The 57,671-nt window shown below is 57.0% G+C and carries 50 protein-coding genes and 1 tRNA gene (1 of these 51 running past the window's edge); 23 read left to right on the top strand and 28 right to left on the bottom strand.

The features are described 5' to 3' along the window. Nucleotides 1–3: 3 nt before the first annotated feature. From GKAS_RS05550 to mltB, 10 genes are all read right to left on the bottom strand, one after another. Nucleotides 4–96 (bottom strand) — tRNA-Ser (locus tag GKAS_RS05550). A 317-nt stretch (nt 97–413) separates the two neighbouring features. After that, nucleotides 414–599 (bottom strand): carbon storage regulator CsrA, encoded by a 186-nt coding sequence (csrA, locus tag GKAS_RS05555; RefSeq protein WP_000906486.1) that lies wholly within the window; start codon nt 597–599, stop codon nt 414–416. Nucleotides 600–839: 240 nt separating this feature from the next. Further along, nucleotides 840–3,467, bottom strand: a complete 2,628-nt coding sequence (gene alaS, locus GKAS_RS05560; RefSeq protein ID WP_035892535.1) for an alanine--tRNA ligase — start codon at nt 3,465–3,467, stop codon at nt 840–842. 250 nt (nt 3,468–3,717) lie between these two features. Next, nucleotides 3,718–4,218 carry a recombination regulator RecX gene (recX, locus tag GKAS_RS05565; RefSeq protein ID WP_035892537.1) on the bottom strand — a complete coding sequence of 167 codons (501 nt, stop codon included), beginning with the start codon at nt 4,216–4,218 and terminating at the stop codon, nt 3,718–3,720. Between the two features lie 69 nt (nt 4,219–4,287). Continuing rightward, nucleotides 4,288–5,346: a recombinase RecA gene (recA, locus tag GKAS_RS05570; RefSeq protein ID WP_035892538.1), complete on the bottom strand. Its 1,059-nt coding sequence runs from the start codon at nt 5,344–5,346 to the stop codon at nt 4,288–4,290. An 80-nt stretch (nt 5,347–5,426) separates the two neighbouring features. After that, nucleotides 5,427–5,924, bottom strand: coding sequence for a nicotinamide-nucleotide amidase (pncC, locus tag GKAS_RS05575; protein ID WP_035892539.1), 498 nt, complete (start codon nt 5,922–5,924; stop codon nt 5,427–5,429). A gap of 138 nt (nt 5,925–6,062) precedes the next feature. Beyond that, nucleotides 6,063–6,941, bottom strand: a complete 879-nt coding sequence (locus GKAS_RS05580) for a metal ABC transporter substrate-binding protein (RefSeq protein WP_035892540.1) — start codon at nt 6,939–6,941, stop codon at nt 6,063–6,065. A gap of 8 nt (nt 6,942–6,949) precedes the next feature. Then, nucleotides 6,950–7,813, bottom strand: a complete 864-nt coding sequence (locus GKAS_RS05585) for a metal ABC transporter permease (protein WP_035892541.1) — start codon at nt 7,811–7,813, stop codon at nt 6,950–6,952. Beyond that, nucleotides 7,810–8,520 (bottom strand): metal ABC transporter ATP-binding protein, encoded by a 711-nt coding sequence (locus GKAS_RS05590; protein WP_167540403.1) that lies wholly within the window; start codon nt 8,518–8,520, stop codon nt 7,810–7,812. Before GKAS_RS05590 ends, GKAS_RS05585 begins: the two co-directional genes overlap by 4 nt. Nucleotides 8,521–8,714: 194 nt before the next feature. Beyond that, complete coding sequence (gene mltB / locus GKAS_RS05595) at nt 8,715–9,785, bottom strand: lytic murein transglycosylase B (RefSeq protein WP_035892543.1); 1,071 nt, start codon at nt 9,783–9,785, stop codon at nt 8,715–8,717. Between the two features lie 203 nt (nt 9,786–9,988). Here mltB and gutQ point away from each other — a divergent pair, with 203 nt between their 5' ends. Continuing rightward, complete coding sequence (gene gutQ, locus GKAS_RS05600; protein ID WP_035892544.1) at nt 9,989–10,954, top strand: arabinose-5-phosphate isomerase GutQ; 966 nt, start codon at nt 9,989–9,991, stop codon at nt 10,952–10,954. On the opposite strand, the gene norR is transcribed toward gutQ, so the two are convergent. Then, nucleotides 10,951–12,474, bottom strand: a complete 1,524-nt coding sequence (gene norR / locus GKAS_RS05605) for a nitric oxide reductase transcriptional regulator NorR (protein WP_035892545.1) — start codon at nt 12,472–12,474, stop codon at nt 10,951–10,953. The genes gutQ and norR overlap by 4 nt on opposite strands. Before the next feature lie 190 nt (nt 12,475–12,664). Here norR and norV point away from each other — a divergent pair, with 190 nt between their 5' ends. From norV to GKAS_RS05620, 3 genes are all read left to right on the top strand, one after another. Next, complete coding sequence (norV, locus tag GKAS_RS05610; protein WP_035892546.1) at nt 12,665–14,119, top strand: anaerobic nitric oxide reductase flavorubredoxin; 1,455 nt, start codon at nt 12,665–12,667, stop codon at nt 14,117–14,119. Then, nucleotides 14,116–15,249, top strand: coding sequence for an NADH:flavorubredoxin reductase NorW (norW, locus tag GKAS_RS05615; RefSeq protein WP_035892548.1), 1,134 nt, complete (start codon nt 14,116–14,118; stop codon nt 15,247–15,249). Before norV ends, norW begins: the two co-directional genes overlap by 4 nt. 344 nt (nt 15,250–15,593) lie before the next feature. Beyond that, entirely contained in the window at nt 15,594–18,194 is a 2,601-nt protein-coding gene (locus tag GKAS_RS05620) for a hypothetical protein (RefSeq protein WP_035892550.1), read from the top strand. Nucleotides 18,195–18,242: 48 nt separating this feature from the next. Here GKAS_RS05620 and GKAS_RS05625 read toward each other — a convergent pair whose 3' ends face one another. From GKAS_RS05625 to GKAS_RS05645, 5 genes are all read right to left on the bottom strand, one after another. After that, nucleotides 18,243–19,259 carry a HoxN/HupN/NixA family nickel/cobalt transporter gene (locus GKAS_RS05625; protein WP_035892551.1) on the bottom strand — a complete coding sequence of 339 codons (1,017 nt, stop codon included), beginning with the start codon at nt 19,257–19,259 and terminating at the stop codon, nt 18,243–18,245. Nucleotides 19,260–19,269: 10 nt separating this feature from the next. Then, complete coding sequence (hypF, locus tag GKAS_RS05630) at nt 19,270–21,495, bottom strand: carbamoyltransferase HypF (protein ID WP_035892553.1); 2,226 nt, start codon at nt 21,493–21,495, stop codon at nt 19,270–19,272. Nucleotides 21,496–21,499: 4 nt separating this feature from the next. Beyond that, complete coding sequence (fdhF, locus tag GKAS_RS05635) at nt 21,500–23,650, bottom strand: formate dehydrogenase subunit alpha (protein ID WP_035892554.1); 2,151 nt, start codon at nt 23,648–23,650, stop codon at nt 21,500–21,502. Nucleotides 23,651–23,685: 35 nt separating this feature from the next. After that, the gene (gene hydN / locus GKAS_RS05640) at nt 23,686–24,231 is read right to left on the bottom strand and encodes an electron transport protein HydN (RefSeq protein WP_035892555.1); all 546 of its coding nucleotides are present in this window, start codon (nt 24,229–24,231) and stop codon (nt 23,686–23,688) included. 144 nt (nt 24,232–24,375) lie between these two features. Continuing rightward, nucleotides 24,376–25,389 (bottom strand): LacI family DNA-binding transcriptional regulator, encoded by a 1,014-nt coding sequence (locus GKAS_RS05645; protein WP_035892556.1) that lies wholly within the window; start codon nt 25,387–25,389, stop codon nt 24,376–24,378. Between the two features lie 263 nt (nt 25,390–25,652). Between GKAS_RS05645 and ascF the strand changes: the two genes are divergently transcribed. The 6 genes from ascF to lacA all read left to right on the top strand — a co-directional run bounded on the left by ascF (nt 25,653) and on the right by lacA (nt 34,874). Further along, nucleotides 25,653–27,110, top strand: coding sequence for a PTS cellobiose/arbutin/salicin transporter subunit IIBC (gene ascF / locus GKAS_RS05650; protein WP_035892558.1), 1,458 nt, complete (start codon nt 25,653–25,655; stop codon nt 27,108–27,110). 19 nt (nt 27,111–27,129) lie between these two features. Continuing rightward, nucleotides 27,130–28,554: a 6-phospho-beta-glucosidase gene (locus GKAS_RS05655; protein ID WP_035892559.1), complete on the top strand. Its 1,425-nt coding sequence runs from the start codon at nt 27,130–27,132 to the stop codon at nt 28,552–28,554. A 103-nt stretch (nt 28,555–28,657) separates the two neighbouring features. Continuing rightward, nucleotides 28,658–29,740, top strand: coding sequence for a LacI family DNA-binding transcriptional regulator (locus tag GKAS_RS05660; RefSeq protein WP_035892601.1), 1,083 nt, complete (start codon nt 28,658–28,660; stop codon nt 29,738–29,740). 120 nt (nt 29,741–29,860) lie between these two features. Further along, on the top strand, nt 29,861–32,938 hold the full coding sequence (locus GKAS_RS05665; protein WP_035892560.1) for a beta-galactosidase: 3,078 nt from the start codon (nt 29,861–29,863) through the stop codon (nt 32,936–32,938). A gap of 55 nt (nt 32,939–32,993) precedes the next feature. Further along, nucleotides 32,994–34,241, top strand: coding sequence for an MFS transporter (locus GKAS_RS05670; RefSeq protein ID WP_035892561.1), 1,248 nt, complete (start codon nt 32,994–32,996; stop codon nt 34,239–34,241). Nucleotides 34,242–34,262: 21 nt separating this feature from the next. Next, complete coding sequence (lacA, locus tag GKAS_RS05675) at nt 34,263–34,874, top strand: galactoside O-acetyltransferase (RefSeq protein WP_035892562.1); 612 nt, start codon at nt 34,263–34,265, stop codon at nt 34,872–34,874. Nucleotides 34,875–34,973: 99 nt separating this feature from the next. Here the strand turns inward: lacA and hycI are convergent, their stop codons facing one another. The 9 genes from hycI to hycA form a co-directional block, all read right to left on the bottom strand. Further along, nucleotides 34,974–35,447 (bottom strand): hydrogenase maturation peptidase HycI, encoded by a 474-nt coding sequence (gene hycI, locus GKAS_RS05680; protein WP_035892563.1) that lies wholly within the window; start codon nt 35,445–35,447, stop codon nt 34,974–34,976. A 21-nt stretch (nt 35,448–35,468) separates the two neighbouring features. Then, nucleotides 35,469–35,879, bottom strand: coding sequence for a formate hydrogenlyase maturation HycH family protein (locus GKAS_RS05685; protein ID WP_035892564.1), 411 nt, complete (start codon nt 35,877–35,879; stop codon nt 35,469–35,471). Beyond that, nucleotides 35,876–36,643 (bottom strand): NADH-quinone oxidoreductase subunit B family protein, encoded by a 768-nt coding sequence (locus GKAS_RS05690; RefSeq protein WP_035892565.1) that lies wholly within the window; start codon nt 36,641–36,643, stop codon nt 35,876–35,878. The genes GKAS_RS05685 and GKAS_RS05690 overlap by 4 nt, the downstream gene beginning before the upstream one ends. Then, nucleotides 36,643–37,185, bottom strand: a complete 543-nt coding sequence (locus GKAS_RS05695; RefSeq protein ID WP_035892566.1) for a formate hydrogenlyase complex iron-sulfur subunit — start codon at nt 37,183–37,185, stop codon at nt 36,643–36,645. The genes GKAS_RS05690 and GKAS_RS05695 overlap by 1 nt, the downstream gene beginning before the upstream one ends. Before the next feature lie 9 nt (nt 37,186–37,194). Next, complete coding sequence (hycE, locus tag GKAS_RS05700; protein WP_035892567.1) at nt 37,195–38,904, bottom strand: formate hydrogenlyase subunit HycE; 1,710 nt, start codon at nt 38,902–38,904, stop codon at nt 37,195–37,197. A 16-nt stretch (nt 38,905–38,920) separates the two neighbouring features. After that, entirely contained in the window at nt 38,921–39,844 is a 924-nt protein-coding gene (locus GKAS_RS05705; protein WP_035892568.1) for a respiratory chain complex I subunit 1 family protein, read from the bottom strand. Nucleotides 39,845–39,846: 2 nt separating this feature from the next. Further along, complete coding sequence (gene hycC, locus GKAS_RS05710; RefSeq protein WP_035892569.1) at nt 39,847–41,673, bottom strand: formate hydrogenlyase subunit 3; 1,827 nt, start codon at nt 41,671–41,673, stop codon at nt 39,847–39,849. Beyond that, a complete protein-coding gene (locus GKAS_RS05715; RefSeq protein WP_035892570.1) occupies nt 41,670–42,278 on the bottom strand; it encodes a 4Fe-4S dicluster domain-containing protein in 609 nt (202 codons plus the stop codon). The genes hycC and GKAS_RS05715 overlap by 4 nt, the downstream gene beginning before the upstream one ends. An 82-nt stretch (nt 42,279–42,360) precedes the next feature. Next, nucleotides 42,361–42,828 (bottom strand): formate hydrogenlyase regulator HycA, encoded by a 468-nt coding sequence (gene hycA / locus GKAS_RS05720; protein ID WP_035892571.1) that lies wholly within the window; start codon nt 42,826–42,828, stop codon nt 42,361–42,363. Nucleotides 42,829–43,041: 213 nt separating this feature from the next. Here hycA and hypA point away from each other — a divergent pair, with 213 nt between their 5' ends. The 10 genes from hypA to GKAS_RS05770 all read left to right on the top strand — a co-directional run bounded on the left by hypA (nt 43,042) and on the right by GKAS_RS05770 (nt 53,769). Beyond that, entirely contained in the window at nt 43,042–43,392 is a 351-nt protein-coding gene (gene hypA / locus GKAS_RS05725) for a hydrogenase maturation nickel metallochaperone HypA (protein ID WP_035892572.1), read from the top strand. Nucleotides 43,393–43,395: 3 nt separating this feature from the next. Next, nucleotides 43,396–44,268, top strand: a complete 873-nt coding sequence (hypB, locus tag GKAS_RS05730) for a hydrogenase nickel incorporation protein HypB (RefSeq protein WP_035892573.1) — start codon at nt 43,396–43,398, stop codon at nt 44,266–44,268. Next, a complete protein-coding gene (locus GKAS_RS05735) occupies nt 44,259–44,531 on the top strand; it encodes a HypC/HybG/HupF family hydrogenase formation chaperone (protein ID WP_035892574.1) in 273 nt (90 codons plus the stop codon). Before hypB ends, GKAS_RS05735 begins: the two co-directional genes overlap by 10 nt. Then, nucleotides 44,531–45,652: a hydrogenase formation protein HypD gene (gene hypD / locus GKAS_RS05740; RefSeq protein ID WP_035892576.1), complete on the top strand. Its 1,122-nt coding sequence runs from the start codon at nt 44,531–44,533 to the stop codon at nt 45,650–45,652. Before GKAS_RS05735 ends, hypD begins: the two co-directional genes overlap by 1 nt. Beyond that, nucleotides 45,649–46,659, top strand: a complete 1,011-nt coding sequence (hypE, locus tag GKAS_RS05745) for a hydrogenase expression/formation protein HypE (RefSeq protein WP_035892577.1) — start codon at nt 45,649–45,651, stop codon at nt 46,657–46,659. The genes hypD and hypE overlap by 4 nt, the downstream gene beginning before the upstream one ends. Before the next feature lie 76 nt (nt 46,660–46,735). Next, nucleotides 46,736–48,820 carry a formate hydrogenlyase transcriptional activator FlhA gene (gene flhA / locus GKAS_RS05750; RefSeq protein WP_035892578.1) on the top strand — a complete coding sequence of 695 codons (2,085 nt, stop codon included), beginning with the start codon at nt 46,736–46,738 and terminating at the stop codon, nt 48,818–48,820. Between the two features lie 56 nt (nt 48,821–48,876). Continuing rightward, nucleotides 48,877–49,305, top strand: a complete 429-nt coding sequence (locus GKAS_RS05755) for a TOBE domain-containing protein (RefSeq protein ID WP_035892579.1) — start codon at nt 48,877–48,879, stop codon at nt 49,303–49,305. A gap of 164 nt (nt 49,306–49,469) precedes the next feature. After that, nucleotides 49,470–50,405, top strand: a complete 936-nt coding sequence (locus GKAS_RS05760) for an alpha/beta hydrolase (protein WP_035892580.1) — start codon at nt 49,470–49,472, stop codon at nt 50,403–50,405. Between the two features lie 225 nt (nt 50,406–50,630). Continuing rightward, nucleotides 50,631–52,928, top strand: a complete 2,298-nt coding sequence (locus GKAS_RS05765; RefSeq protein ID WP_035892582.1) for a formate C-acetyltransferase — start codon at nt 50,631–50,633, stop codon at nt 52,926–52,928. Further along, nucleotides 52,894–53,769: a [formate-C-acetyltransferase]-activating enzyme gene (locus GKAS_RS05770; RefSeq protein ID WP_035892583.1), complete on the top strand. Its 876-nt coding sequence runs from the start codon at nt 52,894–52,896 to the stop codon at nt 53,767–53,769. The genes GKAS_RS05765 and GKAS_RS05770 overlap by 35 nt, the downstream gene beginning before the upstream one ends. A gap of 97 nt (nt 53,770–53,866) precedes the next feature. On the opposite strand, the gene GKAS_RS05775 is transcribed toward GKAS_RS05770, so the two are convergent. Beyond that, the gene (locus GKAS_RS05775; RefSeq protein ID WP_035892584.1) at nt 53,867–54,634 is read right to left on the bottom strand and encodes a phytanoyl-CoA dioxygenase family protein; all 768 of its coding nucleotides are present in this window, start codon (nt 54,632–54,634) and stop codon (nt 53,867–53,869) included. Between the two features lie 161 nt (nt 54,635–54,795). On the opposite strand from GKAS_RS05775, the gene GKAS_RS05780 reads away from it, so the two are divergent. Then, complete coding sequence (locus tag GKAS_RS05780) at nt 54,796–55,617, top strand: helix-turn-helix transcriptional regulator (protein ID WP_051910727.1); 822 nt, start codon at nt 54,796–54,798, stop codon at nt 55,615–55,617. On the opposite strand, the gene GKAS_RS05785 is transcribed toward GKAS_RS05780, so the two are convergent. Both GKAS_RS05785 and GKAS_RS05790 read right to left on the bottom strand, forming a co-directional pair. Further along, entirely contained in the window at nt 55,618–55,962 is a 345-nt protein-coding gene (locus tag GKAS_RS05785) for a nitrous oxide-stimulated promoter family protein (RefSeq protein WP_035892585.1), read from the bottom strand. Nucleotides 55,963–56,026: 64 nt separating this feature from the next. Further along, a complete protein-coding gene (locus GKAS_RS05790; RefSeq protein WP_035892586.1) occupies nt 56,027–56,314 on the bottom strand; it encodes an Rdx family protein in 288 nt (95 codons plus the stop codon). 115 nt (nt 56,315–56,429) lie between these two features. On the opposite strand from GKAS_RS05790, the gene hemP reads away from it, so the two are divergent. Beyond that, entirely contained in the window at nt 56,430–56,684 is a 255-nt protein-coding gene (gene hemP / locus GKAS_RS05795; protein WP_373995147.1) for a hemin uptake protein HemP, read from the top strand. 81 nt (nt 56,685–56,765) lie between these two features. Next, nucleotides 56,766–57,671: the beginning of a TonB-dependent hemoglobin/transferrin/lactoferrin family receptor gene (locus GKAS_RS05800; RefSeq protein WP_035892588.1), read on the top strand. It continues 1,080 nt past the right edge of the window; the window shows 906 of its 1,986 coding nt (coding positions 1–906); the start codon lies at nt 56,766–56,768; its stop codon lies beyond the right edge, outside the window.

Genomic DNA, 57,671 nt, shown 5'->3' on the forward strand with positions numbered 1-57,671 from the left:
AAATGGCGGTGAGGCGGGGATTCGAACCCCGGATGCAGCTTTTGACCGCATACTCCCTTAGCAGGGGAGCGCCTTCAGCCTCTCGGCCACCTCACCAACAACACCTCTTGCGAGTGCTTCGAAGAACTTGTTTCTGCTCATCGTCGCTGTGTGGCGCACATATTACTTTCTGGGACTTATAAGTCAAACAATTTTCCGTAGATTTTTTTCGTTTGCACATTTCACACGCAATAAGCTGTTAAAAAAGACAGAATGCACGTTTTATCAACAGATAAATTGCGTTTTTGCCGGTATAGCAGCAAAAAAGAAAATGGGCGTAAAAGCGCTGGAGCGAAGAAAAAAGGAAAAAAATGAGAGGAAAGCGAAGAAAACTGCGAGAGGTGCGTCTCACCCGCGGGGTGAGACGCGAGAACTTAGTAACTGGACTGCTGGGATTTTTCAGCCTGGATACGCTGGTAGATCTCTTCACGGTGAACAGAGACCTCTTTAGGGGCATTTACGCCGATGCGCACCTGGTTACCCTTCACCCCTAAAACTGTCACAGTGACCTCATCTCCAATCATGAGGGTCTCACCAACTCGACGAGTCAGAATCAGCATTCTTTGCTCCTTGAAAGATTAAAAGAGTCGGGTCTCTCTGTATCCCGGCATTCTCCATCATATAACGCCAAAAGGTCAGCAATGACAAACACCTTCGTGTAAGCGGTCACAGCATCACACTCTGTTAAATGTAAGTTTAGCCGATTTACATGACTTCAACCTGACTTTATCGTTATCAGTACCGCATATGCAAGGTGCCTTAACGTTTAACGTTAAGGCACCCGCATGCGTTTATTGTTATTACAGTTTAGCGCTGACCCAGCCTTTCACACTGGACAGTGCAGCAGGGAGCGCAGACGCGTCGGTACCGCCAGCTTGCGCCATATCCGGACGTCCGCCCCCTTTGCCGCCCACCTGCTGAGCGACCATGCCAACCAGCTCCCCTGCTTTCACACGGTCGGTCACATCCTTAGACACGCCTGCAATCAGAGAAACCTTACCTTCTGCAACCGTCGCCAGCACGATAACCGCAGAACCCAGTTGGTTCTTCAGATCGTCGACCATAGTACGCAGCATCTTCGGCTCAACGCCGGCAAGCTCGCTCACCAGCAGGTTAACGCCGTTAATATTCTCAGCTTTGCTGGAAAGGTTCGCGCTTTCCTGTGCTGCCGCCTGCTCTTTAAGCTGCTGCAGCTCTTTTTCCAGCTGACGCGTACGTTCAATAACGGTACGCACTTTTTCGGTGACGTTATGGCTGTCGCCTTTCAGCAGCTGCGCAATATCGCTCAGGCGATCGCTTTCAGCGTGCAGCGTGGCAATCGCGCCTTCGCCGGTTACGGCTTCGATACGACGAACGCCTGCCGCAGTGCCTGACTCAGACACGATGCGGAACAGACCGATATCGCCGGTACGAGAAGCGTGGGTACCACCGCACAGCTCAGTAGAGAAGTCGCCCATGCTCAGAACGCGAACGTGGTCGTCATATTTCTCACCGAACAGCGCCATTGCGCCCTTCGCTTTCGCCGCTTCGAGATCCATGATGTTGGTTTCGATTGGCAGGTTGCGACGAATCTGAGCGTTGACCAGATCTTCAACCGCGCGAATCTCTTCTGGCTTCATGGCTTCGAAATGAGAGAAGTCGAAACGCAGAACCTTGTCGTTTACCAACGAGCCTTTCTGCGCAACGTGCGTACCCAGAATCTGGCGCAGCGCCGCGTGCATCAGGTGCGTTGCAGAGTGGTTCAGACGAATGCGTGCACGGCGTGCTACATCAACGTCAGCCTGCACACCGTCACCCACTTTCAGCGCGCCGGTCGCCAGTTTGCCGAGGTGACCAATCGCCTGGCCGTATTTCTGGGTGTCGCTGACCGCAAAGCTAAAGCCCGCGCCTTTCAGTTCGCCCTTATCGCCAACCTGACCGCCTGATTCGGCATAGAATGGCGTCTGGTCCAGCACCACAACCGCTTCCTGACCGGAAGCGATAGACTCTACCGCTTTGCCGTCAACGAACAGCGCAGTGACTTTGCCGTTCAGTTCCAGATGGTCATAGCCTTTAAATTCTGAAGTACCATCAACGCGAATCATCGCGTTGTAGTCGGCGCCAAAACCGCTGGACTCGCGCGCACGACGGCGCTGCTCTTCCATTGCGGCTTCAAAGCCAGCTTCATCAACCTTGATATTGCGCTCACGGCAAACGTCCGCCGTCAGGTCAACCGGGAAGCCGTAGGTGTCGTACAGACGGAATGCGGTTTCGCCGTCCAGCGTGTCGCCGGTCAGTTTTGCCAGCTCTTCGTCGAGCAGCGCCAGACCACGCTCCAGCGTACGAGCAAACTGTTCTTCTTCGGTTTTCAGAACCTGCTCAACCTGCGCCTGCTGACGTTTCAGCTCTTCACCTGCGGCACCCATCACGTCTACCAGCGGGCCAACCAGCTTGTAGAAGAAGGTGTCTTTCGCGCCCAGCATGTTGCCATGACGGACCGCACGACGAATGATGCGACGCAGCACATAGCCGCGGCTTTCGTTAGACGGCATCACGCCATCGGCAATCAGGAACGCACAGGAACGAATGTGGTCCGCGATAACGCGCAGGGACTTGTTGCTCAGGTCGGTTGCGCCGGTCGCTTTTGCCACCGCGTCAATCAGCTTACGGAACAGGTCGATGTCATAGTTGGAGTTCACGTGCTGCAGGACAGCGGTGATACGCTCCAGACCCATACCGGTATCCACAGACGGCTTCGGCAGCGGTTCCATGGTGCCGTCAGCCTGACGGTTGAACTGCATGAAGACGATGTTCCAGATCTCAATGTAACGGTCGCCGTCTTCTTCAGCGGAACCCGGAGGGCCGCCCCAGATGTGGTCGCCGTGGTCATAGAAGATCTCGGTGCACGGGCCGCAAGGACCGGTGTCGCCCATCTGCCAGAAGTTATCCGATGCGTACGGCGCACCTTTGTTGTCGCCGATACGGATGATGCGCTCACGCGGGATACCGACTTCTTTTTCCCAGATTTCGTAAGCTTCGTCATCGCTCTCATAGACGGTGACCCACAGACGCTCTTTCGGCAGGGCGAACCAGTTTTCCCCGGTCAGCAGTTCCCACGCGTATTGAATAGCGTCGTGCTTGAAATAGTCGCCGAAGCTGAAGTTACCCAGCATTTCGAAGAAGGTGTGGTGACGTGCGGTGTAACCGACGTTTTCCAGGTCATTGTGTTTACCGCCCGCACGTACGCAACGCTGCGCGGTGGTCGCGCGAGAATAATTACGCTTGTCGAGACCGAGGAACACATCTTTGAACTGGTTCATCCCGGCATTGGTAAACAGCAACGTAGGGTCGTTATTCGGCACCAGGGAGCTGCTGGCAACTACCTGATGGCCTTTACTATGGAAAAAGTCGAGAAACGCCTGACGGATCTCAGCGGTGCTCTTGCTCATAATTATCCTGACATCAAGCTACACTTCATCCTCCAAACCGCGAGGCAACGGCTGTTTTCACCTTCAGACACATACTGAAGTACCCGTCTGAAGCTTCTCTCGCCCGCCGCTCGGATGCGGCTTGAATGATTTTGTGTATTAAGGAATATTCGTCACCGACGCGGATTGCTTTAAAAACAACCCGCCTCCGGACGGAAAAAGTGGGAATAAGATAAGTTTTCTTTAAAGGGAAGTAAAATCCCCAGTGCGGTCAATCCGCAAAATTTCGCCATATTTCCTGGATATCTTCCATCAGGTAGCCACGGTAGAGCAAAAATCGCTGGATTTTGACCTTTTCAGCAAAGGTAGTTGGCAGCGGCTCACCGTATTTTCTCACCGCCTGATCGCGTGCCAGCGCCGCCCAGTCAATGTCGCACTCACGCATGGCTTGCTCGATGGCGTCGCGCGCAATGCCCTTTTGCCCCAATTCCTGACGAATCCGCGCCGGGCCGTACCCTTTGCGGCTACGTCCGGCCATAAATTGCTGCACAAAGCGACTATCGTCGAGATAGCGGTTTTCAAAACACCAGGCTACCACCTTTTCAACATCTTCCGGCGGTGCATCGATGGGCTCTGGACCATTTTTCCCCATCACCGGGGCGGTAAGTTTGCGCCGCAGCTCCTGTTCGCTGTGGTCGCGCATCGCCAGAATGCGAATGGCGCGATCCAGCAGGCGGGCATAGGCGGAACGACGCGGTGAGTTTTCGGTCATGATGTTTTACCGTCGTGATAAATGCAAAAAGGGCTGCATAAGCAGCCCTTCGTCTCAGTTCAGAGATTATCAGAAGTCTTCGTTGGTTTCTTCAACGCTGTTGTTATCAACGGCGAAGTCCGGCGTAGAGTCCTGGTTGTTGAGCAGCAGCTCACGCACCTTCTTCTCAATTTCTTTCGCCGCAGCCGGGTTCTCTTTCAGCCAGGAGATAGCGTTCGCTTTACCCTGACCAATTTTGTCACCGTTGTAGCTGTACCAGGCGCCCGCTTTCTCAATCAGCTTCTCTTTCACGCCAAGGTCGACCAGCTCACCGAAGAAGTTGATGCCTTCGCCGTAGAGGATCTGGAATTCAGCCTGTTTGAACGGAGCTGCAATTTTGTTCTTCACAACCTTCACGCGGGTTTCGCTGCCGACAACGTTGTCGCCCTCTTTCACAGCGCCGATACGACGGATATCAAGACGTACGGAAGCGTAGAACTTCAGCGCGTTACCACCGGTGGTGGTTTCTGGGTTACCGAACATCACGCCAATTTTCATACGGATCTGGTTGATGAAGATAAGCAGCGTGTTGGACTGCTTCAGGTTACCCGCCAGCTTACGCATCGCCTGGCTCATCATACGTGCCGCGAGGCCCATGTGAGAGTCGCCGATTTCGCCTTCGATTTCCGCTTTCGGCGTCAGTGCCGCAACGGAGTCGACAACGATAACGTCTACCGCACCAGAACGCGCCAGCGCGTCACAAATTTCCAGCGCCTGTTCACCGGTGTCCGGCTGAGAACACAGCAGGTTGTCGATATCAACGCCCAGCTTGCGAGCATAGACTGGGTCCAGCGCGTGTTCAGCGTCGATAAACGCACAGGTTTTGCCTTCACGCTGCGCGGCAGCGATAACCTGCAGCGTCAGCGTTGTTTTACCGGAGGATTCTGGCCCGTAGATTTCGACGATACGGCCCATTGGCAGGCCGCCAGCGCCCAGCGCGATATCCAGCGAAAGCGAACCGGTAGAGATAGTTTCCACGTCCATGGAACGGTCTTCACCCAGACGCATGATGGAGCCTTTACCGAATTGCTTTTCGATCTGGCCCAGCGCTGCAGCCAACGCTTTCTGTTTGTTTTCGTCGATAGCCATTATTACTCCTGTCATACCGGGTGTTACCGGATAGTGAATTCTGTTCTGTTGAGGCAATTATACTGTATGGTCATACAGTATCAAGTGTTTTGTAGAAATTGTTGCCAGAGGAGATTAAGCGCGTAGGCCGTCGCCTGACGACGTACTGATTCGCGGTCCCCCTCGAAGCATTCACGCTGTGTAATGCCCTGCCCAGCGGCGGTGGCAATACCAAACCAGACTGTGCCCACCGGCTTTTCAGCGCTGCCGCCGTCTGGCCCGGCAATGCCGCTGACCGAGATGGCAAAATCGGCACGCGCCGCGCGCAGTGCGCCAATTGCCATCTCTATAACCACCTGCTCGCTGACCGCGCCATACTGTTCGAGCGTCACTTCACGCACGCCGATCATCTGCGATTTCGCCTCGTTGCTGTAGGTCACGAAACTGCGTTCAAACCAGGCCGAACTACCGGCAATATCGGTAATGGCTTTCGCTATCCAGCCACCGGTACAGGACTCTGCGGTGGTGAGTGTCGCCCCGCGAGCCTTCAGCGCCAAGCCGACCTGTTCGCTAAGCTGCATTAATTCTGAATCTGTCATCATCGCTCCGCTTAAGCTCGATAAAGAGGCCATCAAAGATAGCACTTTCAGAACAGATGTGGGGACGGGATAGTGATTTTACGAGGGGGATTCCGAAATTGAACGCCCCGGAAGAACCGGGGCGAAGAAAGGCCAGATTTAGCGCATGCTGGCAGCGATAAGCTCGACGTTATGACGCAGCATTTTGACATAGCTGTCCGCCACGCCACCCGGTTTTGACAGCGCTTCCGGATACAGCTCACCGCCCGGCTGTGAGCCGGTCGCCGCTGCAATCTGCTTCACCAGACGTGGGTCAAGCTGGTTTTCCATAAACCAGGTATGCACGCCGTCAGCCTTAATTTGCGTAATCAACGCCGCTACCTGAGCCGCGCTGGCTTCGCTCTCGGAAGAGAGCCCCTGCGGAGCCAGGAAGGTGACGCCATAAGCCCGCGAGAAATAGCCGAAGGCATCGTGGCTGGTCAACACTTTACGCTTCGCCTGTGGAATGGCGCTGAACTGCTGTTTAGTCCAGGTGTGAATGTCGTTAAGCTCACCAATATAGCGCTTGCCGGAGGCGTTCAGCGCCGCGCTGTCTTCTGGGTCGGCTTTGACCAGTCCGGTCAAAATATTCTGCGCATACAGTGCGCCATTCGCTGCGCTGTTCCAGGCGTGCGGGTCGGTGACCGTTTTGCCGTCTTCATCCAGCGTATGCGTTTTCACTCCCGTCGAGGCGACTATCAGCTCACCTTTAAAACCGGAGGCCTTAATGAGGCGGTCCATCCAGCCCTCCAGCCCCAGCCCGTTAACCACCACCACATCCGCTTTACTGAGCAGCGCGCTATCCTGCGGCGACGGCTCGAAGGTGTGCGGGTCGCCGTCCGGGCCAACCAGCGTGTCGACGTGGACATGTTCACCGCCGACCTGTTTCACCATATCGCCCAGCACCGAGAAACTGCTGACCACGTTCAGCGTTTTTGCCATCGCACCTTGCGCCGTCAGCCCTAACGCCAACGCCAGAATCACCCCAATACGTTTCATTATGTCCCCTATCCTCTTCGTTTTTGCCAGCTAACGGTCAGCCGGCTTCGCTTGCCAAAAAACACAGAAATCAAAAATACGCCGCTGGCGGTGAGCACAATCGATGGCCCTGCGGGAAGATTCGCCGCCCACGACAGGCTGAGCCCCATCCAGGCGCATATTCCGCCTATCAGCGCCGCCAGCAGCAGAATTGACGGTAAGGTTTTCGCCCAGCAGCGCGCCGCGACGGCGGGCAGCATCATGACGCCTACCGCCATCAGCGTGCCCAGCACCTGAAAGCCAGCCACCAGGTTGAGCACCAGCAACGCCAGAAATAGCCCGTGCAGCAACACGGGCAGCCAGCGCGCATTCACCTGCAGCCAGCTGCTGTCAAACGCTTCACTCACCAGCCCCCGGTAGAAGAGAGCAATGCAGAGCAGCGTCAGGCTGGCGACGCCCGCCACAAACAGCGCGGCATCGTTATCCACCGCCAGAATCGAACCGAACAACAGGTGCAGCAGGTCAACGTTGGAGCCGCGTAGCGAGACCAGCGTGACCCCCAGCGCCAGCGACCCTAAGTAGAATCCGGCAAAGCTGGCGTCCTCTTTCAGCGGCGTGCGACGGCTGACCCAGCCGGCCACCAGCGCCACCGTAATACCGGCAATAAAACCGCCGACGGTCATCGCCAGCAGCGACATGCCGTTCACCAGATAGCCCACCGCCACGCCGGGAAGAATGGCGTGCGACAGCGCGTCGCCCATCAGGCTCATTCGCCGTAGCAGTAAAAAGACGCCGAGGATCGTAGTGCTGAGCGACAGGGCAAGGCAGACCACCAGCGCCCGGCGCATAAAGCCAAATTCAATAAAGGGTTGGAAAAAGGTGTGCCAGATCATGCGAGCCTCGCGGAGCTAAACGCCGGAAGCACGTCGCGGGTATGTCCCCAGCAGGCATTTTGTGGGGCCAACAGCAGCGTTTCCGGGAAATACTCCGCCACGCGCTGGTTATCGTGCAGTACCGCCAGCACGGTCTGCCCCTGCTGATGCATCTCCTGAATCACGCCCATCAGGTCATGGCTGGTCGCTTCATCAATGCCGGTGAAGGGCTCATCGAGCATCACCAACGGTGCCCGCTGCACCAGCACGCGGGCAAAGAGCATCCGCTGAAATTGACCGCCGGACAGCGCATCAATCGGGGTTTTCGCCATGCTCGCCAGCCCGACTCGTGCCAGCGACGCCTGAATGCGCTGGAGCGTATCGCTACGCAGGCCGCGCAGAAGCGAGACGCGTGGCCATGCGCCCTGACTGACAACATCCAGCACGGTCAGCGGAAACTGCGACTCCAGCGCATGACGCTGGGCCAGCCAGCCAATAACCGGGCGCGAAGGCGTCCAGTGAATCACGCCGCTCACCGGCGGAATAAACCCCGCCAGCGTTTTCAGTAAAGTCGATTTGCCGCAGCCGTTCAGGCCGACAATCGCCGTCATGCTGCCTTTTTGAATCACGCCGCTCAGCGATGGCGTAATGGCTGCGCCTTCATAGCCAGCCACCAGATTATCCAGTTCAATCATGGCAGCGACACCGCCCACCAGACCATCAACCACAGCGCGGCCAACAGCGCGCAGGCCAGCAAAACCCGCGTCATGCTGCTGGCCATAAAAACAGGAGTGAACATCTTTGCCTCACCATTTAATGTTATAACGTAACAATATTGGATTGGCGCTAAGATGTAAACGGCAGGAAATGATGCTAAATGTAACAAGCCCCCCTCAGAGCCGAGGGGAGCCAGAAGGAAGGATTACTGACCGCGCGCCTGAGCGACCGCCAGGCCCAGTTGCCAGACCGCCATCGCATAGTGGGTGCTGTGGTTATAGCGGGTGATGGTGTAGAAGTTCGGCAGCCCGTACCAGTACTGGTAGCCCGTACCGATATCCAGTCGCAGGAGACTTGCCTGCTGATGGTTGCCCAGAGGCTGCATCGGCGTTAAGCCTGCCGCCGCCAGCTGCGAAACGCTGTATTTGGTTTTGAACCCATTATCCAGCCCCGGAGCCTGCCCCATTGCCTGAACCGCCACCGCGTCGCCGCTCACCCAGCCGTGCTGTTTGAAGTAGTTCGCTACGCTGCCGATAGCGTCTTCCGGATCCCACAGGTTGATGTGACCATCACCGTTAAAATCAACCGCATACTGCTTGTAGGAGGACGGCATAAACTGGCCGTAGCCCATCGCGCCAGCAAACGAACCTTTCAGATCCAACGGATCGTCCTGTTCATCACGCGCCATCAGCAGGAAGGTTTCCAGCTCGCCAGAGAAGTATTCAGCGCGGCGTGGATAGTTAAACGAGAGGGTCGCCAGCGCATCGAGGATACGCGTTTTACCCATCACACGACCCCAACGGGTCTCAACGCCAATAATCCCGACGATAATTTCCGGCGGTACGCCGTAGACCTGTGACGCGCGCTGCAGTGCGTCCTGGTGTTGGTTCCAGAACACCACGCCGTTTTGCACGTTATCCGGAGTAATAAACTGCTTACGATAGCGCAGCCACGCCCCGTTCGGGCCGACTGGCGGCTGTCCGGTCGGCGCCTGCCTGTCCATCAGGCGCAGCACGTAATCCAGGCGCTTGGCCTGGGAGAGAATTTCATGCAGCTGCTGTCGGTCAAAGCCGTGCTTACTCACCATCTTATCGATGAACTGCTCCGCCGCCGGGTTATTGGCAAAATCACCGGTCGGGATCAGCGCATTGTGCTGAGGTTCAAGGAGAAAACCGCCGGAGGTGGTTGCCGGGGTTTCAGCCGTTTTAGGTTTGCTGCTACAAGCAGCGAGCAGGACACACAGGGGGAGTAAAGCCAGAACACGACGCTTCAACATGGGACATCCGTTTAACAATATCAGCAAGAGTTAAATATGGTAAAGCATCCGCCACGCCGCAAGGAAGCGCTGGAAGCCACGAGGGGAAAAAAAATGCCGCAGATGCACTCTCTATGACTCAATCAATGATCTTCCGGGGGAGAATGTTTTATCATCGCCGCGCAAAGCTGGACCGTATAACGCGCTAATTATCGGAGAAAGTCATGAGTGATTTTTTGTTAGAAGCCGGGCGTAAGGCCCTTTTACTGGAACTGCAGGAAGCCAGCCGTCTACCCGACCGTCTTGACGAGACCTTTGTTCAGGCCGCCAACGCCATCCTGAACTGCAAAGGCAAACTGATTGTTTCCGGGATGGGCAAATCCGGCCATATCGGCAAAAAACTCGCCGCCACCTTCGCCAGCACCGGCACCCCCGCTTTCTTTGTTCATCCGGCGGAAGCGCTGCACGGCGATCTGGGGATGGTAGAGAGCCGCGACGTCATGCTGTTTATCTCCTACTCCGGCAGCGCCAAAGAGCTGGACTACATCATTCCGCGGCTGAAAGAGAAATCCGTGGTGCTGTTGGCGATGACCGGTAAGGCCAACTCAGCGCTGGCGCAGGCGGCCGATGCCGTGCTCGACATTGCCGTTGAGCGCGAAGCCTGCCCGATGCACCTGGCGCCCACCTCCAGCACCGTCAACACGCTGATGATGGGCGACGCGCTGGCGATTGCCGTTATGCAGGCTCGCGGCTTTAACGAAGAAGATTTTGCCCGCTCTCACCCGGCCGGTGCGCTAGGCGCTCGTCTGCTCAACCGCGTTCACCACCTGATGCGTCACGAGGACGATGTCCCGCAGGTCACCGTTCACGCAAGCGTAATGGACGCCATGCTGGAACTCAGCCGTACCGGGATGGGGATGGTCGCGGTCTGTAACGAGCAATCACAGGTTCAGGGAGTCTTCACCGACGGCGACCTGCGCCGCTGGCTGGTGAGCGGCGGTTCGCTGGACGATTGCGTTAACGACGCGATGACCAAAGGCGGCGTGACCCTGCGCGATCAGGCGCGTGCTGTCGATGCTAAAGAACAGCTGATGAAGCAGAAAATCAGCGCCGCGCCGGTGGTGGATGAAAACCATCGACTGGTCGGCGCGATTAACCTGCAAAACTTCTACCTGGCCGGGATTCTTTAATCCTTCAGCCCAAGACGTTTCGCCAGCCGGTGCAGGTTGGCGACGTCTGTCTCCAGCGCCCGGGCGCTTGCCGCCCAGTTATGCTGATGCGTCTCTAAAGCCTGGCGAATCATCTGCCGCTGAAAATGCTCGGTAGCATCACGCAGGTTGTTCACCGCCGGCATCGGCGCCGCTGTCTCGACGACCGCCGTCGTTGGCGTCCCTTCCTGAAACGCAAAGTGCTGCGCTTCCAGCACCACCTCGCCGTTGCCGCGCGTGGTTGCCCGCGCCAGCACAACCGCACGGTGTACCGCATGTTCAAGCTCGCGCACGTTACCCGGCCAACCGTAGCTTTGCAGATGCGTCCGCGCGCCGCTGCTTAATACCACTCGCGATAATCCAAGCCGCAGCCGACACTGCTCGCAGAAGTAGCCCGCCAGCAGCACCACGTCATCACCTCGTTCACGCAGCGGCGGCACGGAAAGCGGGAACACGCTCAGGCGATGGAACAGGTCGGCGCGGAAATTACCGGCAACCACCTCTTCACGCAGGTCGCGATTAGTGGCGGCCAGCACCCGCACGTCGACGCGCAGGCTGCGGTCATCACCGACGCGCTGAATATCGCCATACTGTAATACGCGCAGCAGCTTGGCCTGGAGCGCCAGCGACAGCTCGCCAATTTCATCTAAGAACAGCGTACCGTTGTCGGCCATTTCAAACTTGCCGCTGCGGTTACTGATAGCCCCGGTAAACGCCCCTTTGACGTGACCAAATAGCTCACTCTCAGCCACGCTCTCCGGCAGCGCGGCGCAGTTCAGATAAACCAACGGGCTGACCGCGCGCGGCGAGCCCTCATGAATCGCTTTCGCCACCAGCTCTTTCCCGGTGCCGGTTTCGCCGCTTATCAGCACGTTCAGGTCAGAGGCAGCAACAATCTCAATCTCTTTTTTAAGCTGCATCATGCCCGGCGACAGGCCAATCATCTGCGTCTCTTTTACCTGCTCAAAGTCGGTCGGCGCGCCCGGCAGCATATTCTGGCTTTCAAGCTGCTCAATCAGCAGTGCGTTGCTGAGCGCCCCCGCCGCCAGCGCCGCAATCAGCCGCAGCTCTTCATCGCTGAACACGTCGAACTGGTCCGGCGACATGCCATCGAGGGTTAATGCGCCAATCAGGTTTTGCCCGGCAAACAGCGGCAGCCCGATACAGGCGTGGACCTTCAGGCTTTCCTGACCGGGGATCAGACCGTCGTACGGATCGGGTAAATCGCTATCCGCCGGGAAACGCACCACGTCACCCGCGCGGGCAATCGCTTCAAGCCGCGGATGCCCTTCGAGGGTAAAGCGCCTGCCGAGTACGTCTTTCGCCAACCCATCAATCGCCAGCGGAATAAACTGCCGGGCGTCGTAGCGCAGCAGCGCTGAGGCATCGCACTCCAGCACCTGACGCAGCGTGGTGATCAGACGCTGGAATCGGTCCTGATGACCGACGCCGCGCTGGAGTTCTATGGCGATGCCCGCCAGCACATCAACGGAAAAGCTCATGGCGTACCTCTTACAGTCATTTTGACAATGCATGATGTCATATTGACAATATAAAGCATAGTCATTTTGACTAACAACAAAGAGGTAAAAATCAATTAATTCAATAAAATCAATTAATTAAAAAGTTGGCACGCAACCTGCAATTAGCAATACATCTTTTTTGAAAAACGCTGAATTAATTGAGGTTGCTATGTCTATTCTGGTTAAAAATAACATTCATTGGGTTGGTCAACGTGATTGGGAAGTACGTGATTTCCACGGTACCGAATACAAAACGCTGCGCGGCAGCAGCTACAACAGCTACCTTATCCGTGAAGAAAAAAACGTCCTGATTGATACCGTCGACCATAAATTCAGCCGTGAATTCGTACAGAACCTGCGCGGTGAAATCGACCTCGCTGACATCGACTACATCATCATTAACCACGCTGAAGAAGACCACGCCGGTGCGCTGACCGAGCTGATGTCGCAGATCCCGGACACCCCAATCTACTGCACCGCCAACGCCATTGACTCCATTAACGGTCACCACCATCACCCAGAGTGGAACTTCCACGTGGTGAAAACCGGTGACAGCCTGGACATCGGTAACGGCAAACAGCTGATCTTCGTGGAAACCCCGATGCTGCACTGGCCTGACAGCATGATGACCTACATGACCGGCGACGCGGTGCTGTTCAGTAACGATGCCTTCGGCCAGCACTACTGTGACGAACGCCTGTTCAACGACGAAGTAGATCAGACCGAACTGTTCGAACAGTGCCAGCGTTACTACGCCAACATCCTGACCCCGTTCAGCCGCCTGGTGACGCCAAAAATCACCGAGATCCTCGGCTTCAACCTGCCGGTTGATATGATTGCCACCTCTCACGGTGTGGTATGGCGCGATAACCCAACCCAGATTGTTGAACTGTACCTGAAATGGGCGGCAGACTATCAGGAAGACCGTATCACTATCTTCTACGACACCATGTCCAACAACACCCGCATGATGGCGGATGCTATTGCCCAGGGGATCAACGAAGTTGACCCGAACGTGGCGGTGAAAATCTTCAACGTCGCCCGCAGCGATAAAAACGAAATTCTGACCAACGTCTTCCGCTCTAAAGGCGTGCTGGTTGGGACTTCAACCATGAACAACGTGATGATGCCGAAAATCGCTGGCCTGGTGGAAGAGATGACCGGCCTGCGCTTCCGCAACAAGCGCGCCAGCGCCTTTGGTTCGCACGGCTGGAGCGGCGGCGCGGTCGATCGTCTGTCGACCCGTTTGCAGGATGCGGGCTTTGAAATGTCCCTGAGCCTGAAAGCCAAATGGCGTCCTGATGTTGATGCGCTGGAAGTGTGCCGTCAGCACGGTCGTGAAATCGCTCGCCAGTGGGCGCTGGCTCCGCTGCCAGAAGCCACAGCAAAACCCGACGCCGCGAAAGAGTCCTGCGCCTGTGCCGCCGCTGCCGCAGCCGCAGCCGACCTCGGCCCAAGCATGCAGTGCAGCGTGTGCCAGTGGATCTACGACCCAGCCAAAGGTGAACCTAATCAGGACGTGCAGCCAGGCACCCCGTGGAGCGAAGTCCCGGACAACTTCCTGTGTCCAGAATGCTCTTTAGGCAAAGACGTCTTCGACGTACTGGCGACGGAGGCAAAATGAATCATGGCATCGTGATCGTTGGCTCGGGCTTCGCCGCCCGCCAGCTGGTGAAGAATATTCGTAAGCTCGACGCGAGCGTCAAACTGACGCTCATCGCCGCCGACAGCATCGACGAGTACAACAAGCCGGACTTAAGCCATGTGGTGAGCCGGGGGCAAACCGCCGCCGACCTCACCCTGCAAACCGCAGGCGAGTTCGCCGAGCAGTACAACCTGAACCTGTTCCCGCAGACCTGGGTGACCAGCATCGATGCAACCGCGCATGTGGTGAAAAGCCAGAACCATGAGTGGCAGTACGACAAGCTGGTGCTGGCAACGGGCGCATCCACCATCGTGCCGCCGGTACCGGGCAAAGAGCTGATGCTGACCCTCAACAGCCAGCAGGAGTTTGGCGCGGCGCAAAGTACGCTGCGCGATGCCCGACGCGTGCTGATTATCGGCGGTGGTTTGATTGGCTGCGAGCTGGCAATGGACTTCAGCCGCGCCGGTAAAGCGGTCACCGTGGTCGATAACTCTGCCAGCGTGCTAGCTTCGCTGATGCCGCCGGAAGTAAGCAGCCGTTTGCAGCATCGTCTGACCGACATGGGTATTCATCTGCTGCTGAAATCTCAGTTGCAATCGCTGGAACAGACCGCCAGCGGCATTCGCGCCACCTTTGACCGTGACCGCCACGTCGAGGTTGATGCGGTAGTGGCCGCCACCGGCCTGCGCCCGGAAACGGCGCTGGCGCGCATGGCGGGTCTCGAGATTAACCGCGGCGTGAAGGTCGACGGTACGCTGCGCACCAGTAATCCGGATATCTACGCGCTGGGCGACTGCGCTGAGATTAACGGTACGGTGCTGCCGTTCCTGCAGCCGATTCTGATGAGCGCCATGTGTCTGGCGAAAAACCTGCTCGGCCAGCCCGGCGAGCTGAAGCTGCCGAACATGCTGGTAAAGGTGAAAACGCCGGATCTGCCGCTGCATCTGGCCGGTGAAACCCGCCGCCCGGATTTGAACTGGAAGATTGAAACTCGCGCCGACGGCATGCTGGCGCAGGGGTATGACGACCGTCAGCAGCTGTGCGCTTTCGTGGTGAGCGAAGAACGAATGAAAGAGGCCTTTGCTTTGCTGAAGTCACTCCATCAATAAGGCTTCCCCCTCTGTTCACTGTTTAATTTAACCGCATGCGCATGGACGCGCGAAAGTCTCATTGTTACTTGCCCCGCTGCCCGGGGCTTTTTTATTTATTATCCACGACTCACTTAACATCATTAAAATCTATTTCTACATCATCACAACCCCCTCGCGACATTAATAAATCTGCCGCAGATAACATTCAATCATTAACTATCACCATCTCTTTTACATAGCTGTTTTCTCATTAACTGTCGTTTATAAGTAAAAGCCCACAGGGTAAATAACGCCAATAAGCGGTAGACGCCCCTGCGTGTCATACAAATACCACATGAAAAAGAAATTAACGGAGATAACTCATGCAATTAGGATTTGAACTCACCTTCAGCAGCGATACCTGGTATCCGACAGTTGATATCAACAATATAAAATCTACGACCGCTAAAGTTATCGATATCAAAGAAAAAATGGTGCTGACATTCAGCGCACCGGGGAAGGTAACTGCCGGCGACATCACTATTTCCACCAACCCATGGTGTGAATTAAAAACAGATATCGAGACCAGTGAAATTTCCAGCGGTATATTTGATATCAAATTAACAATTTCCGCTGCCGATGGTTCTGCAATTGGTAACGCTATTTCCACGATCCATATGGGCGTGAATGTGGCATCCGATACGGTGCCGGCCTGGCAGACGTTCCAGGATTCCTTCACGCTCGCCGCAGATGAAGAAACTCAGGTCGCAGGCGAACTTGTCGTCACCTGTGCCGCCTTCCCGGCCGGGCTGGAGCAGACGCCGCTGGAACTGGTGCTGACCCGCGGTGAACAACGCGAAACGTGCGCGCTGGTTGCGGGAAATAATACATTGAGTATTGTCGCCGGTACCTACACCGTCAGCGCCGCGCAGCTGTGCACCGCTGATGGAACCGTACGGGCCGAGGTAGCCTTGGGGTCCTCTCAGGTGACCATCGGCAAAGGCCAGCGCACCGCGCTGAACGTCACCTTTGGGCCCGCACAACGCAGCACCACCCTCGATGTGAAGCTCGATTTATCCACATCGCACGCGCTGTACAATGAAACTTTACAGCTGGTTTACGAGGAGAACGGGATTGAAGCGCAACGCATCGCGCTGCGCGTCGGGCAGTCAGTCCGCCTGCAGCAATTGCCGATTAGCGGTCAGTTCACCCTGCGCATTGACGATATCAGATTGAACAACGCCCACTACTGCGTTGATGTCGTGCAAGGGCCGCTGAATAATCAGCACGAGAATATTGTTTTTGGCGACGCTCAGACTCACTCGCAGAGTGATACCGCGGCGCACTCCGCCGCGCTTAATATCGCCATTAACGCGGAAAAAACCGTGGATGCCGCATTTTATATTCGCCTCATCGACGAAAATGATACTCCGCGCCAATATCATTTCGGCAATCTGCCGATGCAGCCGGGCAATCACAACGCCATCGCCAGCATCGCGCCGGGGAACTACCGTGTAGAAAGCCCTACCGTGATTCAGAATGGCGTCATTTATTACGTTGATACCGCCTCGCAGCAGCTGCGGGTTGATAATGACGCAGCGTTGACCTTAACGGTCGCGGTAACAGAAGGTGCGAATCTGCATGTTAAAGGGTTCCCGGACTTTCTGAGCTTTGGCGGCTGTGCCGATATGTCGCCGAGTAATGTGGCGGACCTTGCCGAAGCGCGCGTGTCGTCTCTCTTTAAATATTCCGGCGACGATGGTATGGGAGATGCATCCGCCTACCTGGATCCAGCAAAAGAGCCTACGCCAAAAATCATCGAAATGGCGCGTAACGTTACGGCCAGCACGCAAGAACACGTGCTGCCCGTCATGGTGTCCTATACCTGCAACCTGTCATTGGGCGATGTGACCAATATTATTAACGATCCTGTCCGTCACCAGTTTAGCTTCGCGAACTTCATTCAGGCGCTGCAAATGGCTCAGGCAATGAAGGATGACGAGCACCCGGTACCGGCTGGCTTTATCGTTAACCCGGATTACCTTGGCGAATGCCAAAAATACGGTTTCGCCGCAGATTATCCGGTGACGGTTCGCAAGCCGCTGGCGGAAGCTATGGCGCACCACGGTGTTGATATCACCATCCCGGCGGGCATTTCCGACACGCTGAAAGGCTACATTAAGGCGGTTAACTGGCTGGTACGCGTGGTTGCGCCGGACGTCGTTCTCGGCTGGCAAATCAACCTGTGGAGCGTTGGCGGCTCACAGTGGGTGTACCAGGACTTTACCTACGATGATGTTTTCGATCCTGAAGACGGCACGAAAAAGCGCATGACCATTACCCCTGAACTCGCGGGTAAGCTCTCGGCAGAATATGCGCTGATGGTCGGCGTGTTTGACGATATCGAATATACGCTCGCCAATGGCGCATCCGCCGTTGCCAAAGGAGCCGATTTTATGGCTGCCGATCGCTACGAGGCCGATGACTTCACCGCTCGCGCCTATAAAAACGGTTACTGTTATTCGCCTTATGAGTGGGATCGGACGTTTGATTTCTGCGCTTCGCTCAGCCGCCATCTGCGCCAGCCGGTCATGCCATGGCAGGTTCCGGCTAGCCGCCTGGCAAGCGTCAGCGAGGAAGTTGCCGAGCTGGACGAACAGTTCTGGGGCACTGGCGGTAGCTATCTGATGGGTCATCCTGAAATTGGCAGCGCCGTAGATGCTATCAATACCAAGCTGCTGGACATTGAATTTCTCGACGTACACGTCGGTATGATGGGCCGCAACCCTCGCGATCTATTTAGCCGCCAATCCTGGGATCTCTCGACGGCGAAATACCACGACTTCCCGTCACGCGGTATTTTCCACGTACAGGTTGGTGGCGGAGCCACGACGGGCGTCGTCAGCGCGGTTAACCGTAATAGCAGCCGCTGGATGCGTGAGAAGCTCAAAGCCTATCGCGACAATCCGGTGAAATTCGAATAACACGTCACCGAACTTTCAGCTACCCGCGAAGCGGGTAGCTGAATTCCCTTAACGCACCACCAGTGCGTCATAGTTGCGCCAGCGGTAGTTCACCATCGACACCAGCCAGCACAGCGCGAACAGACCAATCACCACAAAGCCCGCGTTGCCGAGGTTATCGCTCAGCATCGACACACCGCTCCAGATGCCGCCGGTCAGGTCGAACTTATCGATAATCAGCCCCAGCGCTTCCAGTCCACCGATAAACAGCGCGACCACCACGGATGCGCCGGTAATGGTCATGTTGTAGTAAAGCTTACGCTGCGGCTTATTGAAGGCCCAGCCGTACGCGCCCACCATTAGAATGTTATCCAGCGTATCAACCAACGCCATGCCGCTCGCAAACAGCGCCGGGAAGACCATAATCGACCACATCGACATCCCGCTCGACGCGCTGGCGGCAGAGATGCCCAGCACGCCAATTTCGGTAGCAGTATCAAAGCCCAGACCAAACAGGAAACCCACCAGGTACATATGCCAGCTTTTGCCAATCAGGCGGAAAGTACGGCTGAACAGCGCGCTCATCATACCGCCCGCCACCGGCAGCTCGGCTGAGACCGACTCACCCTTTTTCAGCGCCTGGAAGCTGCGCCACACGCCGCGCAGAATAATCAGGTTCACCAGCGCCATTGCCAGCAGAAACACCGCCGACACGGTCGTGCCGATGATGCTACCAGTGTCGTGGAACCAGCTCATTTTGTGCTGGAATGCGGTCGCCGTGGCGGCAATCGCCACTGACGCCAGCACCACGATGGAGGAATGACCGAGTGAGAACCAGGCACCGACGCCGAACGGGCGCTTGCCCTGCTGCATCATTTTACGGGTGACGTTATCAATCGCCGCAATATGGTCGGCGTCCACCGCGTGACGCAGGCCGTAGCCCCACGCCAGCAGACTGGCGGCCATCAGCGCGCCGTTATGACCAAATGCCTGCCATGCCCAACCCCAGGCCAGTAAATTCGCCAACACAAGAACCAGAACCAGCAGCGTTGCGCGCGGCTGTTGACGAAGAACATTCCACAACATGAGTAACTCCTTAAACCAGATGGCGAGCTGCAGCAATCACAGACTGCCCGTATGAAATTGCCCCATCCCCCGCGGGTAAACGCTTCGGAAAGAGCAAAGTGAAATCGTGTAAATAATGCGTAAGACGGCTGCGCAGCAGCGCGTTGTGCAGCACGCCGCCGCCGAAAGCCAGCGTCGACAGCGACAAACGCTCTGCGTGTTGACGCATTAAGGTGGCGATGCCCTGCGCCAGCGCGTCGTGAAACGCCCACGCTTTTTGCGCCGGGGTCGCCTGCCAGCCAAGCCACGCCGGCCAGAAGGTGGCGAGATCCAACTGGCTATCAACAACCGGCATGGTCACCGGATGAACAATGCCCGCGCTGCCTGTCGCCAGCGCTTCCAGCCGACAGGCCGCCTCGCCTTCATAGCTCAGCGCGAGCGGTGCGCAGCCCACCGCACAGGCTACAGCGTCAAACAGGCGACCACAGGAAGACGCCACCGGGCTATTGAGCCCGCGCTGGATCGCCTGCGCCAGCAGCGGCCAGTTCTGTTGCTGCACCGCTTGCGTCTCACCGAACGTTTGCCAATCTGGAACGAACGCCAGGCAGTGCGCCAGCAGGTTGCGCCACGGCTGACGCGCCGCCAGATCACCGCCTGGCAACGCCACGGTGGGCAGGCCGCCGAGATGTTCACACTCGCGGTAGCTCACGCGCAGACACTCACCGCCCCACAGCGCGCCGTGCTCGCCCATGCCAATACCGTCGAGCGCCATCGCAATCACGTCGCCGCCGTCAAGCGGCCAGTCGTGTTCAGCAAGGCTGGCGGCAATATGGGCATGATGATGCAGTACCTGATGCCGCGGCAGCGCAAGCTCCGTCGCCCACTGAGAAGAACGATAAACCGCGTGGTAATCCGCCACCACCGCCTGCGGCGTAAAGTCATAAATGGACTGCATCAGCGCCAGCGCCTGTCGCCACTGGGCTTCCACGCCATCGTCGGTCAGGTCGCCAAAGTGCTGGCTGAGTACCGCCCGGTCGCCGCGTACCAGACAGAAGGTATTTTTCATGTCCGCGCCAAGACAGAGCATCGGCGGTACGTCGCGAAAGCCCGGCGGCAGAGTCAGCGCATCCGGCACATAGCCGCGCGAACGGCGCAGCATTTCGCCGCTCTGGCGCACCACCGAATCATCCATGCGCTGCACGATATCGCGGTTGTGTAACAGGAAACCGTCGGCAATATCGGCCAAATCCGCCAGCGCGCTGTCGTTAGTCAACGCCGGAGGTTTACCGCTCAGGTTGCCGGAGGTCATCACCAGCGGGCGCGCCAGCGCCTGTATCAGCAGATGCTGTAGCGGGTTGGCGGGCAGCATCACGCCTACTTCCGCAAGGTCCGGCGCAATCTCCTGGCAGATCCCAGAGACCAGATGTTTATCCACCAGCACAATCGGTGCGGCGGGGGTATTGAGCAGCGAGCGCGCGTCAATCGACAGCGCGTCAGCGTTAGCTATCATCACCGCCAGCGGTTTTGCCGGGCGATGTTTGCGGGCGCGAAGCGTCGCTACCGCCGCGGCATTGCCGGCATCGCAGGCCAGATGGAAGCCGCCAATTCCCTTCACCGCCACAATGCCACCGGCTTCAATCATGGCAATAGCGGCGGCAAGCGCCGCTTCTTTTTCCGCGCGTTGCTCACCGCTGTGCCACATTAGCCACGGCCCGCACTCGGCGCAGGCCACCGGCTGGGCGTGGAAACGACGGTCGTAAGGGTTTCGGTACTCCGCCTCGCACGACGGGCAGAGCGGAAACGCCGCCATCACCGTCAGCGGGCGGTCATAGGGCATAGCGTGAATAATGGTAAAACGCGGCCCGCAGTGGGTGCAGTTGATAAACGGATAGCGGTAGCGCCGCTCCTGCGGGTCGTTCATTTCCGCCAGACAGGCCGGACAGGTTGCCGCATCCGGGACAATCTGGGTGCTCATCGCCCCGGCACCGCTCTGGCGAATAGTAAAATCGGTCGGCAGCGTCGGCCACTCGAATGGCTCAACGTGGGTACTATCAATACGCGCAAGCGGCGGGCAGTACTGGTACAGCGCGGCGATAAAATCCGCTTCGTCACCGAACAGGCGTAGCAGGACGCCAGCGCTGTCGTTACAGACATCGCCAAGGCAGCCGCGCTGCTGTGCCAGTTGCCAGACGAAGGGGCGGAAGCCCACCCCCTGTACTTTTCCGCAGATGCGGATCTGCACGCCGTTTGCGTTCATTTGATTACCCGTTGAGCGCCGCGTTCAGGCGCGTTTTCATCGACTGATAGCTGTCCTGCGCGTAGATTTCGGCCCAGTTCTGATCCTCTATCGCCTCGATTTTCACCGCGCAGTACTTGGTTTCCGGCGTTTTCGAGATAGGGTCGAGGTTGTCCTGAGTCAGTTCGTTGCAGGCGCCAATCCACCATTGGTAGGTCATATAAACGCTGCCATGGTTGATGCGTTCGCTGACGCTGGCGCGGCTAATCACCTTGCCGCGACGCGAGGAGACCCACACCAGCTGCTTATCACGCACGCCAAGCAGGCTGGCATCCTGCGGGTTCATCTGCACAAAGCCGGGTTCATCGGCGAGCGATTGCAGCGCCGCACAGTTGCCGGTCATCGAGCGACAAGAGTAGTGCCCGACCTCGCGTACGGTGCAGAGCACCAGCGGGAAGTCGTCGTCAGGCGTTTCGGCTGGCGCACGCCACGGAGCCGCGAACAGGTGGCCTTTACCGTCAGGCGTGGCGAACTGATTGCCTTCGTACAGATACGGCGTCCCCGGATGATCGAGCGTCGGGCATGGCCACTGCACGTGCCCCATCTCGCCCATTTTTTCGTAGGTTACGCCGTAGAACAGCGGGCACAGCTCGCGCATTTCGTCCCAGATTTGCTGGTTGTCGTCGTAATGCATCGGGTAGCCCATTTCGCTTGCCAGCAGGCTGATAATTTCCCAGTCACGCTTCACGTTATAGGTCGGTTCGATGGCTTTTTCGAAGCGCTGGAAGCCGCGGTCGGCGCAGGTGAAGACGCCGCCGTGTTCGCCCCATGAGGTGGCGGGCAGCAGCACGTCCGCCTGTTCGGCGGTCTTGGTCATAAAGATGTCCTGCACCACCACAAAGTCGAGCGCTTCAAATCCCTGGCGCACCAGGCCTAAATCCGCCTCGGTTTGCAGCGGGTCTTCGCCCATGATGTAGTAGGCTTTCACCTTTCCTTCGATGGCCAGATGCGGCACTTCGGTAATGCGTACACCAACTTTGTCGTCCATCAAGCTGGCATCGATGCCCCAGGCCCTGGCGAACTTCTCGCGCACGGCGGCATCGACCACGTCCTGATACCCAGGGAACTGGTTTGGCAGCACGCCCATATCACAAGCGCCCTGCACGTTGTTCTGCCCACGCACCGGGCCAACGCCAACGGCTTCACGTCCGAGGTTACCGGTCAGCAGCGCCAGGCTTGCCAGCCCTTTCACCACGTCAACGGCCTGGCCGAACTGGGTCACGCCCATGCCCCACATAATGGTCGCCGACGGCGCGGCCGCGTAGGTACGCATCGCCTGGCGAACCTGCATGGCCGGAATGCCGGTCAGGGATTCCACCGCTTCTGGCGCGTAGTCTTTGACCACTTCACGCAGTTCATCAAGCCCGGTGGTGTAGCGAGAAACGTATTCGTGGTCGTACAGGTCTTCTTCCAGCAGCACGTGGGCGAAAGCGTTCACCAGCGCCATATTGCTGCCGTTGCGCATTTGCAGATGCTGGTCGGCGATGCGCGCGGTTTCAATACGACGCGGATCGCAGACGATAATTTTGGCCCCTTTGTCTTTCGCTTTAATCACGCGACGCGCCACTATCGGGTGCGAGTCCGCGCAGTTGTAGCCAAAGACCAGCAGGCAGCGGGAGTTTTCGATATCGCCGATGCTGTTGCTCATCGCGCCGTTGCCCAGCACATCCTGAAGCCCGGCCACCGATGGGCCATGACAGACGCGCGCACAGCAGTCGACGTTATTGGTGTGCAGCACGCCGCGGGCGAATTTCTGCATCACGTAGTTAGTTTCATTGCCGGTGCCGCGCGATGACCCAGTGGTCATAATGGCGCGCGGTCCGAATTTGGCTTTGATATCGCCAAGACGCTTCGCGGTATAGCGAATCGCCTCATCCCAGCTCACGGGGGTGAACTTGCCGCCTTTTTCATAGCGGATCATCGGCTGCGTTAATCGGGGGGTCAGCAGCTTGGTATCGTTGAGGAAGTCCCAGCCGTAATAGCCCTTCAGGCACAGCTCATTCTGGTTGGTTTTCCCTTCGGCGGCCTCGGCGCGAATAATTTTACCGTTGTCGACAACCAGCTTCAGTTTGCAACCAGCGCCACAGTATGGGCACACACTCGTGATTTTTTTCATCAGTAACAGACCTGTTAAAAGAGAAATAAGGATGATTAAAGAGAGATAGACGTGGCGCTATCGAGCGCAGCGCGACGACGTTTTTCCGCGCTAAGCTGCTCAAGCTTGCTGCGGTCCACGCAAAACAGCGCATGAGTCGGGCAGGCTTCCATACAGGCTGGGCCAGCTTCGCGGTGGTAGCAGAGGTCACACTTGTTGGCTTCCGCTTTTTCCGCTCGCACTTTAAGGCCCGCGCCGCTGTCGCGAACGACCGGACGCACTACCACTTCCATCGCGCCGTAAGGGCAGGCCACCACGCAGGTTTTGCAACCAATGCAGCGTTCCTGCATCACGTGAATAAAGCCTTTGTCGCGACTGATAGCACCGTTCGGGCAGACGTTAGCGCACGGGGCGTCTTCGCACTGACGGCAGGCGGTAGCGGTAGATACATTCACGCCTTTGATAACGTGAATACGGGGCAGGAAAGATTGCGGCGTCAGCGCGGCGCAGTTCTGATCTTCCTGGTGGGACACCACGCATGCGACTTCGCATGTCCGGCAGCCAATACATTTACTCGCATCAGCAATGATGAAACGGTTCATCAACTTCTCCAGCAATGACAGTGAATTCGCGGGAGAATGCATTATTCGAGCCAACTTTTATTTGACTGTTTTTAAAGGGGATTTTTTGGCGGATGATGAAGGATAAGCTGTCATCGTCACTTATGACGATGACAGCTGACGACGCTAAGCGTGCGGCCCTGGAACGATGGACTCACGCTCAATCAGTTCACCCGGAAAGGTTTGCTGATATTTAAAGTCCCCGCCGTCGAGCATGAAAATAAGGCGATGAATGGTCTCTTTGATCATTTCCGTGACCGGAATACGCACGCTGGAGAGCGCGGGAACCATATAAGGCGCGAGGGTTATGTCATCAAAACCCAGCACCGAAACCTGCTGCGGCACGTTTATTCCGTGGACGTGCAGGCGCTTAATTGCCCCCACCGCCATATCGTCATTGCTGGCGACCAGTGCGCTAAAGCTGACCTGCCGCTCACGCAGCGTATCCACCCCGGCGGCACCGGTTGCGGGCGTCCACTTTCCTTCAACAATCAGTTCGTTGCGTACCGCAATACCGTGCTTCGTTAGCGCATCTTTATAGCCAGAAAGACGCTCAATGCCGGTCGGCGAATCGAGCGAACCGGTAATAAACGCAATATCGCGATGGCCGAGGCTGATTAATCGCTCCACCGCGTTCTGGCTGGCGGATTTTTGATCGCAGTAAACGCAGTGGCTGCTATTTCGCCGCAATCGACGGTTGATGACTAATATCGGCTGCTGCTGTTGCTGAATAATGTCGTCAATATCGTCGACGCTCAGAAAACGGGGATAAATAATAATGCCGTCGCAGCGCAGGTCGAGCAGATACTGAATCGCCTCACGTTCTTCCTGGGCGCTGTGCTTACCGTCCGCCAGAATCAGGCGTCGCCCCTGGTCTTCCGTCATACTCGCCGCATGGAACAGCAGCTCGCTGAAATAGACCCCGTGATAAAGCGTGTTGGTCACCACCAGCCCCAGGGTCTGCGTCTTTTTGGTCGCCAGATTACGCGCCAGCAGATTGGGCCGATAGCCGCTCTCTTCGACGGCCAGAAACACCCGGTCCTTCGTCTCCTGACTGACATAACCGTTGCCCGATAGCACCCGGGATACGGTGGCTTTCGACACGCCCGCCCGTCGCGCTACCTCCAGCATTGTCGTCATATTCATACCCTTGAGAAATCATTTGCCAGCAGTGTACTGCACCGTTTCGTTATTTACAGCACCCGCCGATGCGTGCGCTTTTTGCTCAACGGACATTCCTGTGATCGATTTCACGAATTAACCAAAAACAAAAATTAGATCTTGATGTAACAAAATTAACACATGAATATTATGTGGAACCGGTTTCCTATACAACGTTTCATAACCCCGACTACATCGGGCGATAAGCGATAAGTACCCTACTGATAAAACAGGATTTTCCGATGTCTAAAAACTATGCGGCTCTGGCGCAATCCGTGGTGGGCGCGCTCGGCGGCGTGGAGAACATCTCCGCCGTCACGCACTGCATGACCCGTCTGCGCTTCGTACTGAAAGATGAAACGCAGGTCGACAGCGCCAGCCTTAAGGGCATCAGCGGCGTACTGGGCGTGGTGCGTAACGACAACCAGTGCCAGGTGATTATCGGCAACACCGTCTCCCAGGCCTATCGCGAGGTGGTGAACCTGCTGCCGAGCAACCTGCAGCCTGCCGCCCCGGTCGGAAAACCGAAGCTCACTTTACGCCGCATTGGCGCCGGGATCCTCGACGCGCTGATCGGCACCATGTCGCCGTTGATCCCAGCAATTATCGGTGGATCGATGGTCAAGCTGCTGGCGATGATCCTCGAGATGACCGGCGTGCTGCCAAAAGGCGCGCCGACGCTCACCATTCTGACGGTGATCGGCGACGGCGCGTTCTTCTTCCTGCCGCTGATGGTGGCTGCCTCCGCGGCGGTGAAATTCAAAACCAATATGTCGCTGGCGATTGCTATCGCCGGGGTACTGGTGCACCCGAGCTTTATTGAGCTGATGGCGAAAGCCGCCCAGGGCGAGCACGTCGAATTTGCCTATATTCCGGTGACGGCGGTCAAGTACACCTACACGGTTATCCCGGCGCTGGTGATGACCTGGTGCCTCTCCTACATTGAACGCTGGGTCGACAAAATCACCCCGGCGGTGACCAAAAACTTCCTTAAGCCGATGCTTATTGTGCTGATTGCCGCACCGCTGGCGATCCTGCTGATCGGCCCGATTGGCATCTGGATCGGTAGCGCCATCTCCGCGCTGGTGTACACCATTCACGGCTATCTAGGCTGGCTGTCGGTCGCCATTATGGGCGCGCTGTGGCCGCTGCTGGTGATGACCGGGATGCACCGCGTCTTTACGCCAACCATCATTCAGACCATCGCCGAAACCGGCAAAGAAGGCATGGTCATGCCGTCGGAAATCGGTGCCAACCTGTCGCTCGGCGGTTCGTCACTGGCGGTGGCGTGGAAAACCAAAAACCCGGAGCTGCGCCAGACCGCGCTGGCGGCTGCCGCTTCCGCGATTCTGGCCGGGATTTCCGAACCGGCGCTTTATGGTGTCGCCATCCGCCTCAAACGCCCGCTGATTGCCAGCCTGGTAAGTGGCTTTATCTGCGGCGGTATTGCCGGTGCTGTCGGGCTTGCCAGCCACTCCATGGCCGCGCCGGGGCTATTCACCAGCGTGCAGTTCTTCGACCCGGCTAACCCAATGACTATCGTTTGGGTGTTTGGGGTCATGGCGCTGGCGGTGGTGCTCTCCTTTGTGCTGACGCTGATTCTTGGTTTTGAAGATATTCCCGTCGAAGAGGCTGCCGTTGAGGCACGTAAACGTCAGGCCGCTACGCCTGCCGCTACTGTGACGGCACGAATTTCATAAATTTTTAGCGAGGTAACGCATGTCGACATTTCCGCAAGGGTTTCTCTGGGGCGGCGCCATTGCCGCCAACCAGGCCGAAGGGGCTTATCTTGAGGGCGGCAAAGGGCTGACCACCGTGGATATGATTCCGCACGGCGCGAACCGCCTGCCGGTGAAGCTGGGGCAAGAGAAGCGCTTTACGCTGCGCGACGATGAGTTCTATCCGAGCCATCAGGCGATCGATTTTTATCATCGCTACAAAGAAGATATTGCGCTGATGGCGGAGATGGGTTTTACCGTTTTCCGCACCTCGATTGCCTGGAGCCGTCTCTACCCGAACGGTGACGAACTGACGCCAAACGAAGCGGGCATCGCCTTCTACCGCGACCTGTTCCGCGAGTGCCAGAAGTACGGCATTGAGCCGCTGGTGACGCTGTGCCACTTCGACGTACCGATGCATCTGGTCACCGAATACGGTTCATGGCGCAACCGTAAAATGGTCGATTTCTTTGCCCGTTACGCCCGCACCTGCTTTGAGGCGTTCGACGGACTGGTGAAATACTGGCTGACCTTCAACGAAATCAACATCATGCTGCACAGCCCGTTCTCCGGCGCAGGGCTGGTGTTTGAAGACGGCGAAAACCAGGATCAGGTGAAGTACCAGGCCGCGCACCACGAGCTGGTCGCCAGCTCGCTGGCAACGAAAATCGCCCATGAGGTGAACCCGCAGAACCAGGTCGGCTGCATGTTGGCGGGCGGTAACTTCTATCCTTACTCCTGCAAGCCAGAAGACGTGTGGGCGGCGCTGGAGAAAGACCGCGAGAACCTGTTCTTTATCGACGTGCAGGCGCGCGGCAGCTATCCGGCCTACTCGGCGCGGGTTTTCCGCGAGAAAGACGTGACGATCGCTAAAGAAGCGGGCGACGATGAAATCCTCAAGCACACCGTCGACTTTGTCTCGTTCAGCTACTACGCCTCGCGCTGCGCATCGGCGGAGATGAACGCCAACAACACCAATGCGGCAAACATTGTGAAGTCGCTGAAAAATCCGTACATCGAGGCCAGCGAATGGGGCTGGGGCATCGACCCGCTCGGCCTGCGCATCACCATGAATATGATGTACGACCGTTATCAGAAGCCGCTGTTTCTGGTGGAAAACGGCCTCGGCGCGAAAGACGTGGTCAACGCGGACGGGCAGATTGATGATGATTACCGCATCAGCTATCTGCGCGAGCATATTCGGGCGATGGGTGAAGCCATTGAAGACGGGATTCCGGTTATCGGCTACACCACCTGGGGCTGTATCGATCTCGTGGCAGCGTCGACCGGCGAGATGAGCAAGCGCTACGGATTTGTCTACGTTGACCGCGATGATGCGGGCAACGGCACGCTGGCGCGCACGCGTAAGAAGTCGTTCTGGTGGTATAAGAAAGTGATTGCCAGCAACGGGCAAGATTTGGCGTAAAAGTCACTCTCTGGCTCAATGCATGAGATTGCACCACCTCCTATTTTTATGGGAGGTGTGGCATCATAGCGTGCAGAACACATTGAATTCAGGGGTAATGAGTGTGAAACCGGTAACGCTGTACGATGTTGCAGACCATGCGGGGGTCTCCTATCAGACCGTCTCTCGCGTCGTGAATCAGGCTCGCCACGTTTCCGCCAAAACCCGTGAAAAAGTCGAAGCCGCAATGGCTGAGCTGAATTACATCCCCAACCGCGTTGCGCAGCAATTGGCGGGGAAACAGACGCCGCTCATCGGCGTTGCAACCACTAACCTCGCGCTGCATGCACCGTCTCAGATTGTCGCGGCGATTAAATCCCGCGCCGACAGTTCGGGTGCCAGCGTGGTCATCGCCATGGTGGAACGTAACGGCGTGGAAGCCTGTAAAGCGGCAGTACATAATCTGCTGACGCAGCGGGTAACCGGTTTGATCGTTAACTATCCGCTCGATGAAAATGACGCTATTGAGGTTGCAGCAAGCTGTGGCAACGTGCCGGTACTTTTTCTTGATGTTTCTGATACCTCTCCCATTAACAGCGTGATTTTCTCTCACGATGATGGCGCACGTTTGGGGGTTGAGCATCTGGTGGAGCATGGGCATAAACGCATTGCGCTACTAGCCGGGCCGAACTCATCAATCTCCGCGCGGCTGAGACTCGCGGGTTGGCATAAATATATGACGCAATACCATCTGCAGCCGGTTGCCGAAACGGAAGGTGACTGGAGTGCGATGTCCGGTTTTCAGCAAACCTTGCAGATGCTTAATAACGGCACCATGCCAACCGCTATGCTGGTCGCGAACGATCAGATGGCGCTCGGCGCGATGCGGGCCATCAGCGAATTCGGTCTGCGCGTAGCGAGCGACATCTCCATTATTGGCTATGATGATACCGAGGATAGCGCCTGCTATATTCCGCCGCTAACCACCATCAGACAGGATTTCTCGCTGCTTGGAAAAACGAGCGTAGACAAGCTGCTACAGCTATCTGCCGACGAACCCGCCGCGAACAATCAGCTACTGCCGGTATCGCTGATTCAACGCAAGACCGTTTGTCCTCCCACTGCCCATGCGGCTTCCCCTGAAGCATTGGCCAATTCACTCATCCAGATAGCACGGCAGATCTCTCAGCTCTCACCCAAAATGTGAGCGAGTGAAATTGTGTGAGTTAGCTCACTCATTGCTCATCTCATCCTTTACAGAAAGAACGCTACGCCCCTATTTTAACAAAAATTGTGAGCGGATAACAATTTCGATAAGGATACAGATATGTCCCTGAACACCGATTCACTCGCCGCCGTACTACACCGTCGCGACTGGGAAAACCCTGGCGTAACGCAGCTCAACCGTCTGGAAGCGCATCCTCCTTTTTACAGCTGGCGAAATGCCGATGATGCTCACGCCGGACGAGACTCTTCACAAAAGCGCAGCCTGAACGGACAATGGAAATTTAGCTGGTTTGCCTCTCCTGAAGCGGTTCCGGAAAGCTGGCTGGCGAGCGATCTGCCTCAGGCGGATACCATCAACGTCCCATCTAACTGGCAGATGGACGGCTATGATGCGCCGATTTATACCAACGTGGCGTACCCTATTCCGGTTAATCCGCCGTTTGTGCCAGCAGAGAATCCCACGGGTTGTTACTCGCTCACATTTTGTATTGACGATGCCTGGCTTCAGCAAGGCCAAACGAGGGTCATCTTTGACGGCGTGAACTCGGCGTTCCATCTGTGGTGTAACGGACGCTGGGTGGGCTACGGGCAGGACAGCCGTCTACCGTCTGAATTCGACCTCAGCGATTATCTGCGTAGCGGTGAAAACCGTCTGGCGGTACTGGTGCTACGCTGGAGCGATGGCAGCTATCTGGAAGACCAGGACATGTGGCGGATGAGTGGGATTTTCCGCGATGTATCAATACTCCATAAGCCCGCCACCCAAATCAGCGACCTGCAAATAAATACCCGTTTTAACGACGACTTTAGCCGTGCCGTTCTGGAAACGCAGGTCCGGGTCGCGGGTGAGCTGCACGATAATTTACGCGTGACGGTGCAGCTGTGGGATAACGAAACGTTAATTGGTGAAAATACCGCCGCGTTGGGCAGTGACATTATTGACGAGCGCGGAGCTTATCAGGACCGGGTAACCCTGCGTCTGAACGTCAAAGAACCGGCGCTGTGGAGCGCGGAAACGCCAAATCTGTATCGTGCCGTGGCGCAATTACACACCGTCGACGGCACGCTGATAGAAGCTGAGGCCAGCGATGTCGGCTTCCGTCAGGTCAGCATTGAAAATGGTCTGCTGCTGTTGAACGGCAAACCGCTGCTGATTCGCGGCACCAACCGCCATGAGCATCACCCGGTCAACGGTCAGGTGATGGACGAGGCAACGATGGTGCAGGATATCGTGCTGATGAAGCAAAATAACTTTAACGCCGTGCGCTGCTCTCACTATCCGAACCATCCGCTGTGGTACACATTGTGCGACCGCTACGGCCTGTACGTGGTGGATGAAGCTAATATTGAGACGCACGGAATGGTGCCGATGAATCGCCTGACCGACGATCCGGCATGGTTACCGGCCATGAGCCAGCGCGTGACGCGCATGGTGCAGCGCGATCGCAACCATCCAAGCATCATTATCTGGTCGCTGGGCAATGAGTCCGGTCATGGTACCAACCACGATGCCCTGTACCGCTGGCTGAAGTCAGAAGACCCTTCCCGCCCGGTGCAGTATGAAGGCGGCGGCGCAGACTCTGCTGCCACCGACATCATCTGCCCGATGTACGCCCGTGTTGATCAGGATCAACCCTTCCCCGCAGTGCCAAAATGGTCAATCAAAAAATGGCTGTCATTACCCGGAGAGCAACGTCCGCTGATCCTCTGCGAATATGCCCACGCCATGGGGAACAGCTTCGGCGGTTTTGCCAAATACTGGCAGGCGTTCCGTCAATATCCGCGCCTGCAGGGCGGCTTTGTCTGGGACTGGGTGGATCAATCGTTGATCAAATACGATGAGAACGGTAACGCCTGGTCAGCATACGGCGGCGATTTTGGTGATACGCCAAACGATCGGCAGTTCTGCATGAACGGGCTAGTGTTCGCCGATCGTACGCCACACCCGGCGCTATATGAAGCCAAACACGAGCAGCAGTTTTTCCAGTTTGCTCTGTTGCCGGGAGACAAATGTCAGATTGAAGTTGTCAGCGAATACCTGTTCCGCCACAGCGATAACGAAGTGCTGCACTGGTCGCTGGCGCTGGACGGCAAACCGTTGGCTTCAGGCGTGACGACGCTGGATATTCCACCGCAGGGTCGGCAGGTCATTACCCTACCAGAACGTCCGCAACAGGCACATGAGGGTGAACTGTGGCTGACGGTTCGCGTCGAACAACCGCAGGCAACCGCATGGTCAGAGGCAGGGCATATTTGCGCATGGCAGCAGTGGAAAGTGGGCGAGAAGCTCGGCACGCCGCTGCCAAAATCCGCCAGCCGCACGCCTGAGCTCACCGCCAGCGAGGGCGAATACCGTATCACCGTCGGCAATAAATGCTGGGTGTTCAGCCGCCATGCTGGCCTGCTCACGCAGTATTCGATTGGCGAAGAAGCGCAGCTGTTGACCCCGCTCATCGATCAATTTACCCGCGCGCCGTTGGACAACGATATCGGCGTGAGCGAGTCAACCCGCATTGATCCTAATGCCTGGGTAGAACGCTGGAAAGCTGCCGGTCACTATCAGCTTGAGGCTACCTTACTGCAATGTGAGGCGGACGCACTGGCAAGCGCGGTGCTGATAACCACCGCGCACGCGTGGCAGTACCGCGGAGAGACGCTGTTTGTCAGCCGCAAAACGTACCGCATTGACGGCCAGGGCGAGATGCACATCAGCGTGGACGTTGAGGTTGCCAGTGGGACCCCGCATCCGGCACGCATCGGCCTGAGCTGTCAGCTTGCGCAAGTGGCGGATCGGGTCAACTGGTTGGGATTAGGCCCACATGAAAACTACCCAGACCGGCTTTCTTCTGCCTGCGTCGATCGTTGGGATCTGCCGCTGGATGCCATGTACACCCCTTATGTTTTCCCAAGCGAAAACGGCCTGCGCTGCCACACTCGCGAACTGAGCTATGGCCCGCACTGCTGGCGCGGTGATTTCCAGTTCAACATTAGCCGCTACGGTCAGAAGCAGCTAATGGAGACCAGTCACCGCCATCTGCTACAACCTGAAGCGGGAACCTGGCTCAATATTGATGGCTTCCATATGGGCGTGGGCGGAGACGACTCCTGGAGCCCTTCTGTTTCTCCGGAATACCAACTGAGCGCCGGATGCTACCACTACCAGTTGGTCTGGGGTTAAACATAATTATCTGGCAGGTTAACGCCTGCCAGCTTTCTTCGAAAGGAAGTCCATCATGTATTATTTAAAAAATACTAATTTCTGGATGTTTGGCTTTTTCTTCTTCTTTTATTTTTTCATTATGGGTGCCTATTTCCCTTTCTTCCCGATCTGGTTACACGATATAAACCATATCAGCAAAGGGGATACCGGTATTATCTTCGCCTGTATTTCACTGTTCTCACTGCTATTCCAGCCTATTTTCGGTTTACTTTCCGATAAGCTCGGCCTGCGTAAACATCTGCTATGGGTGATTACCGGAATGCTGGTGATGTTTGCCCCATTCTTTATTTACGTCTTCGGTCCATTATTACAGGCCAATATTCTGCTGGGTTCGATTGTCGGCGGGATTTACCTTGGCTTTATTTACAATGCCGGTGCCCCTGCGATTGAAGCCTATATTGAAAAGGCAAGTCGCCGAAGCAACTTCGAATTTGGCCGCGCGCGCATGTTCGGCTGCGTGGGCTGGGCGCTGTGCGCCTCGATTGCCGGAATTATGTTTAACATCAATAACCAGTTTGTCTTCTGGCTGGGCTCCGGCTGCGCAGTCATTCTGGCCCTGCTGCTGTTCTTTTCAAAAACGGAGGTTCCTTCTTCCGCACAGGTTGCAGACGCGGTAGGCGCCAACCACTCGGCCTTCAGCCTTAAGCTGGCTCTGGAACTGTTCAAGCAGCCGAAGCTCTGGTTCCTTTCACTGTACGTAGTCGGTGTCTCCTGTACCTATGACGTATTTGACCAACAGTTTGCCAACTTCTTCACCTCGTTCTTTGCCACCGGTGAACAGGGTACCCGCGTGTTTGGCTACGTCACCACCATGGGGGAATTGCTCAACGCCTGCATCATGTTCTTTGCGCCGCTGATTGTGAATCGCATCGGCGGTAAAAACGCCCTGCTGCTGGCGGGGACGATTATGTCGGTGCGGATTATCGGCTCCTCATTCGCCACCTCTGCGCTGGAAGTCGTTATCCTCAAAACGCTGCATATGTTTGAGATACCGTTCCTGATAGTCGGCTGCTTTAAATACATCACCAGCCAGTTTGAGGTGCGTTTCTCCGCAACGATTTATCTGGTGTGCTTCTGTTTCTTCAAACAGCTGGCAATGATTTTTATGTCCGTACTGGCGGGCAACATGTACGAGAGCATTGGTTTCCAGGGGGCTTATCTGGTTCTGGGGATGATTGCGCTGAGCTTCACGGCCATCTCGATATTTACCCTTAGCGGGGCAAAGCCGTTCTCCCATTATCTCGCAAAAAATAGCCAATAAAATCAGGATGAAATAACGCTAATGAACATTCCGATGAGAGAGAGAATAAAATCAGGCATGCTGTTCACGGATATGTGTGAAGGGTTACCAGAAGAGAGACTGCGCGGCAAAGAATTAATGTATGACTTTAATAACACCCGCCCGTCCGAAGAAAAAAAGAGAATTGAGCTCATTTATAAAATGTTCGGTAAAGTGGGAAAAAATCCGTGGATTGAACCACCCATTCGCTTCGCCTACGGCAGTAATATTTTTATAGGTGACTGTTTTTATGCCAATTTCAACTTCACCATTGTTGACGATCACACGGTGACGATTGGTGATAATGTCCTGATCGCCCCTAACGTTACGATTTCGGTAACTGGACACCCGGTCCACCATGAATTGAGGGAAAAAGGCGAGATGTTTTCTTTCCCGGTGACGATAGAAAACAATGTGTGGATCGGCAGCAACGTGGTTATCAATCCGGGAGTCACAATTGGAGAAAACAGCGTTATCGGTGCTGGCAGCGTTGTCACGAAAGATATTCCCGCAAATGTCGTTGCGGCGGGCGTACCATGCAAAGTTATCAGAGAAATAACCGACCGGGATAAAGCGTATTACTATAAAGATTTTAAAGCCGAAGCGGCAGGTTAATTACGTCTACGCCTAAGCTACCTATAGGTATAAATCATCTCTTACACGGCCTCTTGAGACGGCGTTCGCTCAAGAGGCCTTTTTTCTGACGAAGATAAGCTACTCTTCATCCTCAACCGCTAACGGTTCAAACCCGCCGCACCCCTGCCACCCGTCAAGACGCTGATAAACCACCTCAACCGCGTCTTTAATCGCCTGAGTCATTGGGTAATAAAAACCCACAATATCCGGCTGAATGCCAAGGAAAATCACCTCACCCACGTCGTCTTTCAGCTGATCGACCAGGTAGTTCAGCGGCATATTGTGGGTGGTCATCATAAACATCTCAGCGATATCGTCCGGGTCGATAATACGTATTTCACCCGGGTTCAGCCCCATATCGGTAGCATCAACAATCAGCAGGCGAGCCGGGTTCAACTCGCGGATCGCCACAATATCGTTTTCCGGCGCGCTGCCGCCGTCAATCACGACCCACGCCCCTTTCGGCTGGGCTGCACACATTTCTGCAAGTAGAGGGCCAGCGCCATCGTCGCCCATCATGCTGTTGCCGACACAGAGTAAAACGTCAGTCATGGTCATTCCTCAATCGTAAAATCAGTCGCGCAGGCGGCGCACCATCAGATAGATGGCGCTCTCCTGATGAATGGCGTGCAGCATATTGAGCATCAATTGGCTCCACTCTTTTTGCTGCGGCGTTTGTGACGCCCGCGCTTTATCAAACGCGTTCGCCAGCATCGACACATGGTTGCTGTCGATGACAATCTCGCCGTACTTCGGCACGCCTTCCATTTTGCGTCGCGCTGTACTGTCCGCTTCCAGCGTAGCAATCCACGCCAGATACGCATCCCACGGACAGGTCAGCGCGGCTTCGAGACAGTCGATGACCCCGAGGTGGTGGCCAATCGCCAGGCTGTAATAGACAACCTGCTGCGCCTCGGAAGGCGTGGCATCGTTCTCATCAATAAATTTACGGCTCAGTTGACTGAACACCACCTGTTCGCTCATCGAATACGTGCCTCTTCTACTACGTGGTTAAGCTGCGTGACGATTTCCGTCAGACGCGGATCGTTTTCTGTGGCCAGCCACTGCTGAACCTGGGTGTCCCCCTGGCCCAAGTGCAGCATATAGTCGTCGGCAATCTGGCGACCATAGCGGTAGCCCGCCAGGCGGCGCGCGGCGCGGTCAACCTGCACACGCAGCGGCTGAACCATATCCGGGTGCAGAATTTCAGCCGGCTGCGCGTCCAGTTCACTTGGCGCACGAGCGTGGATTTTCTGCTCCAGCAGACCCAGCGCCATGGCGAAACCGTACAGCGTTGCCGCAGGCGTTGGTGGGCAGCCCGGAATGTAAACGTCTACCGGCACGATTTTGTCGGTGCCGCCCCAGACGCAGTACAGGTCGTGGAAGATCCCACCGCTGTTACCGCAAGCGCCGTAGGATATACAGATTTTCGGGTCTGGCGCGGACTGCCAGGCGCGCAGCGCCGGAGAACGCATGGCGCGGGTCACCGCGCCGGTAAACAGCAGAATGTCGGCATGACGCGGTGACGGCACCACTTTAATGCCGAAACGTTCGGCGTCGAACAACGGTGAAAGCGTGGCAAAGATTTCGATTTCACAGCCGTTACAGCCGCCGCAGTCCACGCGGTATACGTAGGCGGAACGCTTGATGTTTTTCAGCAGCGACGCCTTCATGCTGGCGATAGATTCTTCTACCGTCATCGGCACCGGCATGCCGTTGTCGTCGCGTGGCCCTATTAAGTTGCTCATCAGATGGCCTCTTTCATGTGGCGAGTCAGGTCAATACGGTCGGAAGGCACCAAACATTTCTGACGCTTACATTCCGGGCAGGTCTCAAAGCTTTCGCGGTGGTTTTCCGCGCGGCTGTCGCCGTTGTGCTTGAGCAGCGCAATGGCGTAATCAATCTCTTTTTGCACCGCAAATGGACGGTTGCAGACGCGGCAGTTGCAGATATCAAAACGGGACTGCTGCAAGAAATCTTCTTTCTTCCACACCGCCAGTTCGTACTCCTGCGATAGCTTAATCGCCGCCGTCGGGCACACTTCTTCGCAGCGGCCGCAAAAGATGCAGCGGCCGAGGTTGAACTGCCACGCCAGCTGGTTGCTGACGCGGTCGGTTTCCACCGTCAGCGCGTTCGACGGGCACGCGTTCACGCACGCCGCGCAGCCGATGCACTGCTGCGGATTGTGTTCCGGTTTGCCGCGGAAGTTTTTATCAACCGGCATCGGTTCCAGCGGATAGGACGATGTCGTAGTGCCGGTTTTGATGACTTTTTTGATAAAGGTAAACATGACGATTCCTTATTTCAGCGGCGAGTTCTTACGTTCGATGCTGTAGCGCTCAAGTTCTTTGTACGGCACGACCTTGCTCTTCTTCTTACGCACATCGACCACGGTCATACGGTCGGTACAGGAGTAGCAAGGGTCGAGGCTACCGATAATCAGCGGCGCATCGGAAACGGTGTTGCCGCGCAGCATATAGCGCAGGGTTGGCCAGTTGGCGTAGGTCGCCGCACGGCAGCGCCAGCGGTACAGCTTCTGGTTGTCGCCGGTCATGCTCCAGTGGATATCGTCACCGCGAGGCGCTTCCGAGAAGCCCAGCGCGAAGCGGTTTGGAATGTAGGTGAACCCTTCCACCGCAAGCGGGCCGCCAGGCAGGTTATCGAGGCCGTAATCAATCATGTTCAGCGCGGTGAACACCTCGTTGATACGCACTTTCAGGCGGGAGATAACGTCGCAGCCCTGCTCGCTATGCACTTCCATCGGCAGCAGACCGTAGCCCACGAACGGGTGATCGGCGCGGGTGTCACGGGCGTGACCGCTGGCGCGAACCATCGGGCCGACGTTACTGAAGTCACGGGCGATTTCCGGATCCAGGCGGCCGATACCGACGGTGCGCTGTTCCATGTTCGGGGTGCTCAACAGAATATCCACCAGGTCCTGCACGTCACGGCGCATCTGCTGCGCCAGTTGACGGGTCTGGATCATGTCGTCTTTCAGGAAGTCACGACGGATACCGCCAATCAGGTTCAGGCCGTAGGTTTTACGCGCGCCGGTCAGGATTTCCGCCATTTTCATGGAGGCTTCACGAACGCGGAAGAACTGCATAAAGCCGGAGTCGAAGCCGGTGAAGTGGCACGCCAGGCCGAGGTTCAGCAGGTGCGAGTGCAGACGCTCAACTTCCAACAGAATCGCACGAATCATCTGCGCACGTTCCGGTACCACGATGCCCATCGCGTTCTCGACGGAGGTGGTATACGCGGTGCTGTGGGCAAAGCCGCAGATGCCGCACACGCGGTCAGACAAGAACGTCACTTCGTTATAACCCATGCGGGTTTCCGCCAGTTTTTCCATGCCGCGGTGGACATAGAACAGACGGTAGTCGGCGTCGATGATGTTCTCGCCGTCAACGAACAGGCGGAAGTGGCCCGGTTCATCGGAAGTAACGTGCAGCGGGCCAATTGGCACCACGTTGTTTTTCCTGGTACCCAGCTCGTTGATGAACTCGTAGGTTTCGGCATCGGTGGTCGGTGCCGGGCGCTGACGGTAGTCCATACTGTCTTTACGCAACGGGTACAGCTCGTCCGGCCAATCATCCGGCAGCACCAGACGACGTTCGTCGGGCAGGCCCACCGGGCGCAGACCGTACATGTCACGCACTTCACGCTCGCCCCAGACCGCCGCCGGAACGCGCGGCGTTACGGACGGGTATTCAAGGGTGTTAGGGTCAACTTCAACGCGCACGGTAATCCAGCACTTGGTGCCTTTTTCCATCGACAGCACGTAGTAGACCGCATAGTGTCCGTTCAGTTTACGTTCATCGTTGCCGAACAGTACCGACAGCCAGCCGCCCTGCTGGTAGTAAAGAAACTCGACGACTTCCGGCAGGTAGTTCACCTTCACGGTAATCGTTAACTGGTCTTTGGTCTGCCAGGCTTCGTCCAGCACCACGCCCGGGAAGGCCTGGTGCAGCGCAGCGAGGTAGTGTTGACCCACTTTTTCTTCAGACATGCTCAAAACTCTCTTATCACGCCACCAGCAAGGAGACGAAGGCTAAAAAGGCTAAACCGAACCCGGTCCAGGTGATACGACCGGTAATATCCAGACGCAGACGCGCCATGCTGTTTTCGAACAGGGCGATAATCAGCACGCCGACCACCAGCTTGACGACGGCGGCAATCACGGCAATCACCAGACCACCAACGCTAAAGCTGGTCATCTGTCCCCACGGAATGAAGACGCCAACAAACATCTGCAGCACCACCAGCTGTTTGAGGCTGATGCCCCACTTCAGCACGCCGAAGCCGCTGCCGCTGTACTCGGACAGCGGGCCTTCCTGCAACTCTTGCTCTGCTTCCGCTAAGTCGAACGGCAGTTTGCCCATTTCGATAAAGGTGGCGAAAGCGCAGGCGCAGAAGGCCAGCACCAGCGGAATGCTGCGGCTGACCGGCCAGTGGTACAGGGTGTTGGTGATATTGCTGATATGGGTAGAGCCCGCGACCAGCGCTGCGACCCACAGCCCCAGCAGCAGCATCGGCTCAACCAGCACGCCGAGCATCGCTTCACGACTTGCGCCGATAGCGGTGAACGGGCTGCCGGTGTCGAGGCCGGCAATGGCAAAGAAGAAACGCGCAATGGCAAACAGGTAGATAAGCGTAATCAGGTCGCCCAGACCCGGCATTGGGGATGCGACGGTCACTACCGGCAGCGCGGTCGCAATCGTCAGCATCACGCCGACCATCACAAACGGCGTCAGGCGGAACACCCAGCCGGAAGCGTCCGGGCCAATGCTCTGACGGCCCAGCAGTTTGATGATGTCGCGATACTCCTGCATCACGCCCGGCCCGCGACGGTTATGCAACCGTGCGCGCAGCACGCGGGTGATACCGGAAAGCAGCGGCGCGACGGCGAACAGTACCAGCGCCTGCAGTACAGCAAATAGGAACGTCATGTTCAGGCTCCTCGAGAGATGACAATCACGACCAGCACCGCCAGTTCAACCAGCGCCAGACGTTGCAGCAGCAGCGGCGCCGCCGCATTCTGCCAGCCCGGAACCAGAGAGACCGGGTTGAGCCATTTGCGCAGTTTCAGCACTGGAGCAAAGGCCTGCTTCACCGGCATCGCAAAACCGTGCGCGGTGATCACCATGGATTGTTCGTGGTCGTAACCACAGACCCACGCCGCGCCGCGAGAACGGCTTGGCAGGCGGTTGCCTTTGAGCAGCGCCAGAATGATGAACGGCAATAACGGGCAGGCAATCAGCAGCAGGGTAATCATCGGCTGGGAGACCACGGTGTGCGCGGTGGCCATCGGCAGCGGCACGGCGGCGCTCAGCATTGGCAGCAGCCACGGCGCGGCAACGCCGCCAACGATACACAGCAGCGCCATCACCACGGTGCTAATGGCCATCAGCAGCGGCGCGCAGCAGGCGTTTTCCGCCTCTTTAGTGCGCGGTGCACCGAGGAAGGTCACGCCGTAGACTTTCGCCATACACATCACCGCCAGCGCGCCGGTAATCGCCAGGCCAACGGCCAGCAACGGCCCCAGCAGACGACCAATAAACGCCCCGCTGGTGCTCAGCTTGAAGAAGGACTGGTAAATAACCCACTCACCGGCAAAGCCGTTCAGCGGCGGCAGCGCGGCCATTGCCATCAGGCCGACTAACATCGCCAGCGAAATCATCGGCATACGTTTGCCGATACCGCCCAGCTTCTCGATGTCGCGGTGACCGGTGCGGAACCAGACGGAGCCCGCGCCGAGGAACAGCGTGGTTTTGAACAGGCTATGGTTGAGCAGATGGTACAGACCGCCGGTCAAACCCAGCGCCACCATTACCGGTTCCTGCAGCGCCAGACCGGTCACGCCCACGCCTAAACCGAGCAGGATAATGCCGATGTTTTCCAGCGTGTGGTACGCCAGCAGACGCTGAATATTGTGTTCCATCAGCGCGTACAGACCGCCGACAAACGCGGTGATCATGCCCAGCACCAGCAGCGCAATGCCCCACCACAGCGGTTGAACGTTGCCCAACAGCGATACGGTGAGAATGCCGAGCAGACCCACTTTCATCACCACGGTAGAGAACAGCGCGGCGGCCGGTGCGCTCGCGTTAGCGTGCGCCTGCGGCACCCAGCCGTGCAGCGGGATGATCCCTGCCAGCAGGCCAAAGCCAATCACGCAAAGCACCCAGATGTCAGAACCGATTGGCAGCATCTGCGCACGTTCGTTCAGCAGTACCAGATCCAGCGTACCGTAGCGCTGCCACAGCAGCAGGCAGGCAATCGCCAGCAGAATGGTACCCAGACGGCCCAGCACAAACCACAGCTTGCCGGAAGAAGCACAGCCGGTGAGGAACGCGCCGCACAGCGCCATGATTTCCGCCATCACCACCAGCGAACCGAAGCTGCTCGCCACAATCGCGCAGACGGCAGCCGCCAGCAGGATGTTGATCAGCAGACCGTTGCTTTTCACGTTCGGGTGACGGTGCCAGTCAATGTTGTAGAGGCTGACAAACAGGCCGCACAGGCCGAGCGCAATCAACCATACCGCGTTCAGCGGCGACACCAGCACGCTGTAGTGAACCAGCGACAGGCTACCTATCACCGGGAAACCGTGAACCAGCACCTGAACGCCCGCCAGGCCCGCGCACAGGCTGCCCAGCGCGCCGCCGACACCGGCGACAAAACCGCTCAGAGATTTATTAAACGACAGCACAAAGGACAGCACGGCGGCAGCGGCAAACCAGGCCACTGCGCTATTAATCAACGTCATGACGCTCATTTCGCCTCTCCTTGTTGCGCCTGGAACAGCGTCAAATCGCCTAAATCGGTGTGGAAGGTCAGTTCGCGTTTGCGTTTGCTGACGCGGGCGATGTCCATATTGTTCACCAGATGCAGCGCTTTAGTCGGACAGGTACGCACGCAGGCCGGGCCCTCTTCGTCGAAGTGGCACAGGTCGCATTTGACCGCGATGGCGCGAACGCCAGGCACCCAGTCCAGCAGCGTACTGACGCGAGCCGGAGCCGGTGGCGCAGGCAGCGCTTTCGGTGAGTTGGCGTTTGCTGGAATATCCAGCGGGCGACTACCGGAAAATTCAATCGCCCCAAACGGGCAGGCAATGCCGCACAGTTTGCAGCTGACGCACAGGCTTTCATTCAGCTGTACGGCGCCATCGACGCGGGTAATCGCATTGACCGGGCATACCCCGGCGCACGGCGCGTCTTCACAGTGGTGACACATCTGTGGCGCGGATTCTTTTTCATTAAGCATTACTCTGAGCCGCGGCATAGATTGCAGGCCGTGGTGGCGATGCGTTTCCGCACAGGCCGCTTCACAGGTACGGCAACCGATACAAACGGTAGAGTCAGCAATTACAAAACGATTCACCAGGTCTTCCTCAGGTGACAGTCATTTTTGACGAAATCATGCAGAGCAAGTGTCATTTCGACACCTGTCGACACACCGATAATCAAGCGTGAGAAGCCCGTTGAGACTCTGGTGCCAGCTGGCTGAAACTGACCGGGCTGTCGCTTTCAAGCGCCGCATACAGGGTGTCGTATACCGGCGAAATTTTTTCCAGGTAGTGTTCCAGCACCTGCTCGCGGTCACGGATATTGACGGTGCCGTCAATAAAGCCGTTCATGCTCATCTCGGCGCTGCCCACACACTGTTTATTCAGGCCGTCGCGGGTTTCAACAACGTACTCAACGGTGTGGCTGTTAAAGCCGCTGGCAAGGCTGACAGAAACCACGAAATGTTCGAACAGCACGAAGCTCAGCTCTTTCTCTGGCGCGCAGTTCATGCCGTGATGCAGACGCGCTTTGGACAACGTAATCCCCTGAACCAGAGAGTTGCAGTAGACACGCCATTGATCCTGATGGCGGCGGTGACGATCGGCGATATAGTCGGCCTTCTCGCTAATTTCCCAAATAGTCATGTCGGTTACCCGGTTAATAGAAACAAGCCTCCTAAGCACTTTTCATGCCATGTTTTTAATTAATTGATTTAATTGATATTTAATGAAATGACACTGCCACAGTGACATGTCATTTCGTCAGTACGACATCGTCATCGACAGTCTTTAATGACCTTTTTTCATCTCTGGCATCGTTATTGCATTATCACGGCGAGTTATGAAACAGGAGGCGTTATGCACGAAATCACGCTCTGCCAGCGAGCGCTGGAAATTGTCGAACAACAGGCGGTACAGAACGGCGCGAAGCGCGTCACCGGCGTCTGGATGAAGGTCGGCGCTTTTTCTTGTGTAGAGACGAGCGCAATGACCTTTTGTTTTGATCTGGTGTGCCGCGGCACGCTGGCTGAAGGCTGTACACTGCACGTCGAGGAACAGGAAGCGGAATGTTGGTGTGAATCCTGCCAGCAGTACGTTCAGCTCGTGTCAGTTCACGTGCGCCGTTGTCCGCAATGCCATAGCGACAACCTGCGCATCGTCGCCGACGACGGTTTACAGATTCAGCGAATTGAAATTGATCAGGAGTAAAGTATGTGTACCACCTGTGGTTGTGCCGATGGCAACCTCTATATAGAGGGCGATGAACGTAACCCGCACTCGCTGTTCCGCAGCGCGCCTTTCGCCCCGGCAGGCCGTCCGGCGCTGTCCATTACCGGCGTCAGAACCCGAGAGTTTGAACCACAGGCCGCCGACAACGGCGACCTGCACTACGGTCACGGCGAAGCGGGCACCCACGCGCCGGGCATGAGCCAGCGCCGGATGCTGGAAGTCGAAATCGACGTGCTGGATAAAAACAACCAGATTGCCGCCCGTAACCGCGCGCGCTTTGCCGCCCGCGAGCTGCTGGTGCTGAATCTGGTTTCCAGCCCCGGCTCCGGTAAAACCACCCTGCTCACCGAAACCCTGATGCGCCTGAAAGACCGCGTATCCTGCGCCGTTATCGAAGGCGACCAGCAGACGGTGAACGATGCCGCGCGCATTCGCGCCACCGGCACACCGGCGATTCAGGTCAACACCGGGAAAGGCTGTCACCTTGATGCGCAGATGATTGCCGATGCCGCCCCGCGCCTGCCGCTCGAGAACAACGGGATTCTGTTTATCGAAAACGTTGGTAACCTGGTTTGCCCGGCGAGCTTTGATTTAGGCGAACGCCACAAAGTCGCCGTGCTGTCGGTCACCGAAGGTGAAGACAAGCCACTCAAGTACCCGCATATGTTTGCCGCCGCGTCGGTCATGCTGCTCAACAAAGTTGACCTGCTGCCGTACCTCAATTTCGACGTTGAGAAATGCCTTGCCTGCGCGCGTGAAGTGAACCCGAATATTGAAATCATCCTGCTCTCCGCCACCAGCGGTGAAGGCATGGACACCTGGCTGAACTGGCTGGAGACGCAGCGATGTGCATAGGCATTCCTGGACAAATTTCTGCCATTGACGGCGTACAGGCGAAGGTAGACGTTTGCGGCATTAAGCGCGATGTCGACCTGACGCTGGTCGGCGCGGTGGACGAAAACGGTCAGTCGCGCATCGGTCAGTGGGTGCTGGTGCACGTGGGCTTTGCCATGAGCATCATCAACGAAGAAGAGGCGCGCGATACTCTCGCGGCGCTGGAAAATATGTTTGAAGTTGAGCCCGACGTTGGCGCGCTGCTCTTTGGCGAGGAACGATAATGCGTTTTGTTGATGAGTACCGTGCGCCCGAGCAGGTGATGCAGCTGATTGCCCACCTGAAAAACCGGGCGCAACATCTGGCCTATACCGCTGAGCGCCCACTGCGCATCATGGAAGTGTGCGGCGGCCATACGCACGCGATTTTCAAATTCGGTCTCGACCAGCTGCTGCCGGAGAACATCGAATTTATCCACGGGCCAGGCTGCCCGGTGTGCGTACTGCCGATGGGACGCATCGACACCTGTATTGAAATCGCCAGCCATCAAGAGGTGATTTTCTGCACCTTCGGCGACGCCATGCGCGTACCGGGGAAAAACGGCTCGCTGATGCAGGCAAAATCGCGCGGCGCGGATATCCGTATCGTCTATTCACCGATGGACGCCCTTAAGCTGGCGCAGCAGAACCCGGATCGCAAAGTGGTGTTCTTTGGCTTAGGCTTTGAAACCACCATGCCGACCACCGCCATCACCTTGCAACAGGCGAAGGCGCAGAAGGTCAGCAACTTCTTCTTTTTCTGCCAGCATATTACCCTTATTCCTACCCTGCGCAGTCTGCTCGACCAGCCGGACAACGGTATCGATGCGTTTCTTGCGCCGGGCCACGTCAGCATGGTCATCGGCACGCACGCCTATGGCTTTATCGCCAGCGATTACCAGCGTCCGCTGGTGGTGGCGGGCTTTGAGCCGGTCGACCTGTTGCAAGGCGTGAACATGCTGGTGGAGCAAAAAATTGCCGCAGCGCCTTGTGTCGAAAACCAGTACCGTCGCGTGGTGCCGGATGACGGCAACAAGCTTGCGCAGAACGCCATTGCTGAGGTGTTTGCGGTCAAAGGCGACAGCGAATGGCGCGGCCTTGGGTTAATTAACGACTCCGGCGTGCAGTTGACGCCGGACTATCAATGTTTTGACGCGGAAGCGCACTTCAAACCGCAGCCACAGCGCGTCTGCGATGACCCGCGCGCCCGCTGCGGCGACGTGCTGACCGGCCGTTGCAAACCGCATCAGTGCCCGCTGTTTGGCGCCACCTGCAACCCGCAGAGCGCATTCGGCGCGCTGATGGTGTCGTCAGAAGGCGCGTGCGCCGCCTGGTATCAATATCGTAGTCAGGAGGCAGAAGCATGAAGAGTATTCAGTTAGCGCACGGGAGCGGCGGTCTGGCGATGCAGCAGCTTATCGATGGCCTGTTTATGAAAGCCTTCGCCAACCCCTGGCTGGCGGAGCAGGAAGATCAGGCGCGCCTGTCGCTGGCTTCGCTGACCGCCCACGGCGACCGTCTGGCTTTCTCCACCGACAGCTACGTGATTGACCCGCTGTTCTTCCCCGGCGGCAATATCGGCAAGCTGGCGATTTGCGGCACCGCCAACGACGTGGCGGTCAGCGGCGCGGTGCCGCGTTATCTCTCCTGCGGCTTTATCATTGAAGAAGGGCTGCCGATGGAGACGCTGGAGGCGGTGGTCAACAGCATGGCGGAAACGGCCAAAGCGGCGGATATCGCCATCGTCACCGGCGACACCAAAGTGGTGGGTCGCGGCGCGGCGGACAAACTGTTTATCAACACTGCCGGGATGGGCGCTATCCCGTCCGATATCCACTGGGGCGCGGCCACGCTTACGCCGGGTGACCTGCTGATTGTCAGCGGGACGCTGGGCGATCACGGCGCGACCATCCTCAACCTGCGCGAACAGTTAGGCCTTGATGGCGAACTGCAAAGCGACTGCGCGGTGCTCACCCCGCTTATCCAAAGCCTGCGCCCGATTGCTGGCGTGAAGGCGCTGCGCGATGCCACCCGCGGCGGCGTGAACGCGGTAGCCCATGAATTTGCCGCCACCAGCGGATACGGCGTTGAGATTCATGAACAGAATATTCCGCTGAAAGATACCGTGCGCGGTGTATGTGAATTATTGGGTCTTGACGCCCTTAACTTCGCAAATGAGGGTAAACTGATGATTGGCGTCACCCGCGAAGCAGCCGAAGAAGTGCTCGCCGCACTGCGCGCCCATCCACTGGGCCGCGATGCCGCTATCATTGGCGAAATCACTGAACGTCGTGGGGTTCGCGTTGCCGGCCTGTATGGCGTTAAACGCACGCTGGATCTTCCTCACGCCGAACCGCTGCCACGAATCTGTTAACAGACCGCTCAAGGTCTGCAATTTATTATTATTATTAGTTATCGCACCGATCACGGTGCTTTTATGGGCAAGCTACATGTCGTATACACCGATGGGCGATCTCGGACAGCAAGGGCTGTTTGATATCACCCGGACTCTTCTCCAACAACCCGATCTGGCCACGCTCAGCGAAACGCTGGCGCAGCTGGCAAAACAATCTGCGCTGGCAGACAGCGCGGCGATAATCCTGCTGCAGCCGGGAAACTACCGCGCGGGATACCACGCGACGCGCGAAGCGGGTAACCCCATCGCCTATGAAGACGATAACGTGCTGGCGAATGGGCCGGTCAGACGCCTGCTTTCGCGCCCGGATGCCCTGCATTGTAGCTACAGCGAGTTTCTCGAAGCCTGGCCGCAGCTGGCGCACAGCGGGCTCTACACGCCGTTTGGCCATTACTGCCTGCTGCCGCTGGCCGCTGAAGGGCGCATCTTCGGCGGCTGTGAATTTATCCGCCAGAATGACCAGCCGTGGACGGAAAAAGAGTACCAGCGTCTGCACACCTTTACGCAGATTGTCGCCGTGGTGACCGAGCAGATCCAAAGCCGTGTCACCAACAACGTCGACTACGATCTCTTGTGCCGCGAGCGCGATAACTTCCGCATTCTGGTGGCTATCACCAACGCCGTGCTGTCGCGTCTCGACATGGACGATCTGGTCGGCGCGGTGGCCAAAGAGATCCACTACTACTTCGATATCGATGCCATCAGCGTGGTGCTGCGCGGTAACCGCAAAGGCAAGCTGAACATCTACTCGACGCACTATATTGACGTAAACGATCCGGTCCACGATCAGAGCGAAGTGAACGAGTCCGGCACGCTGACCGAGCGGGTGTTCAAGAGCAAAGAGATGCTCAAGCTTAACCTCGACGAGCAGGACAAGCTGGCCCCGTACGAACGCCAGCTGTTTGAAATGTGGGACGACAAAATTCAGACGCTGTGCCTGCTGCCGCTGATGTCTGGCGACAAGATGCTTGGCGTGTTGAAACTTGCCCAGTGTGACGAAAAAGTATTTAGTGCCGCCAACCTCAAGCTGCTCAAACAAATCGCCGAGCGCGTCTCCATTGCCGTCGATAACGCCCTCGCCTATCAGGAAATTCATCGTCTGAAAGAGCGCCTGGTCGACGAGAACCTCGCCCTGACCGAACAGCTCAACAACGTTGACGGTGAGTTTGGCGAAATCATTGGCCGCAGCGAAGCGATGTTCAACGTGCTCAAGCAGGTTGAGATGGTGGCACCAAGCGACAGCACCGTGCTGATCCTCGGCGAAACCGGCACCGGTAAAGAGTTGATTGCCCGCGCCATTCATAATCTGAGCGGACGAAATACCCGTCGGATGGTGAAGATGAACTGCGCGGCAATGCCGGCCGGTCTGCTGGAAAGCGATCTCTTCGGCCACGAGCGCGGCGCGTTCACCGGTGCCAGCGCCCAGCGTATTGGCCGCTTTGAGTTGGCGGATAAAAGCTCCATGTTCCTCGATGAAGTGGGCGATATGCCGCTGGAGCTACAGCCGAAGCTGCTGCGCGTGTTGCAGGAGCAGGAGTTCGAGCGCTTGGGCAGCAATAAGCTGATCCAGACCGACGTACGTCTGATCGCCGCCACCAACCGCGATCTCAAGCAGATGGTGCTGGATCGCGAATTCCGTAGCGATCTTTACTACCGCCTGAACGTTTTCCCGATCCACCTGCCGCCGCTGCGCGAGCGTCCGGAAGATATTCCGCTACTGGTGAAAGCCTTCACCTTTAAAATCGCCCGTCGTTTGGGGCGCAATATCGACAGCATTCCGGCGGAAACGCTGCGCACCTTGAGCCAGATGGAATGGCCGGGTAACGTGCGTGAGCTGGAGAACGTGATTGAGCGTGCGGTGCTGCTGACGCGCGGCAGCGTGTTGCAGCTTTCGATGCCGGAGCTGGCCTTTGCCAGCGAAGAAACACCGGAGCCGACGCCGCTCGCCGAAGCGCCAAAAGAGGGCGAAGACGAATATCAGCTGATCGTCCGGGTACTGAAAGAGACTAACGGCGTGGTCGCCGGGGCGAAAGGCGCGGCGCAGCGTCTGGGGCTTAAGCGCACCACATTGCTCTCAAGAATGAAACGTCTGGGCATTGATAAGGATTCGTTAATGTAAAAACTGTGGCTATACTGACCTCTGATTCGATAACAAGTGAATGGAGGCAGTATCGTATGGCAGTTTCAGCACGTAACCAATTAACAGGCACCATCAGCGCAGTCTCAACCGGCGCGGTCAACGACGAAATCGAACTGACCCTGCCGGGCGGCGCAAAGCTGGTGGCTATCGTCACCCATAGCAGTAAAGAAGCGCTGGGCCTGGTCAATGGGAAGGAAGCCATTGCCCTGATTAAAGCCCCGTGGGTAACGCTGGCAACCGAAGACTGTAGCCTGAAGTTCTCTGCCCGCAACCAGTTTGCCGGTGAAGTGACCCAGGTCACCGAAGGCGCGGTAAACGCGACGGTACATATCAAAACCGACGCTGGCTTTGAGATTGTTGCCGTGGTCACCAACGAAAGCCAGAGCGAGATGAAGCTGGCGAAAGGCAGCCGCGCTATTGCGCTGATCAAGGCTTCCGCGATTCTTATCGCCACCCGCGCGTAAGTTTTCCCCGGCGTCGCGCTGCTCAGTTTGGCTACGCGACGCCGGGAATAACACCCACCTCACACCTTCTCGTTTCTCTATTTATGAAACACCATTTTGTGAATACATTCCCGTTCTCACAATTTAATGGATGATAAATAAGCGTTTTCCCCGTGGAGACGTCTATGATTCGCTTACCTCTGTCCGCTGCTCTTGTTCTGGCATTTTCCGCGCAGGCGGCTTTTGCCGCTCTACCCATCCTTTCCGTCTGGCCCAATGGCGAAGCGCCGGGGGCTAAAAACAGCCCGGTAACCTACGCGCTGGTGGACCGTAGTAAAGATCCGAAACTATCGGATCGCGCCGTTACCGGCATCCGCGCGCCACAAATCACCGTCTACGCCCCGGCGCATCCGAACGGCGTGGCGCTGCTGGTGACGCCGGGTGGCTCCTATCAGCGGGTGGTGTTGGATAAAGAAGGCAGCGATTTAGCCGCGCCGTTTAACGCCAAAGGCTACACGCTGTTTGTGATGACCTACCGCATGCCCGCCGATGGTCATGCCGAAGGGGCCAATGCGCCATTAGCTGACGCCCAGCGAGCACTGCGCACCGTCCGCGCTAATGCTGCAAAGTGGCATATTAATCCGCAAAAAATCGGTGTGATGGGCTTCTCTGCGGGTGGGCACGTAGCCGCAAGCCTTGAGACGCGCTACGACGAAGCGGTTTACTCACCGCTCGATGATGTCGATAAACAGAGCGCGCGTCCTGATTTTGTGGTGCTCGGCTACCCGGTTATTTCGATGGATAAAGCTATTGCTCACCCCGGTTCAAGCACCGCATTAATTGGCGACACGCCATCCGCCGAGCAGATTAAGCACTACTCTCCTGAGCTGAATGTCACCGCTCAAACACCACCAACCTTCCTGATGCACGCGGTGGATGACCCGTCGGTACCGGTCGATAATTCGCTGGTGATGTTCAACGCCCTGCGCGCGCATAACGTGCCGACGGAGTTGCATCTGTTTGCCGAAGGTAAACACGGGTTTGGCATTCGCGGAACCAAAGGCCTGCCCGCCGCCGCATGGCCGGAGCTGGCGATGAATTGGGTTGCTTCGCTGCCATGATGTTCTCCCGGCGTCGCGTTGCTCGGCCGGGCTACACTCGCCTCGTAGCCCGGCCGAGCAACGCGACGCCGGGAATAATACCCAGACAAAATTGAGTTCTCATTTTTCCCTTTTGATCACAATAATCCAGTAAATCACCTCATTCTCTTCTGTCTCCCCGCCCCGCATTTGCCTAACGTAGAAGCCATAAGAAACGTCAGGTTAATCTCCCGAGGAGCCCGCAAAATGACTAATCGTATCCAGCGCCTGAAAGACGCCCTCTTTGCCAACCCGCGCGAAATCTCCCTTGAGCGCGCCGTCCTCTACACTGAAAGTCACCGTCAGACCGACGGCGAGCCGGTCATCATTCGCCGCGCCAAAGCCACCGCTCATATTCTCGATAACGTCGCCATCAGCATTCGTGACGATGAACTGATTGCCGGCAACCGCACCATCAAACCGCGCGCCGGGATTATGTCGCCGGAGATGGACCCGTACTGGCTGCTAAAAGAACTGGACCAGTTCCCTACCCGCCCGCAGGACCGTTTTAATATCAGTGACGACGACAAGCGCCTGTACCGAAACGAGCTGTTCCCATACTGGGAAAAGCGCTCGATGAAAGACTTCATCAACGCGCAGATGACTGATGAAGTGAAAGCCGCCGTCAGCACGCAGATATTCAGCGTCAACCAGACCGACAAAGGCCAGGGCCATATCATCATCGACTATCCGCGCCTGCTGAATAACGGCCTGGACGCGCTGGTTAATGAGATGCACGCCCACCTGCACGAGCAGCCGGATAACGCCTTTTACCAGGCGGTGCTGATTCTGCTGGAAGCCTCCCAGCGCCACATCCTGCGCTACGCCGCGCTGGCCGATGAGATGGCGAACCGTTGCCCTGACCCGCAGCGTCGTCAGGAACTGGAGACCATCGCTAGCGTCTCGCGCCATAACGCCGGGCAGAAGCCGGAAAACTTCTGGCAGGCCTGCCAGCTGTTCTGGTACATGAACATCATTTTGCAGTACGAGTCGAACGCCAGCTCCATCTCGCTCGGCCGCTTTGACCAGTACATGCTGCCGTTCTGGCAAGCGTCGTTGAACCACGGCGAAGACCCGGCGTTCATGCAGGAGCTGCTGGAGTCATTGTGGGTGAAATGCAACGACATCGTGCTGCTGCGCTCCACCAGCAGCGCCCGCTATTTCGCAGGTTTCCCGACCGGCTACACCGCCCTGCTCGGCGGCCTGACCGAGAATGGCCGCAGCGCGGTGAATATCCTCTCCTTTACCTGCCTGGATGCCTACCAGAATGTGCGTCTGCCGCAGCCGAACCTCGGCGTGCGGGTCAACGAACTGATCGACCGTCCGTTCCTGCGCAAAACTGCCGAAACCGTGCGCCTCGGCACCGGCATTCCGCAAATCTTCAACGATGAGGTAGTGGTGCCGGCGTTCCTCAACCGCGGCGTGTCGCTGGAAGATGCCCGCGACTACGCGGTGGTTGGCTGCGTCGAGCTATCGATTCCTGGCCGCACCTACGGTTTGCACGACATCGCCATGTTTAACCTGCTGAAGGTAATGGAAATCGTCATGCTTGAGCACGAAGGCGATCCGCAGCTCACCTACGACGGCCTGCTGGCAAGCATCCGCGACAAAATTCGTCACTACATTAAGCTGATGGTCGAAGGCAGTAATATCTGCGATATCGGACACCGCGACTGGGCGCCGGTGCCGCTGCTCTCTTCGTTTGTTGAAGACTGTATCGCCAACGGCAAAGACATTACCGACGGCGGCGCGCGCTACAACTTCTCCGGCGTGCAGGGCATTGGTATCGCCAACCTGAGCGACTCGCTGCATGCACTGAAAGGGATGGTGTTCGACCAGCAGCGCATGAGCTTCGACGAACTGCTGGCGGTGCTGAAGGCCAACTTTGCCACGCCGGAGGGCGAGAAGGTTCGCGCGCGGCTGATTAACCGCTTTGAGAAATACGGCAACGACATCGACGATGTCGATAACATCAGCGCCGATCTGCTGCGTTTTTACTGCAAAGAGGTGGAAAAATACCACAACCCGCGCGGCGGCCAGTTTACGCCAGGCTCCTATACCGTCTCCGCCCACGTGCCGCTAGGGTCGGTGGTCGGCGCAACGCCAGATGGACGTTTCGCCGGAGAACAGCTAGCGGACGGCGGGCTGTCGCCAATGGTCGGCCAGGACGGTCAGGGCCCCACGGCGGTGCTGAAATCAGTGAGCAAGCTTGATAACTACCTGCTCTCCAACGGCACGCTGCTGAACGTCAAGTTCACTCCGGCGACGCTCGAGGGGGAAAGCGGCCTTAATAAGCTGGCGGATTTCCTGCACGCCTTTACCAAGCTCAAGCTCCAGCATATTCAGTTCAACGTGGTAAACGCCGAAACGCTGCGTGAAGCCCAGCAACGACCACAGGATTTCGCCGGGTTGGTGGTGCGCGTCGCGGGCTACAGCGCCTTCTTTGTCGAGCTGTCGAAGGAGATTCAGGATGACATTATCCGCCGCACCGCGCATCAGCTGTGAGGTGATTGAGACGCGCGCCGATACGGCGCGCATTTTCAATATCCAGCGCTATTCGTTAAACGATGGTCAGGGCATCCGCACCGTGGTGTTCTTCAAAGGCTGCCCACATTCTTGTCCGTGGTGCGCCAACCCGGAGTCGATGTCGCCAAAAATAGAGACCGTCCGCCGGGAGAGCAAGTGTCTACACTGCGCCACCTGTTTACAGGATGCCGACGAATGCCCGTCGGGCGCGTGGGAGCATATTGGCCGCGACGTGACGCTGGAGTCTCTCGAACGGGAAGTGCTCAAAGATGAGGTGTTCTTCCGCGCGTCCGGCGGCGGCGTGACGCTCTCCGGCGGCGAAGTACTGATGCAGGCCGAGTTCGCCACCCGCTTTTTACAGCGCCTCAAGCAGTGGGGTATTCGTACCGCTATTGAGACCGCGGGCGATACCTCTCCTCGCCGCCTGCTGCCGCTGGCGCAGGCCAGCGATGAAGTGCTGTTTGATCTCAAAATCATGGACTGTGCGCAGGCGCGCCAGGTGCTGAGCATGAACCAGCCGCGGGTGCTGGAGAACTTTCGCCTGCTGGTTACAGAAGGTATTAAGGTGATTCCACGGCTGCCGCTGATCCCCGGTTACACCCTCAGCACCGAGAACGTCGCGCAGATTCTGGCATTTCTGGCACCGCTACCGGTTGAGGAAGTGCATCTGCTGCCGTTCCATCAGTACGGCGAGCCAAAGTATTCCCTGCTGGAGCGTGAGTGGGCAATGGCGGGGGTAAAAGCGCCGGAAGCCGAAGAGATTGCGCCGATTCGGGCGATGGTGGAACAGGCGGGGTATCGGGTGGTGATGGGGGGATGAGCGCAGAGCATTCCTGGCGGCGCTTCACTTGGCCGGGCTACATGCTCATGTAGCCCGGGCGAAGCATTTATGCCGACCCCGGGGCCGGCACGGTATCTTATTCCACATCCAACAGCCACTTCTGCGCCGGGGTCAACCGGCTCGCCGTTTCCGGCGTTAACCAGCGGCGCTGATCCTGCTGCGCGGTATCCTCCCGGTCGATATACAATCCGTGCAGCACGCGACGACGTGAGCCTTCGCGGTTGGTGGTGCCGCCGTGCCAGGCGTGGGCGTTGTAGATCATCACGCTGCCTGCCGGAGCTTCAAAAATCACCTCATCCGGGTGCGGTAACCCTACATCTTCTAACACATCCTCCGGCAATTCTGGGCGCAGATGGGTGGCCGGAATAATGCGCGGCGCGCCGTTGGCAGCATAGAGATCGTCGATGGCCCAGATGGTATTCACCAGGTGAACTTTCGGGAAATCCGGGCGCGGTTTTTTCCAGTCGGCGTGCAGCGGCTGATGACCACCGTTGTACAGCGCCTCGCGGGCGTTGAGGCTGGAGATTTTAAACTCGCCCTCAAAGATGTACCGGCACGCCGACAAAATCAGCGGATGCGACCACACCTTTTCCCACACTACGCCCTTATTAACGAGGTTCGCCACGCGCGTCGCCGTCTCTTCCTGGTGGTGCTCCACCGCCAGATTCTCCCCTTCCTTCTCCACCAGATAGTCAATGCGTTCACGCATCGCCGCCAGCCAGTCGGCATCCGCCACGCCGTGGACGATGGTGTAGCCTTGAGTATCCAGTTCATGTTTCATCGTTGCTGACAGTTCGCCGCTCGCGCCCAGCGCCTCCAGCCAGAATGCCGCTTGCTTGTCCATACCGCCCTCTCTTTTGTTAACCATTTCACAACATGTATGAAAAGTTACTGCACGCGCGGTCGGCATTCTGTATGAGATAGCTACACAACACTGGATTTTTGTGTACAGCAAAATAAAGTGTGATGAGATTCAAAATCCAGAATAATAACCAGGACATGAGCATGTCAGAGCAATCCCTCGTCCCCGTGCTGGAGCAGCTGCTTGCCCGGCAAAGTGACCTTGTCGTGCGGTTTCCGCAAACCTCGCAGCCCGCGCCGGAGTTGGCGATGAGCGTATCGTTCCCCCGGCTGGAAATCGTGCTGGAAGGCGAGCTTGCAGACGGCTGCCTGAGCGCGCCGCTAGGCCCATTGCAGGCGCTCTATTTGCCCGGCGGGCGTTGGAATGCCCCACAATGGCAAGGTGCGGCCACCACCCTTAGCATTCTGTTCAGCAAACAAAAGCTGGGCTTCAGCCTGCAACGTTTCGACGGCAAAAAATTCGTCGAGATCCGTAAGCAGCACGTCGCGCGCCTCGGACCTCGGGTCGGGTCATATTTGCTGCTGGCGATGAACGAGCTGGCTATTCGCCCGGTGATGCCCACGGCGCAGATTGTGCTAAGCGGGCTACTGAGCCACTGTATCGATCAGCTCACCCATCTGGCGGACACGGTCAGCAAGAGCAAAGAGCTATTTCTGGCCATTCAGGAATATATCGATGAGCACGCCGCCGAGGCGCTCAGCCGGGAGACGGTGGCGAAGAAGTTCCACATTACGCCGAACTACCTGTCGCACCTGTTTCAGAAGTCCGGCTCGGTGGGATTCAACGAGTATCTGACCGGCGTACGACTGGAGCTAGCGAAGAAATTACTGCGCGGGTATGAGATGAAAATCAAAGAGATAGCCCATCACTGCGGCTTTGAGGACAGCAACTACTTCTGCCGGATTTTTCGTAAACATACGGCACGTTCGCCGTCGGAATATCGCCGTCACTGCCGCACGATGTAGCTATTTCTTCGGGCGATATTTTTCCGGAAGCTCCGGCACCGGGCGACGGTCGTCAATCAGATGGCGGAGGGTCAGGATCGGGTGACGCCACAGCATACGCGGGCCAGCCCAGCGCATAATCTGCTTCATCTCTTCGCGTTTGGCGGGCTGATAGCAGTGTACCGGGCACTGCTTGCAGGCCGGTTTGTCCTCGCCAAACACGCACTTATCCAGTCGTTTATCAGCATAGGCATTCAGCGCCTGATAGTGCTCTGCATCATCCTGCGCCTGCGGGCAACGTTGCTGATAGAGCGCAATCATGCTGCGGATGGTCCGTTTTTCCCGGTCGATGCGTTTGCCTGCCATAGCCTGTTCCTTACCAATAAAGATGCATTAATAATACACTTTTAATGGCGCTTTTGCAGCCGCATTATCCTTCGTGCTTATCCACGTGTCCCAGCGGTTTTTCCGGGAAACAAACGTCGCGTACCCGGCGCTTTAGCTCGGCAGCATCCGGGAAACCTTCGTCGCGCTTGCGATCCCAGATGAGCACCTCGCCAACGGTAATAGTAAAAATCCCGCCGGTGCCGGGTACCAGCATCACCGAGGCAATGTCAACGTTAAAAGTATGTAACAATTCCTGCGCCATCCAGCTGGCACGGAGCATCCAGTTGCACTGGGAGCAGTAGGTAATAACAATCGCAGGCTTCGACATCAGTTTATACCCATATCAATTTAATCAAATATATTCACAAGATAGCGATTTGTAGCGCAATATTTTGATGATTTTCGCATAAATTCACCTTAGACACAGATTTACGAAAAAGTTCTTGATGAGAACGCTTATCTTAAAGATAATCATTCGCATTATTTACATTTATTCATCATTTCACTGCGGATGTGCCCATATGCATGACACTACGGCAATACTAAAAAAAGAAAACGCGCCGCTTTCTCCGACCCGTTCAAAACAGCTGATCCAGAGTAAAGCTTTGCTCGGCGAAGAAGGCTGGGTCTTGATTGAACATAATGGTCAACACTATCTGCTGCGCCAGACGCAATCCGGAAAGCTCATTCTGACTAAATAAACACAACCTATTAAATACCGCCAGCCACCCAGGTTATCCCCAGGCAGCAAGCGCTTTTCAATTTCCCTATGGAGAGTTGTTATGTTACGCCTGCAATACGCCCCGCTGCGCCCTTCAATGTTAGCGCTTGCCATTAGTAGCCTCTTACCTGCAGCGGCTTTTGCCCAAACAGACACCCTTACCGTCACCGCAACGGGCAATGCCCGCAGCGCCTTCGAAGCGCCGATGATGGTCAGCGTGATTGATGCATCAGCACCGGAAAACCAGACCGCCAGTTCAGCCGCAGACCTCCTGCGTAGCGTACCGGGAATTACGCTGAGCGGCACAGGTCGAACCAACGGGCAAGACATTAATCTTCGCGGGTACGACCGTCGCGGTGTGCTGGTTCTGGTCGATGGCGTACGTCAGGGTACGGATACGGGTCACCTGAATAGCACATTCCTGGATCCTGCACTGATCAAGCGTATTGAAGTCGTGCGTGGCCCATCCGCCCAACTGTACGGCAGCGGCGCGCTGGGTGGCGTAATCTCCTACGATACCGTGGATGCCAAAGACCTGTTGATGGAAGGCCAGAACAGCGGATTCCGCGTATTTGGTACAGGGGCTACCGGCGACCATAGCCTGGGGATGGGCGCCAGTGCGTTTGGGCGTACGGATAATCTGGATGGCCTGGTTTCCTGGTCTAGCCGCGATCGCGGGGACTTAAAACAGAGCGACGGTTCAACCGCGCCAAATGATGAATCTATCAACAACATGCTGGCGAAGGGAACCTGGACCATTGATGAAGCGCAGGCCCTGAGCGGTTCCTTCCGCTATTACAACAACAAAGCTCAGGAACCGAAAAACCCGCAGGAAATTGAAGCCTCAACTTCCAGCAACCCAATGGTTGACCGCTCGACTATCCAGCGTGATGCGCAGCTGTCCTACAAAATTGCGCCACAGGGTAACGACTGGCTGAATGCCGATGCCAAAGTGTACTGGTCAGAG

It is taken from the genome of Kluyvera ascorbata ATCC 33433 (assembly GCF_000735365.1).
GTDB classification, from domain to species: Bacteria; Pseudomonadota; Gammaproteobacteria; order Enterobacterales; family Enterobacteriaceae; genus Kluyvera; species Kluyvera ascorbata.

Excerpts from the sequence above, each read along its gene's own strand:
- hypB (WP_035892573.1), top strand. The coding sequence starts at position 43,396 with ATGTGTACCACCTGTGGTTGTGCCGATGGCAACCTCTATATAGAGGGC.
- GKAS_RS05760 (WP_035892580.1), top strand. The coding sequence starts at position 49,470 with ATGATTCGCTTACCTCTGTCCGCTGCTCTTGTTCTGGCATTTTCCGCG.
- GKAS_RS05765 (WP_035892582.1), top strand. The coding sequence starts at position 50,631 with ATGACTAATCGTATCCAGCGCCTGAAAGACGCCCTCTTTGCCAACCCG.
- hycA (WP_035892571.1), bottom strand. The coding sequence starts at position 42,828 with ATGACTATTTGGGAAATTAGCGAGAAGGCCGACTATATCGCCGATCGT.
- GKAS_RS05670 (WP_035892561.1), top strand. The coding sequence starts at position 32,994 with ATGTATTATTTAAAAAATACTAATTTCTGGATGTTTGGCTTTTTCTTC.
- hypF (WP_035892553.1), bottom strand. The coding sequence starts at position 21,495 with ATGAACGCAAACGGCGTGCAGATCCGCATCTGCGGAAAAGTACAGGGG.
- GKAS_RS05625 (WP_035892551.1), bottom strand. The coding sequence starts at position 19,259 with ATGTTGTGGAATGTTCTTCGTCAACAGCCGCGCGCAACGCTGCTGGTT.
- GKAS_RS05685 (WP_035892564.1), bottom strand. The coding sequence starts at position 35,879 with ATGAGCGAACAGGTGGTGTTCAGTCAACTGAGCCGTAAATTTATTGAT.
- GKAS_RS05735 (WP_035892574.1), top strand. The coding sequence starts at position 44,259 with ATGTGCATAGGCATTCCTGGACAAATTTCTGCCATTGACGGCGTACAG.
- GKAS_RS05695 (WP_035892566.1), bottom strand. The coding sequence starts at position 37,185 with ATGTTTACCTTTATCAAAAAAGTCATCAAAACCGGCACTACGACATCG.
- norR (WP_035892545.1), bottom strand. The coding sequence starts at position 12,474 with ATGAGCTTTTCCGTTGATGTGCTGGCGGGCATCGCCATAGAACTCCAG.
- GKAS_RS05690 (WP_035892565.1), bottom strand. The coding sequence starts at position 36,643 with ATGAGCAACTTAATAGGGCCACGCGACGACAACGGCATGCCGGTGCCG.
- flhA (WP_035892578.1), top strand. The coding sequence starts at position 46,736 with ATGTCGTATACACCGATGGGCGATCTCGGACAGCAAGGGCTGTTTGAT.
- alaS (WP_035892535.1), bottom strand. The coding sequence starts at position 3,467 with ATGAGCAAGAGCACCGCTGAGATCCGTCAGGCGTTTCTCGACTTTTTC.
- GKAS_RS05770 (WP_035892583.1), top strand. The coding sequence starts at position 52,894 with ATGACATTATCCGCCGCACCGCGCATCAGCTGTGAGGTGATTGAGACG.
- GKAS_RS05705 (WP_035892568.1), bottom strand. The coding sequence starts at position 39,844 with ATGACGTTCCTATTTGCTGTACTGCAGGCGCTGGTACTGTTCGCCGTC.
- hycC (WP_035892569.1), bottom strand. The coding sequence starts at position 41,673 with ATGAGCGTCATGACGTTGATTAATAGCGCAGTGGCCTGGTTTGCCGCT.
- GKAS_RS05585 (WP_035892541.1), bottom strand. The coding sequence starts at position 7,813 with ATGATCTGGCACACCTTTTTCCAACCCTTTATTGAATTTGGCTTTATG.
- hycE (WP_035892567.1), bottom strand. The coding sequence starts at position 38,904 with ATGTCTGAAGAAAAAGTGGGTCAACACTACCTCGCTGCGCTGCACCAG.
- GKAS_RS05755 (WP_035892579.1), top strand. The coding sequence starts at position 48,877 with ATGGCAGTTTCAGCACGTAACCAATTAACAGGCACCATCAGCGCAGTC.
- hypA (WP_035892572.1), top strand. The coding sequence starts at position 43,042 with ATGCACGAAATCACGCTCTGCCAGCGAGCGCTGGAAATTGTCGAACAA.
- hycI (WP_035892563.1), bottom strand. The coding sequence starts at position 35,447 with ATGACTGACGTTTTACTCTGTGTCGGCAACAGCATGATGGGCGACGAT.
- GKAS_RS05780 (WP_051910727.1), top strand. The coding sequence starts at position 54,796 with ATGTCAGAGCAATCCCTCGTCCCCGTGCTGGAGCAGCTGCTTGCCCGG.
- hypD (WP_035892576.1), top strand. The coding sequence starts at position 44,531 with ATGCGTTTTGTTGATGAGTACCGTGCGCCCGAGCAGGTGATGCAGCTG.
- GKAS_RS05655 (WP_035892559.1), top strand. The coding sequence starts at position 27,130 with ATGTCGACATTTCCGCAAGGGTTTCTCTGGGGCGGCGCCATTGCCGCC.
- GKAS_RS05620 (WP_035892550.1), top strand. The coding sequence starts at position 15,594 with ATGCAATTAGGATTTGAACTCACCTTCAGCAGCGATACCTGGTATCCG.
- mltB (WP_035892543.1), bottom strand. The coding sequence starts at position 9,785 with ATGTTGAAGCGTCGTGTTCTGGCTTTACTCCCCCTGTGTGTCCTGCTC.
- hydN (WP_035892555.1), bottom strand. The coding sequence starts at position 24,231 with ATGAACCGTTTCATCATTGCTGATGCGAGTAAATGTATTGGCTGCCGG.
- GKAS_RS05580 (WP_035892540.1), bottom strand. The coding sequence starts at position 6,941 with ATGAAACGTATTGGGGTGATTCTGGCGTTGGCGTTAGGGCTGACGGCG.
- ascF (WP_035892558.1), top strand. The coding sequence starts at position 25,653 with ATGTCTAAAAACTATGCGGCTCTGGCGCAATCCGTGGTGGGCGCGCTC.
- recA (WP_035892538.1), bottom strand. The coding sequence starts at position 5,346 with ATGGCTATCGACGAAAACAAACAGAAAGCGTTGGCTGCAGCGCTGGGC.
- GKAS_RS05665 (WP_035892560.1), top strand. The coding sequence starts at position 29,861 with ATGTCCCTGAACACCGATTCACTCGCCGCCGTACTACACCGTCGCGAC.
- GKAS_RS05785 (WP_035892585.1), bottom strand. The coding sequence starts at position 55,962 with ATGGCAGGCAAACGCATCGACCGGGAAAAACGGACCATCCGCAGCATG.
- csrA (WP_000906486.1), bottom strand. The coding sequence starts at position 599 with ATGCTGATTCTGACTCGTCGAGTTGGTGAGACCCTCATGATTGGAGAT.
- hemP (WP_373995147.1), top strand. The coding sequence starts at position 56,430 with ATGAGAACGCTTATCTTAAAGATAATCATTCGCATTATTTACATTTAT.
- recX (WP_035892537.1), bottom strand. The coding sequence starts at position 4,218 with ATGACCGAAAACTCACCGCGTCGTTCCGCCTATGCCCGCCTGCTGGAT.
- hypE (WP_035892577.1), top strand. The coding sequence starts at position 45,649 with ATGAAGAGTATTCAGTTAGCGCACGGGAGCGGCGGTCTGGCGATGCAG.
- pncC (WP_035892539.1), bottom strand. The coding sequence starts at position 5,924 with ATGACAGATTCAGAATTAATGCAGCTTAGCGAACAGGTCGGCTTGGCG.
- fdhF (WP_035892554.1), bottom strand. The coding sequence starts at position 23,650 with ATGAAAAAAATCACGAGTGTGTGCCCATACTGTGGCGCTGGTTGCAAA.
- norV (WP_035892546.1), top strand. The coding sequence starts at position 12,665 with ATGTCTATTCTGGTTAAAAATAACATTCATTGGGTTGGTCAACGTGAT.
- gutQ (WP_035892544.1), top strand. The coding sequence starts at position 9,989 with ATGAGTGATTTTTTGTTAGAAGCCGGGCGTAAGGCCCTTTTACTGGAA.
- norW (WP_035892548.1), top strand. The coding sequence starts at position 14,116 with ATGAATCATGGCATCGTGATCGTTGGCTCGGGCTTCGCCGCCCGCCAG.
- GKAS_RS05645 (WP_035892556.1), bottom strand. The coding sequence starts at position 25,389 with ATGACGACAATGCTGGAGGTAGCGCGACGGGCGGGCGTGTCGAAAGCC.
- GKAS_RS05775 (WP_035892584.1), bottom strand. The coding sequence starts at position 54,634 with ATGGACAAGCAAGCGGCATTCTGGCTGGAGGCGCTGGGCGCGAGCGGC.
- lacA (WP_035892562.1), top strand. The coding sequence starts at position 34,263 with ATGAACATTCCGATGAGAGAGAGAATAAAATCAGGCATGCTGTTCACG.